At 61.0% G+C, this 56429-nt stretch carries 53 protein-coding genes and 1 pseudogene (1 of these 54 only partly in view); 12 read left to right on the forward strand and 42 right to left on the reverse strand.

Annotated elements, in window-relative coordinates; all coding sequences use genetic code 11:
- The 3 genes from B5495_RS04020 to B5495_RS04030 all read right to left on the reverse strand — a co-directional run.
- On the reverse strand, positions 1-103 hold the 5' portion of the coding sequence (locus B5495_RS04020; RefSeq protein WP_079551529.1) for a GGDEF domain-containing protein. The gene continues 839 nt to the left of window position 1, outside the view; the window shows 103 of its 942 coding nt (coding positions 1-103); its start codon is at positions 101-103; its stop codon lies beyond the left edge, outside the window.
- 236 nt (positions 104-339) lie between these two features.
- Positions 340-1758 (reverse strand): IS1380 family transposase, encoded by a 1419-nt coding sequence (locus tag B5495_RS04025; RefSeq protein ID WP_079550256.1) that lies wholly within the window; start codon positions 1756-1758, stop codon positions 340-342.
- 43 nt (positions 1759-1801) lie between these two features.
- Positions 1802-2239, reverse strand: a complete 438-nt coding sequence (locus B5495_RS04030; RefSeq protein ID WP_172824522.1) for a response regulator — start codon at positions 2237-2239, stop codon at positions 1802-1804.
- A 285-nt stretch (positions 2240-2524) separates the two neighbouring features.
- Between B5495_RS04030 and B5495_RS04035 the strand changes: the two genes are divergently transcribed.
- The 3 genes from B5495_RS04035 to B5495_RS04045 all read left to right on the forward strand — a co-directional run bounded on the left by B5495_RS04035 (position 2525) and on the right by B5495_RS04045 (position 4646).
- The gene (locus tag B5495_RS04035) at positions 2525-3718 is read left to right on the forward strand and encodes an NnrS family protein (protein ID WP_079551533.1); all 1194 of its coding nucleotides are present in this window, start codon (positions 2525-2527) and stop codon (positions 3716-3718) included.
- Positions 3719-3823: 105 nt separating this feature from the next.
- Positions 3824-4213: a SirB2 family protein gene (locus B5495_RS04040; protein WP_079551534.1), complete on the forward strand. Its 390-nt coding sequence runs from the start codon at positions 3824-3826 to the stop codon at positions 4211-4213.
- A gap of 31 nt (positions 4214-4244) precedes the next feature.
- Positions 4245-4646, forward strand: coding sequence for a YbaN family protein (locus tag B5495_RS04045; protein ID WP_079551536.1), 402 nt, complete (start codon positions 4245-4247; stop codon positions 4644-4646).
- Between the two features lie 17 nt (positions 4647-4663).
- On the opposite strand, the gene B5495_RS04050 is transcribed toward B5495_RS04045, so the two are convergent.
- From B5495_RS04050 to B5495_RS04070, 5 genes are all read right to left on the reverse strand, one after another.
- Positions 4664-6793, reverse strand: coding sequence for a PhoX family protein (locus tag B5495_RS04050; RefSeq protein ID WP_079551538.1), 2130 nt, complete (start codon positions 6791-6793; stop codon positions 4664-4666).
- A gap of 102 nt (positions 6794-6895) precedes the next feature.
- Positions 6896-8434 (reverse strand): acetyl-CoA hydrolase/transferase family protein, encoded by a 1539-nt coding sequence (locus B5495_RS04055; protein WP_079551540.1) that lies wholly within the window; start codon positions 8432-8434, stop codon positions 6896-6898.
- Positions 8435-8565: 131 nt separating this feature from the next.
- The gene (locus tag B5495_RS04060; RefSeq protein ID WP_079551541.1) at positions 8566-9681 is read right to left on the reverse strand and encodes a transporter substrate-binding domain-containing protein; all 1116 of its coding nucleotides are present in this window, start codon (positions 9679-9681) and stop codon (positions 8566-8568) included.
- Between the two features lie 251 nt (positions 9682-9932).
- On the reverse strand, positions 9933-10352 hold the full coding sequence (locus B5495_RS04065) for a DUF7282 domain-containing protein (protein ID WP_079551543.1): 420 nt from the start codon (positions 10350-10352) through the stop codon (positions 9933-9935).
- A 218-nt stretch (positions 10353-10570) separates the two neighbouring features.
- On the reverse strand, positions 10571-11545 hold the full coding sequence (locus B5495_RS04070; protein ID WP_079551545.1) for a malate dehydrogenase: 975 nt from the start codon (positions 11543-11545) through the stop codon (positions 10571-10573).
- Between the two features lie 238 nt (positions 11546-11783).
- Here B5495_RS04070 and B5495_RS04075 point away from each other — a divergent pair, with 238 nt between their 5' ends.
- Both B5495_RS04075 and B5495_RS04080 read left to right on the forward strand, forming a co-directional pair.
- Complete coding sequence (locus tag B5495_RS04075; RefSeq protein WP_079551547.1) at positions 11784-12905, forward strand: efflux RND transporter periplasmic adaptor subunit; 1122 nt, start codon at positions 11784-11786, stop codon at positions 12903-12905.
- Positions 12889-15993, forward strand: a complete 3105-nt coding sequence (locus B5495_RS04080; protein WP_079551549.1) for an efflux RND transporter permease subunit — start codon at positions 12889-12891, stop codon at positions 15991-15993. The genes B5495_RS04075 and B5495_RS04080 overlap by 17 nt, the downstream gene beginning before the upstream one ends.
- Here B5495_RS04080 and rsd read toward each other — a convergent pair.
- The 8 genes from rsd to yrfG form a co-directional block, all read right to left on the reverse strand.
- Complete coding sequence (rsd, locus tag B5495_RS04085; RefSeq protein WP_079551551.1) at positions 15990-16481, reverse strand: sigma D regulator; 492 nt, start codon at positions 16479-16481, stop codon at positions 15990-15992. The two genes, B5495_RS04080 and rsd, sit on opposite strands and share 4 nt — an antisense overlap.
- 79 nt (positions 16482-16560) lie before the next feature.
- The gene (locus tag B5495_RS04090; RefSeq protein ID WP_079551553.1) at positions 16561-17073 is read right to left on the reverse strand and encodes a disulfide bond formation protein B; all 513 of its coding nucleotides are present in this window, start codon (positions 17071-17073) and stop codon (positions 16561-16563) included.
- Positions 17070-18710: a glutamate--cysteine ligase gene (gene gshA, locus B5495_RS04095; protein ID WP_079551555.1), complete on the reverse strand. Its 1641-nt coding sequence runs from the start codon at positions 18708-18710 to the stop codon at positions 17070-17072. Before gshA ends, B5495_RS04090 begins: the two co-directional genes overlap by 4 nt.
- A gap of 164 nt (positions 18711-18874) precedes the next feature.
- Positions 18875-21268, reverse strand: a complete 2394-nt coding sequence (locus tag B5495_RS04100; RefSeq protein ID WP_079551556.1) for a Tex family protein — start codon at positions 21266-21268, stop codon at positions 18875-18877.
- Positions 21269-21335: 67 nt separating this feature from the next.
- Entirely contained in the window at positions 21336-21833 is a 498-nt protein-coding gene (gene msrB / locus B5495_RS04105; RefSeq protein ID WP_079551558.1) for a peptide-methionine (R)-S-oxide reductase MsrB, read from the reverse strand.
- 165 nt (positions 21834-21998) lie between these two features.
- The gene (gene hslO, locus B5495_RS04110; RefSeq protein WP_079551559.1) at positions 21999-22877 is read right to left on the reverse strand and encodes an Hsp33 family molecular chaperone HslO; all 879 of its coding nucleotides are present in this window, start codon (positions 22875-22877) and stop codon (positions 21999-22001) included.
- 58 nt (positions 22878-22935) lie between these two features.
- Positions 22936-23325: a ribosome-associated heat shock protein Hsp15 gene (gene hslR / locus B5495_RS04115; protein WP_079551561.1), complete on the reverse strand. Its 390-nt coding sequence runs from the start codon at positions 23323-23325 to the stop codon at positions 22936-22938.
- Positions 23326-23362: 37 nt separating this feature from the next.
- Positions 23363-24046: a GMP/IMP nucleotidase gene (gene yrfG / locus B5495_RS04120; RefSeq protein WP_079551562.1), complete on the reverse strand. Its 684-nt coding sequence runs from the start codon at positions 24044-24046 to the stop codon at positions 23363-23365.
- 130 nt (positions 24047-24176) lie between these two features.
- Here yrfG and nudE point away from each other — a divergent pair, with 130 nt between their 5' ends.
- On the forward strand, positions 24177-24788 hold the full coding sequence (gene nudE / locus B5495_RS04125; RefSeq protein WP_079551564.1) for an ADP compounds hydrolase NudE: 612 nt from the start codon (positions 24177-24179) through the stop codon (positions 24786-24788).
- On the opposite strand, the gene B5495_RS04130 is transcribed toward nudE, so the two are convergent.
- From B5495_RS04130 to B5495_RS04160, 7 genes are all read right to left on the reverse strand, one after another.
- Positions 24768-25442: an ATP-binding cassette domain-containing protein gene (locus tag B5495_RS04130; protein ID WP_079551565.1), complete on the reverse strand. Its 675-nt coding sequence runs from the start codon at positions 25440-25442 to the stop codon at positions 24768-24770. The two genes, nudE and B5495_RS04130, sit on opposite strands and share 21 nt — an antisense overlap.
- A complete protein-coding gene (gene thiP, locus B5495_RS04135; RefSeq protein ID WP_079551567.1) occupies positions 25426-27108 on the reverse strand; it encodes a thiamine/thiamine pyrophosphate ABC transporter permease in 1683 nt (560 codons plus the stop codon). Before thiP ends, B5495_RS04130 begins: the two co-directional genes overlap by 17 nt.
- On the reverse strand, positions 27087-27404 hold the full coding sequence (locus B5495_RS04140) for an ABC transporter substrate-binding protein (RefSeq protein ID WP_079551568.1): 318 nt from the start codon (positions 27402-27404) through the stop codon (positions 27087-27089). Before B5495_RS04140 ends, thiP begins: the two co-directional genes overlap by 22 nt.
- Positions 27405-27610: 206 nt before the next feature.
- Complete coding sequence (locus tag B5495_RS04145; protein ID WP_079551570.1) at positions 27611-28276, reverse strand: SCO family protein; 666 nt, start codon at positions 28274-28276, stop codon at positions 27611-27613.
- A gap of 42 nt (positions 28277-28318) precedes the next feature.
- Positions 28319-29239, reverse strand: coding sequence for a heme o synthase (gene cyoE, locus B5495_RS04150; protein ID WP_079551572.1), 921 nt, complete (start codon positions 29237-29239; stop codon positions 28319-28321).
- Complete coding sequence (locus B5495_RS04155) at positions 29236-30369, reverse strand: COX15/CtaA family protein (RefSeq protein WP_231897224.1); 1134 nt, start codon at positions 30367-30369, stop codon at positions 29236-29238. The genes cyoE and B5495_RS04155 overlap by 4 nt, the downstream gene beginning before the upstream one ends.
- A gap of 22 nt (positions 30370-30391) precedes the next feature.
- A complete protein-coding gene (locus B5495_RS04160; RefSeq protein WP_197685638.1) occupies positions 30392-30652 on the reverse strand; it encodes a hypothetical protein in 261 nt (86 codons plus the stop codon).
- A gap of 126 nt (positions 30653-30778) precedes the next feature.
- Between B5495_RS04160 and B5495_RS04165 the strand changes: the two genes are divergently transcribed.
- Positions 30779-31941, forward strand: a protein-coding gene (locus B5495_RS04165) for an IS3 family transposase (RefSeq protein ID WP_422822019.1) whose coding sequence is annotated in 2 segments (ribosomal slippage) — positions 30779-31055 and positions 31055-31941 — 1164 coding nt in all. Because the reading frame shifts where the segments join, the coding sequence is not laid out codon by codon here.
- A gap of 344 nt (positions 31942-32285) precedes the next feature.
- Here B5495_RS04165 and B5495_RS04170 read toward each other — a convergent pair.
- The gene (locus B5495_RS04170; protein ID WP_079551575.1) at positions 32286-33023 is read right to left on the reverse strand and encodes an SURF1 family protein; all 738 of its coding nucleotides are present in this window, start codon (positions 33021-33023) and stop codon (positions 32286-32288) included.
- An 81-nt stretch (positions 33024-33104) separates the two neighbouring features.
- Between B5495_RS04170 and B5495_RS04175 the strand changes: the two genes are divergently transcribed.
- Positions 33105-33308, forward strand: coding sequence for a twin transmembrane helix small protein (locus B5495_RS04175; protein ID WP_079551577.1), 204 nt, complete (start codon positions 33105-33107; stop codon positions 33306-33308).
- A 17-nt stretch (positions 33309-33325) separates the two neighbouring features.
- On the opposite strand, the gene B5495_RS04180 is transcribed toward B5495_RS04175, so the two are convergent.
- On the reverse strand, positions 33326-34108 hold the full coding sequence (locus tag B5495_RS04180) for a cytochrome c oxidase subunit 3 (RefSeq protein WP_154045211.1): 783 nt from the start codon (positions 34106-34108) through the stop codon (positions 33326-33328).
- A gap of 25 nt (positions 34109-34133) precedes the next feature.
- Between B5495_RS04180 and B5495_RS04185 the strand changes: the two genes are divergently transcribed.
- Positions 34134-35308 (forward strand): IS3 family transposase gene (locus B5495_RS04185; RefSeq protein ID WP_154045213.1). Its coding sequence is split into 2 segments (ribosomal slippage): positions 34134-34389 and positions 34389-35308, totalling 1176 coding nucleotides; the frame shifts between segments, so codons are not numbered across the junction.
- A gap of 180 nt (positions 35309-35488) precedes the next feature.
- On the opposite strand, the gene B5495_RS04190 is transcribed toward B5495_RS04185, so the two are convergent.
- The gene (locus B5495_RS04190; RefSeq protein WP_079551580.1) at positions 35489-36127 is read right to left on the reverse strand and encodes a cytochrome c oxidase assembly protein; all 639 of its coding nucleotides are present in this window, start codon (positions 36125-36127) and stop codon (positions 35489-35491) included.
- A gap of 229 nt (positions 36128-36356) precedes the next feature.
- Here B5495_RS04190 and B5495_RS04195 point away from each other — a divergent pair, with 229 nt between their 5' ends.
- Positions 36357-37775 (forward strand): IS1380 family transposase, encoded by a 1419-nt coding sequence (locus B5495_RS04195; RefSeq protein ID WP_079550466.1) that lies wholly within the window; start codon positions 36357-36359, stop codon positions 37773-37775.
- Between the two features lie 233 nt (positions 37776-38008).
- On the opposite strand, the pseudogene B5495_RS04200 reads toward B5495_RS04195, so the two are convergent.
- Positions 38009-38239: pseudogene (locus B5495_RS04200) on the reverse strand (cytochrome c oxidase subunit II transmembrane domain-containing protein); the annotation flags it as partial.
- Between the two features lie 65 nt (positions 38240-38304).
- On the opposite strand from B5495_RS04200, the gene B5495_RS04205 reads away from it, so the two are divergent.
- Positions 38305-39319, forward strand: a protein-coding gene (locus tag B5495_RS04205; protein ID WP_154045214.1) for an IS630 family transposase whose coding sequence is annotated in 2 segments (ribosomal slippage) — positions 38305-38691 and positions 38693-39319 — 1014 coding nt in all. Because the reading frame shifts where the segments join, the coding sequence is not laid out codon by codon here.
- Positions 39320-39749: 430 nt separating this feature from the next.
- On the opposite strand, the gene thiB is transcribed toward B5495_RS04205, so the two are convergent.
- From thiB to nrdR, 10 genes are all read right to left on the reverse strand, one after another.
- A complete protein-coding gene (gene thiB / locus B5495_RS04210; RefSeq protein ID WP_079551582.1) occupies positions 39750-40769 on the reverse strand; it encodes a thiamine ABC transporter substrate binding subunit in 1020 nt (339 codons plus the stop codon).
- A gap of 146 nt (positions 40770-40915) precedes the next feature.
- Positions 40916-43387: an endopeptidase La gene (gene lon, locus B5495_RS04215; RefSeq protein WP_079551583.1), complete on the reverse strand. Its 2472-nt coding sequence runs from the start codon at positions 43385-43387 to the stop codon at positions 40916-40918.
- Positions 43388-43510: 123 nt separating this feature from the next.
- A complete protein-coding gene (locus B5495_RS04220) occupies positions 43511-44758 on the reverse strand; it encodes a DUF945 family protein (protein ID WP_079551585.1) in 1248 nt (415 codons plus the stop codon).
- A 60-nt stretch (positions 44759-44818) separates the two neighbouring features.
- A complete protein-coding gene (locus B5495_RS04225; protein ID WP_079551587.1) occupies positions 44819-45292 on the reverse strand; it encodes a phosphatidylglycerophosphatase A family protein in 474 nt (157 codons plus the stop codon).
- Positions 45289-46299, reverse strand: a complete 1011-nt coding sequence (thiL, locus tag B5495_RS04230) for a thiamine-phosphate kinase (protein WP_079551589.1) — start codon at positions 46297-46299, stop codon at positions 45289-45291. Before thiL ends, B5495_RS04225 begins: the two co-directional genes overlap by 4 nt.
- A gap of 52 nt (positions 46300-46351) precedes the next feature.
- Positions 46352-46849 (reverse strand): transcription antitermination factor NusB, encoded by a 498-nt coding sequence (gene nusB / locus B5495_RS04235; protein ID WP_079551590.1) that lies wholly within the window; start codon positions 46847-46849, stop codon positions 46352-46354.
- Positions 46846-47328, reverse strand: a complete 483-nt coding sequence (gene ribH, locus B5495_RS04240; RefSeq protein WP_079551592.1) for a 6,7-dimethyl-8-ribityllumazine synthase — start codon at positions 47326-47328, stop codon at positions 46846-46848. Before ribH ends, nusB begins: the two co-directional genes overlap by 4 nt.
- Positions 47329-47354: 26 nt before the next feature.
- Positions 47355-48497: a bifunctional 3,4-dihydroxy-2-butanone-4-phosphate synthase/GTP cyclohydrolase II gene (ribBA, locus tag B5495_RS04245; protein ID WP_079551593.1), complete on the reverse strand. Its 1143-nt coding sequence runs from the start codon at positions 48495-48497 to the stop codon at positions 47355-47357.
- Between the two features lie 142 nt (positions 48498-48639).
- A complete protein-coding gene (gene ribD / locus B5495_RS04250) occupies positions 48640-49821 on the reverse strand; it encodes a bifunctional diaminohydroxyphosphoribosylaminopyrimidine deaminase/5-amino-6-(5-phosphoribosylamino)uracil reductase RibD (protein ID WP_079551595.1) in 1182 nt (393 codons plus the stop codon).
- 3 nt (positions 49822-49824) lie between these two features.
- Positions 49825-50319: a transcriptional regulator NrdR gene (gene nrdR / locus B5495_RS04255; protein ID WP_079551597.1), complete on the reverse strand. Its 495-nt coding sequence runs from the start codon at positions 50317-50319 to the stop codon at positions 49825-49827.
- A gap of 182 nt (positions 50320-50501) precedes the next feature.
- On the opposite strand from nrdR, the gene dsbG reads away from it, so the two are divergent.
- Entirely contained in the window at positions 50502-51305 is an 804-nt protein-coding gene (gene dsbG, locus B5495_RS04260) for a thiol:disulfide interchange protein DsbG (protein ID WP_079551599.1), read from the forward strand.
- A 50-nt stretch (positions 51306-51355) separates the two neighbouring features.
- Here the strand turns inward: dsbG and B5495_RS04265 are convergent, their stop codons facing one another.
- From B5495_RS04265 to B5495_RS04285, 5 genes are all read right to left on the reverse strand, one after another.
- Positions 51356-51790 (reverse strand): REP-associated tyrosine transposase, encoded by a 435-nt coding sequence (locus B5495_RS04265; RefSeq protein ID WP_079551601.1) that lies wholly within the window; start codon positions 51788-51790, stop codon positions 51356-51358.
- 310 nt (positions 51791-52100) lie between these two features.
- Positions 52101-53081, reverse strand: a complete 981-nt coding sequence (locus B5495_RS04270; RefSeq protein ID WP_079551603.1) for a c-type cytochrome — start codon at positions 53079-53081, stop codon at positions 52101-52103.
- On the reverse strand, positions 53078-53767 hold the full coding sequence (locus tag B5495_RS04275) for a c-type cytochrome (RefSeq protein ID WP_079551605.1): 690 nt from the start codon (positions 53765-53767) through the stop codon (positions 53078-53080). Before B5495_RS04275 ends, B5495_RS04270 begins: the two co-directional genes overlap by 4 nt.
- Before the next feature lie 65 nt (positions 53768-53832).
- Positions 53833-55152, reverse strand: a complete 1320-nt coding sequence (locus tag B5495_RS04280) for an ATP-binding protein (RefSeq protein WP_079551606.1) — start codon at positions 55150-55152, stop codon at positions 53833-53835.
- Positions 55149-55826 (reverse strand): response regulator, encoded by a 678-nt coding sequence (locus tag B5495_RS04285; protein WP_079551608.1) that lies wholly within the window; start codon positions 55824-55826, stop codon positions 55149-55151. The genes B5495_RS04280 and B5495_RS04285 overlap by 4 nt, the downstream gene beginning before the upstream one ends.
- Positions 55827-56429: the final 603 nt, after the last annotated feature.

Below are 56429 nucleotides of genomic sequence, written 5' to 3' on the forward strand. Positions count from 1 at the left end.
TAAAGCCCAGATGCCCCAGATGGCGCGCGCTACCGGTGAAAGTGTCGTCTGACAGCAGCCAGTCCCAGACGCCGAGTCGGCCACCTTCCAGCGCGGCTGCCATACGCCCGCCTTATTCATCAGGACGCCGAACGAGCGTTTTACGTCCCGTGGTGACCGGGACCGACCGGCTTTTATGTCATACGGTCGCTGAGTAGCCGATTAGCACATAGCTTTATCGTATCAATGCCGTGATATTTATAACTGAAGTTCATTGGTTTCGAGTGACGGCGCAGCCGTGGTCGTCGGCCTCCATAGTGGCCGTTTTGTCTGCTGGAAAAGGCTGAGTAATGCGACGTGTCAGGTCAATGCCGTCAGCCGCGGCAACCCCTTCAGTAAGGATGGCCACCATTTGTCGGCGGCATCGCCGAGGTGCACGGTGATACGCCGGGCGTGCACTGTCAGCGTGGCGGCCACCTTGAGCACCTGCTCGCGCATCCGCTTCAGGCTCCAGCCCTGCCGGGTCTGTCGTTCCAACAGGCAACGCAGCCCGTGTAGCACCTGATAAGCGCAGAGAGTCAGCAGCAGGTTTACCTCGTTGCGGGCCATGACGTCCTGGACGGTGGAGACACCGCGATCAGTCGAGGAGAGATGCATATCGAGCGACGACTTCACCTCGCCCATGTGGGCTTCGGCGCTGCCGCGCTTGCGATAAAGCGCCAGGACCTTTTCCGGCGGCCAGTCGAACTTGCCGAGATTGGTGACCAAAAAGAAGGCATGCAGCAGCAGATCATCGGGCCGCTCTTGTACCACCAGCACCACGCGCCGCGGCGCCGGCCAGGTACCGGCTTGGTACGCCAGGTCATGGCACCATTCCCGAGGTTGCTCGGGGGGCCGGCCGCGTGGCCGCTTCAGATGTGGCGCTGCCAGTGTCTGCAGGCCCGTATGACTGCGCAACCGGCCCAGATACTCGATGTCGCGATCTTCCAGCGCCTCAAGCGTGTCGTTGTCGGTGAAGCCGGCGTCGATGCGCACCTTGACCTTGGCCCCGGTGCTCTCGTTGAGTCGCCGCACCAGATGTGGGATCCAGGTATCGGCATTCTCGGCTGGGCCGGCGTTACCTTCACGCAGCAGGCCGCCCACCATGTCGCCGGTCTCTGCCAGCGAGGCCACCAAAGGCGAGTATATTCTGGCCCCGTAAAGTCCATGAAACGCCGAACCGCCCTGGTGGCCGTGAACGTCGATCGGCAAGCCGTCGATGTCCAGCGTCAGATGCTCGGGGCGTTCGCCGCCGTTCAGCGAGGTCAGTCGCCAGACCGCCAGCCGCAGCAGGCCCTCATGCACGGTATCGATATTGTCGTCGCGGCCCAGGCACGTCAGCAGCCGCGACAGCGTCGCTTGAGATGGCCGGTCCTGAGCCAACGGCGTTGTCCCGCGGGCATCACTGCAGGCTAGCTGCCAGAGCGGGTCACGGCGAAGCGTATCGGTATCGCTGAGGTCGATCCAGCCCATCGAACGCTGCAGCACCAGGGTACGCAGCTGGCTGGCTAACGAGTGGCGGACGCGATCCGGGTCGCGGTGATCGACCAGATGGTCGTCCAGCGCATCGATCATGCCGCTGTTGTCGAGGGCTTCACGCAACAGCAAAGCACCGCTGTCGCTGGTGGTGCGATGGCCGCTGAGCTCGACGCGGATGGACCCGTTGCATGACGGGGTCCAGGGGGATAAGCTTTCACCCATGGCGAGTGGTCCTCTTGAATTGTGTTCGTTCAGGAACATCTTGATTCTACAAGAGAAACTGCTCGCCATCTTCTTTTCTGTCTCAGCCCGGTGAATTAGGCGGGATACGCGCTTCCGATATAACTCGCTGTTGCTCAAGCCGACACCGGATGATGGCATGGTGTACCACGCGCGATAGCGTACGCTCATCCAGCTCATCCTTGACCAGACACTCCTGTGCGCCGGCGGCCAGCGCCCGGGTAGCCAGATTGATATCGTCGTGGTCAGCCAACGCCACAATGGGAACATTCGGATTGAGTTCGCGGCACTGGATAACGGCGTCCACGCCGTTGGCACCGGGCAAACTCAGATCCAGCAGCGCCACATCGGGCGGCGCGTTGCCTTCCAGCACCACGGCAAATGCCGCAAGACTTGCTACATGGGTAAATGAAAAAGCGTTCTTGTCACTCTGCAGCAAACGCTGAACCACATCAGCATCGCTTGGGCTATCTTCGATCAAAACACATGAAACATGCTGCATATGGCCTCCTGCTGAGCATCGCGCCTCGCCTTTTATGGCGTTGTATACAATATCGCAAAATATTGTAGATTCCCTGGCGCTTTCTAACGCACAGGCCAGCATAAGCAAGGCAACACTAATTGCTAGTTTGACTTCGAGGTTTTCACGTTTTTTCAGCTTTTTCTCAACATTTCATGTTGCTTGGCTGACCGGCCCTTGCTGCAGCACGTTGACGCAGGTCATGCGTTAGACGCACGTTTCTCGTATGCTGAGATAATCCCTAGTAAAACCGTCAGGAATAGCCCCATGAAGGATACCTCTCTGCAGCACCGCCTGCCGCTCATGCGCCTGGCCTTCCGCCCTTTCTTCTTGCTTGGCGCTGTGTTCAGCGTGCTGGCCATGCTGGTTTGGTTAGCTTTTTGGCACGGCAATTTGTGGCTTGCCCCCTACGGCGGCATGCTGTGGTGGCACCCCCATGAAATGCTGTTTGGCTTTGGCAGCGCCATTATCGTCGGCTTTTTGCTGACCGCCGTACAAAACTGGACAGGCCGGCCCGGGCTTAGCGGATGGCCATTGTTCGCGCTGGCCGCGCTATGGCTCGCGGCACGCTTACTGCTGGCCTATGGCGGATCATTACCGCCGACGCTGCTATTAATCGTCGACGTGGCGTTTCTTCCCGCCGCCGCGTTTGCCATGGCCAGGCGCGTTGTTGCCGTACGCATGTGGCGCAACCTGGGTTTTGTGCCGATTTTACTGCTGCTGGCCTGTGCCAATGCGGGCATGCATGCCGGTGCCATAAGCGGTGACGGCGTTTTAATGCGCGAGGCAAGCCATGCGGCCATGCTCTTGATTGCTCTGTTGATGGCGCTTCTTGGCGGCCGCGTAATTCCTTTTTTCACGTCCATGAAACTCGGCTTTGCCCAGCCCGAGCGCCTGCGTTTTCTGGAAATCTCGAGTCTTGGCGCACTGGCGGTCGCCGTGATACTGCAGGCAGCGGCGGCGCTGGGCATGAGTGTTGCTCACGTGTTAATGGTGCCGTTTTTGCTGCTGGCAAGCGTGGCCAATGCCTGGCGGCTGGCGCGCTGGAAAGGCGCAAAGGGCCTGCAAGAACCACTGCTGTGGGGGCTTCACCTGAGCTATGCGTTTATTCCGCTGGGGCTTTTCATGTGGGCCGTGGAGCTTGGAACCGGACAACGGGTCGAAACCGCGCTGCACGCGCTGGCCATTGGCGGCATGGGCACCATGATGCTGGCGATGATGTCACGCGTATCGCTTGGACATACCGGGCGCACGATTCGCACGCTTCCGGGTATTGGCGTAGCGCTTGCCCTTATGGCCTTCGCCGCGCTGATGCGCTCCGTGTGGCTGTGGCTGTTCCCGCAAACCAGCCACTGGGTGTATACCCTGGTTATTATCGCGTGGTGTATCAGTTACGTTATCTTTATCCTGTACTATGCCGTTCCCCTGTTGAGCGCGCGGCCGGACGGCAAAACCGGATAACGCCTGACGATCAGGATGAGACAGCATGACACCGCCGGCGCAGAGGCCGGCGGGAAAACGCGCCTCTTCACTTTCATTTCTGCTTTAATCGAGACACGTTGATCCATGGAAAGCTACACTGCCGTTAAGCACCTCCACGTTACCGCTGCCTACCTGAGCATTATTTTCTTTGTGCTGCGGGCCTTCTGGTCGGTCAGCGAAAACAGCGTACTGAACGCACGCTGGGTAAAGATCGCGCCGCATATTATTGATACCGCGCTGCTGGCCTTCGGGGTGGCGCTTGCCGTGATGCTCAACTTCTGGCCGTTGCCGGGCTGGCTGGCCGCCAAGATCGTAGCGCTGGTGATTTATATCGTGCTCGGCACCATTGCCATCAAACGCGGGGCAACGCCCGCCATTCGCGCCTTTTTCGCTGCGGTGGCGATCATCGTATTTGCCTACATTCTGGGCGCTGCCAACCAGCACAGCGCGCTTTCGTGGCTTGCCGCCATGTAACGCAGTAGCGGTATGACGAAGGGAGATAACCATGCGCTTCTCATCCATTGCCTGGTGCGCACTGGCTTACCTTTGTATTGGTCTTGGCGCCGCAGGTATTGTGCTGCCGCTGCTACCCACCACGCCGTTCTTGCTGCTTGCTCTCTGGGCGGCAACAAAAGGCTCGCCCCGGCTGGCCAACTGGCTGCTTGGCCACCCGCGTTTTGGCCCTTACCTCCATGCCTGGCGCGAGCAGCGCGCCATTCCGCCCCGCGCCAAGCTGACGGCTTACGTGCTGCTGGGCGCGAGCTTTACCACGCTATGGTTAAGCGGAGCCAACCCTTGGCTACTGGCCGCAATGGCGCTTTTCTTCAGCGTCATTGCGGCCTTTATTGCGACCCGCCCCAACGCTGCGGTACCGGCGCCACGCTTGCCCCAGCCGCCGCGCCAATAAGAGCACGTGGCAGTTTGCTATACGGCTACCGGCCCGCCGTCTTGCTTCTCTATCACCACCGTTGCCGCACGCGGGCGCACCGCGCCCTGAGCCATCCGAGTGGCATCCTGGGTGAGCGCATCACCATTGGCCGGCCAGTTGCCGGGATGCTGGATATTGATGAACAGCGCCGTTTTGTCCGGCGTGGCGAAAATCCCCGTCACTTCACAGCCGTTGGGGCCAACGGCAAAGCGTTTCAGCTGGTGCTGATTCGCGGCATTGATGATGGCGTCCGGGCTGTCTGAATCAAGCGCTGCGGGAATCACGGCCAACAGCTGATCGTTGGTGTAGCCGGACACGTTTTCATAGCCGTTATCGGTTTGAATCCACAGAATGCCCTGCCCGCCTTCACGTTCGTCAAAACATAGCCCGTCGGGGCTGGCAAATTGGGTCATTTCCGTCAGGCCGGACAGGTTGTCATCATCGTTCGCGCCCGCACCAAACACAAACACCTCCCAGGCAAACCGGACCTGATCAGAGGCTTCCCGCCAGCGAATAATATGCCCGGCAGCGTTATCCGGCCGCGGGTTAGCCGTGTTGGTGGGCGCGGTGGCATAGCCAACCCCTGACTGTGTCACACCACTGCCGTCGTTGGTGTAGGTGGGGTCGGTTTGCTGCGCTGTGCGCTGGCTATTATTGGTCAGCGTCAGGTATACCTCGCCAGAGGTGGGGTCAACCGTTGCCCACTCGGGACGATCCATGGGCGTGGCCCCCATCAAATCCGCGGCATCGCAGGTGCTAACCAGCAGGCCGGCCATGTCGTCGTCGCTTAACCCCAGGGCACCGGCGAGCGAGTGCCCTTTCGGCGTCAACGCCTGCGGGGTTAATGCCAGCCATTCGCCGCTGCCGTCAGCGTTGAAACGTGCGACATAAAGCGTGCCCTGATCCAGATATTTAGCACCAACCGCCATACGGTCATAGGATTCTCCTGGGCGGTTGGCATCGTCAGGGTTCCACATGGCTCGGGACACGAATTTGTACACGTATTCGTTGCGGGCATCGTGCCCCGAATAGAACACCACCGGCTTGCCGGCGTCCAGCTTGCCCAGCCAGCAGCCTTCGTGGCGAAAACGCCCCATGGCCGTGCGCTTTGCCGCCCGCGCGCCGCTGTACGGGTCAATTTCAACGTGATAGCCAAAGGTGCGCGCTTCGTTGCGATAGTCCTGAGCGGCGCTGTCGCCCCGCGGGGTAATATCAAAGCGGGCAAATTCGTCCTCGACTTCGCTTGCGTCTCCCGCCGAGGTTTCCCACCCGTAGCGGCTGCGCTCGGTCGGAATACCCAGCCGGGCATCGTCACTGAAACGCTCGCCGCCGTGGGTAAAAACGTTGGGCCAGTTTTCTTCACAGGCAAGATACGTACCCCAGGGCGTCACGCCGTTGGCGCAGTTATTATTGGTGCCTCGGGTCTGATGGCCGTCGGGAGAAAAGCGCGTTTTAACGTAGTCACTGCCGGCAACGGGGCCGGCAAGCGCGATTACGGTGGCGCTGGTCAGCCGGCGGTTGTAGGGGGAGCCGACAACGTGGGACCAGCCACCGCTCGCCTCTTTTTGCACTTCTACCAGCGTCACGCCGTGCGCGTTGATCTCGGTGCGCGACTCCTCCGCCGGGCGCTGCCCGTCCTCGGCATTGGTCGGCCCGCCCTGCGGCGCCCAGAGTGCGTCCTGGTCGATGTATTCGTTATTCAACGCCAGCACAAAACGCCGCGAGGCGCTGCTCTCATTCAGCGCAAAGCCGGCCATGCCGTCATGGTGCATGCCTACGCTGACGGACTGACGTTCGGCATCCATCGGCTGGGAGGCCTTCCATTGCTGATCGTCAAACAGCGGCGTCCCCCAGGGCACCAATACCTGAGCACGATAGCCTTCAGGCACGACTACCGCATCCGTGCGGGAGCCGCGTACGGCCTCGAAAGCCAACGTCAGCGGCTTTTTCGACGCCGTCGCGGCCAGTGCCGACACGGGCGCGCCCATGCCCAGCATCGAAGCTGCTGCCAGTCCGGCGCTACCGCGCATCACGCCACGCCGAGAGACGCGCCGGGCCAGCACGTCGGCAAACGGCAGATTATGACTGCTGTTCAGTACGCGATGATCTTCAATCTCTTTGCTCATGCCTGCTCACCTGATCGTGGATGTATCCACCGGCAAGGTAACGGCCTCAGATGACAGACAGGTGAAGCACGGCATGGCACCGCGCTTCGGATAAAGTGGCGCTTATTCCACGGCGCCTGCGGTCTCGGCACACTGAAAACGGCGCATATTGCCGTCTTGTTCCATGGCGATATGCCAGGAGAGCGCCTGTTCCAGGCAGTGCGGCGTGTGCCCGCCGCGCTTGCAGGCATCAGCAAAGTAGCGCCGCAGCGCCGGGCGATAACGCGGGTCAACGCAGCGCTCGATGACCTGAACGGCGCGTTCGCGCGGGGCCAGACCGCGCAGATCGGCCAGCCCGTGTTCGGTGACGAAGATATCCACATCGTGCTCGGTATGATCAACGTGGCTGACAAACGGCACGATGCTGGAAATATCGCCGCCCTTGGCCAGCGACTTGGTAACAAAGATCGACAGCTGGGCGTTGCGGGCAAAATCGCCGGAGCCGCCGATGCCGTTCATCATCTGCGTGCCGCCCACGTGGGTGGAATTGACGTTGCCGTAAATGTCCATTTCCAGCGCGGTGTTGATCGAAATCACCCCCAGCCGGCGCACGATGCCGGGGTGATTGGAAAGTTCCTGGGGGCGCAGCACCAGCCGGTCGCGATAGCGCTCAAGGTTATTCCAGACGCGTTCGCCGCAGGGCTCGGACAGCGTGATCGAGCAGCCCGAGGCAAAATCCAGCTTTCCGCTGTCCAACAGGTCAAAGGTAGAGTCCTGCAGCACTTCGGAATACATGGTGAGATGCTCGAAGGGGCCTTCGGCCAGCCCGCTCATGACCGCATTGGCCATGTTGCCAATACCCGCCTGCAGGGGCAGAAGCGCCGGCGTCAGGCGGCCGATCTTGACCTCGTCGGCAAAAAAACCGATCAGATAGTCGGCAATGCTCTTGGTGTCGGCATCGGGCGGCTGCACCGTTGAGGGGCTGTCTTTGCCGTGGGTGATGACAATCGCCGCTATCTTGCTCGAATCGATGGGAATGTACGGTGTGCCAATGCGCGTATCCGGCGCGACAACGGGAATGGGCGGCCGCGTGGGGCGCATCTGCGGGATATAAATGTCGTGCAGCCCTTCCAGACCTTCAGGCGCGTCCAGATTGAGCTCGATGACCACTTTTTTGGCCAGTTGGGCATAGCTTGCCGAGTTGCCCACCGAGGTGGTCGGTACGATATGGCCATCCTCGGTGATCGCGCAGGCCTCGATAACGGCCACGTCCATATCCGCCAGCTGGCGATTGCGCAGCAGCTCCACCGTTTCCGAGAGGTGCTGGTCGATGAACATCACGCGGCCGTCATTGATCGCGCGGCGCAGCGTGGGGTCGACCTGAAACGGCATGCGCCGGGCCAGCACGTTGGCCTCGGTCAGTAACCGATCCAAGTCATTGCCCAGCGAGGCGCCGGTCATCAGGGTGATGGAAAACGGCTCCTGCAGAGCACGCTCGGCCAGTGCGCGGGGCACTTCCTTGGCCTCGCCGGCCCGGGTAAAGCCGCTCATACCCACCGTCATGCCATCCTGAATCAGCGCAGCGGCTTCCTGCGCGGTACGCAGCTTAGCGCGCCAGTGGGGCCAGCGGCAGCGCTTGCTCACCAGAGCCTCGTCGAACATTACTCTCTCCTTCACCCTACAAAACGCGGCACCCGACGCCGCCAACAGCGGCGCATGATGACACGCCGTACCGGCCAACGGCGCTTGTCACGACCAAAGTTGCAGGAACGGTGGTCAGCATGATGGCATAGCTAGCGCGCCAGATAACGCGACACAATATCGCTCCACTGCTCCGATTCGGTCACGTCGAGTATCTCAAGCGACAGCGGCGCGCGCAGGGCACTACCTTCGGGAATGGCAAAGGCGTAAAGCTGCTTGGCAAACACGTCCGGCAGAATGCTCAGATGTTTGTCGCCCAGCTGTTGATTGCGGTACTGCATCAGCGCCCGGTCGTAGACCACCGCGCCGGTTTCACCCTCGGCCACTGAGGTCATGGCCGTGGTCAGGTCGGGATAGGCGCGATAGCGAATATGCTGTTCCTGCAGATAGCGCTGGCTAGCGGTATCGTCGATCGTTGCGACCACGGTGCCGTAGAGGTCATTTTCACTCTGGATTCGCGAGGTCAGATTGCTCACCGTCAGCGACGTGGTAATTGCCGCGGTAAAGCTGGCCACTACAATCAAGCCGGCAAACATCCAGACCAACCCGACCAGGCGCCCCAGCGGCGTGGTTGGCGCTTTATCGCCATAACCCACGGTGGTCATGGTGACAGCGGCCCACCACATGCCGGCGCCCAGCCCCTGCAGCGTTGTGCCGCCAAACTGCTCGGGATTGCGTTTGTGTTCGGCAAACCATACCACTACGCCCACGGCCAGCAGCAGCGCGGCAAGACCCAGCACCACGCTTAAAAATTGCCAGCTGATCAACGCACGCAGTGCGGTAAACAGGTTCTGATCGGGCTGGGGCAGCACGCCGATGGAAAGCCCGGTCTGATAAAACGGATGGCTGAAGTCAAAGCGCTCCTCGCGATCGGCAGTCATGGTGAGTGCACCCACGGCCACATCGATATCGCCGCTTTCCACCGCGCTTAACAGCTCGCTGAAGGACAGCGGCTGCCAGCTAAAGTCCCAGCCTTTGCGCTCGGCAATGTCCCGCCACAGGTCAACGCTGATGCCCTCCAGCTCACCGCCAGTAGCCTCCATGACAAAAGGCGGCACCGTCGCCACGCCCACTTTAAGCGTCTGTTCCTGTGTTTGCCCCTGCGTCTGGGCAATGGCACTGGCACAGAACAAAACCCAGGGAAGCAGTAAAAACAACGCTGCCACGTGCTGCCAACGCAGGCATCGCCGAAAAGAAAAATAAGCCATCGATTACGTCCTTGAAGAAAAAGTGCTGTCCGCGCGGCCGGTTACGCACGGCATCAACGCAGCATGGCGGGTAATTATACGAGTATGGCAGAAGCAAATGGCAGGGAAAAATGGCAGAAAAATGCGACACACACAAAAATGACCCCGGAAAACCGGGGCCATGCGATGTAATGTCGGCGTAGTGTCAGAAAAATGCAGCAACAGGATTTCGCGTCAGCTATTAGCCACTGCGCGTCGCTGCATGAAGACGCTTATTTCACGTCAACGGGCACCACCACGGGTTTGCCGTCGGCCATCATGGGCGGATCCACGTCGGTTGAGCCTTCACCGAATTCGTACTTGCCTTCTTCACCGGTATCTTTGTGCAGCATGACAAATACCTTGTCACCGGATTCAAGCATGCGGTCAACTTCAACGGTGACTTCGTCCTGACCGTCAATGGCGGCGTGGCCGATAGACGCAGGTGCGATGGGCTTGCCTTCGTCGTTGCTATCGTGAATGACCACAAAGCCTTTCTGGTCGGCCATGACGTTCACGGTAACTTCTTCACCCGGCGACTGTGAGTCAGCCTTGATGCTCGGACCTTTATCGTCCATGGCCATTGCAGTGCCTGCGGTACCGGCAAGACCCAGCGCCAGCAGAATTGAAAGGGAAACGTTGCGATATGTCATACGTTATCTCCTGAAAAACGCCTCAAAGGCGGTATAGCTACGCGGCCTGCATGATTGCCGCTGCGCACCATTCAAGCTAGACAACAAAGCGGCGGCTGTACACAGCTTGTGGCAGTCTTCATATTGCGTCCTTTTTTACCGTCCTCTTGTATCCCCCCACACGAAAAGGCCCCCGCAGAGCGGAACTCTGCGGGGGCCCGAAGCCGGAAATCCGGCCATTAACCCAGCAGGTGCTCTACCGCCGTGCGTTCTTCACGCAGTTCTTTCTCGGTGGCCTGCATTCTTTCCTTGCTGAACGCATCCAGCTCGAAACCCTGAACGATTTCATAGCTGCCGCCCTTGCAGCGCACCGGGTAGGAATAAATGATGCCTTCCTCGATGCCGTAACTGCCATCGGATGGAATCGACATGCTGACGATGCCATCACAGCCCAGCGCCCAGTCGCGCATATGGTCGATGGCCGCCGAGGCTGCCGAGGCCGCCGAAGACGCACCACGCGCCTTGATGATGGCCGCGCCGCGCTGCTGTACGGTGGGGATGAAGTCGTTTTCGTACCAGTCGCGCTCAACCAGATCCAGGGCCGGCTTGCCGTCCACCTGGCACTGAGAAATATCCGGGTACTGGGTCGCGCTGTGGTTGCCCCAGACAATCATGCTGTCAACGTCGGTCACGTGCTTGCCGGTCTTTTGTGCCAGCTGGGTCAGCGCGCGGTTGTGGTCCAGGCGAGTCATCGCGGTGAACTGGCCGGCATCAAGGTCCGGCGCGTTGCACGAGGCGATCAGCGCGTTGGTGTTGGCCGGGTTACCCACGACCAGCACACGCACGTCGTTGCTGGCACTGTCGTTCAGCGCCTTGCCCTGCACGGAGAAAATGGCCGCGTTGGCTTCCAGCAGGTCTTTACGCTCCATGCCCGGGCCACGCGGGCGAGAGCCCACCAGCAGCGCATAGTCGGCATCCTTGAACGCGACGTTGGCATCATCGGTGGCAACGATATCGCGCACCAGCGGGTAGGCGCAGTCGTTGACTTCCATGACCACACCGTTCATGGCCTCCATGGCCTGGGGGATTTCCAGCAGCTGGAGAATGACGGGCTGATCCGGCCCCAGCATATCGCCTGCGGCAATGCGGAAAATAAGAGAATAGCTAATCTGGCCGGCACCGCCGGTAATCGCAATACGGACTGGATCTTTCATCATGGCTCCTTGGTTATTTCGCCTTGGGGTTCGGCCACGCCGAACGCTGCGACGCCTTGATATTATGCGTCGGGCGGTAAAAACTCAATCAGACCTGTGGCTTAGGCTCTCGTAGACAAATCGTGGGAGAACAGTTGCCCCGACGCCTTGCTATCGGTCAGGCTAAGCGCTTTCGAGCTCAGCGCTGTATAGGTTTGTCTGGCGTGGCTGTGTCTCCCTCCCACATACGGATACGTTCATGCGGCAACAGCGATTTTCCCGGCTGCCTTTTTCCTACGTACTGGCAAGCCTGCTTTTACTCGCCCTGGTACTCTGGCTCGCACTGGGTGATTTCAATGCCTTCAAGGATGAGGCGCCCGAGGACACTACCACGCCGCCCGCCCCCACGCGCGTTGAAACACGCCGGCTCGAAAGCGTAGATTACACCCCCACCCGGGTGGTACAGGGCGCGCTTGAAGCCAACCGCGACGTCGCGCTGCGCGCCAGTGTCGAAGGCCTGGTGAAAGACAAGCCCGTCAAGCAGGGCGCCAGCGTCAGCGCCGGCGAGACGCTGCTCGTACTGGACAACGACGCTCTTCCCGAGCGCTTGGCGGAAGCCCGCGATAACGTTGAGCTGGCTCGCGCCGAGCTGGCCGGAGCGCAACAATTGCGCCAGCGCGAGCTGATCTCGAAGCCCGAGCTTTTGCGCCTGCGCGCCGCCCTCAGCCAACGTGTGGCCGAAACGGCACGGCTGAAAAAACAGCAGGCCGACACCCGCCCGCAAGCCCCCTTTGACGGCACGCTTGATCGCGTCAGCGTCACACTGGGCGAGCTGTTACAGCCCGGCGAAGAATGGGGGCGGCTGATCGACGACGCTACGCTCAAAGGTATCGGCTGGGTGTCGCAGCAAGACGTGGCTCCGCTCGCAGCAGGCCAGCCCGTCACCACCCGCCTGTTAAGCGGCGACACCCTGCAGGGCACGCTGACCCACGTGGCCAGCCGCGCCGCTGAAGATACCCGCAGCTTTTACCTTGAAGTGACGCTTAACAACCCCGAGCACCGGCGCTTGGCCGGCGGCAGCGCCGAACTGACCATTGCCCTGCCCTCGCGCCAGGTGCACACGCTTTCGCCGGCGCTGTTACAACTGACGACCAACGGCGAGCTGGCCGTCAAACACGTTGACGACGACGGCCTCGTTGAACAAACCGCCGTCGAGCTGATCAGCGCTGACACCCGGCAAGCCTACGTCGCCGGGCTGCCCGACAGCGTGCGCCTGATCACCCTGGGCGCGGGGCTGGTGGAGCCCGGCGAGCGCGTGGAAAGCGTTCCTGAAGACGCCTCTCAAGAACGACAGGGAGCCGCCCATGCGCCAGCTGATTGATGCGGCCATCACCTATTCGCGCACGACGCTAATGCTGCTGGTGGGGCTGTTGCTGGCCGGCATTGCCGCGTGGCAGGTCATTCCCAAGGAAGCCAACCCCGACGTCACAATCCCGATTATTTACGTGTCGATGACCCTTGAAGGCGTCAGCCCCGAGGACGGCGAGCGCCTGCTGATTCGCCCCATGGAACAGGAGCTGCGCGGCATCGAGGGGCTGCACAAGTTCACCGCTCAGGCGAGCGAGGGTCACGCCTCGATTACGCTTGAGTTTGACGCCGGCTTTGATGCCGACACCGCCCTGTCCGACGTCCGCGAGAAAGTCGATATCGCCCGCAGCAGCCTGCCCTCCGAGGCCGAGGAGCCGCGTGTCACCGAGGTCAACGTCTCCGAGTTTCCGGTATTGACGCTGGGGCTTTCCGGCCAGCTTGACCTGCGCGAACGGGTCGCCGTCGCACGACGCTTGAAAGAAGAGATCGAAGGCATTGCCGACGTTCTCGAGGTCGAGATTGCCGGCGAACGCGACGACCTGCTGGAAATCATCGTCGACCCGCTGGTGCTGTCCAGCTACCAGCTGAACTTTGACACACTGCTCAACAACGTACGCAACAATAACCGGCTGGTTGCCGCGGGCAGTCTGGACACCGGCGCCGGGCGCACCGCGCTCAAGGTGCCCGGTATCATTGAAAACCTCGACGACGTAATGAGCATACCGATCAAGGTCGAAGACGACCGCGTGGTCACCTTTGGCGACGTCGCCTGGATCAACCCCACGTTCAAGGACCCCGAAGGCTTTGCCCGCATTGCCGGCAAGCCCGCCGTGGTGCTGGAAATTTCCAAACGCGCCGGCGCCAACATCATCGCCACCATTCGCGCCGTTGACGAATTGATGGACACCGCCAGCACAGAATTTCCCGAGGCGCTCAGCCTCACCACCATTCTGGACCAATCGACCACGGTCGAAGACATGCTCGGCGAGCTGTTGAACAACGTCATGACCGCCGTGCTGCTGGTGCTCATCGTGGTCGTCGCGGCCATGGGCTGGCGTACTTCGCTACTCGTGGGGCTGACCATTCCCGGCGCGTTTCTGACCGGCATCATGCTGATCTGGGCGTTGGGTTTTACGCTTAACATCGTGGTGCTGTTCGCGCTGATTCTGGTGGCCGGTATGCTGGTTGACGGCGCGATTGTGGTCAGCGAGCTGGCCGACCGCCACCTGCGCGAAGGCATGGCCCCGCGGGAGGCCTGGCTGGCCGCCGCCACGCGCATGAGCTGGCCGGTGATTGCCTCAACGGCCACCACGCTGGTGGTTTTCATGCCGCTGCTGTTCTGGCCGGGCGTGGTCGGACAGTTCATGAAATACCTGCCCGCCACGGTGATCCTCTGCCTGCTGGCATCGCTTGCCATGGCGCTGGTGTTCCTGCCCACGCTGGGCAGCCTATTCACCCGCCAAAACGTCTCTCACCGTTCGCCCGACGGCCACCGCACTGCCGGTAATACGACTTTCGGACGTGGCTACCGCCGCGTGCTGACCCGATTACTCAGCCACCCCGGCTGGGTTGTGCTCATCGCCGTGTTGCTGATGGGCGTATCCTACAGCGGCTATGCGCGTTTTAATCACGGGGTCGAGTTTTTCCCCAGCGTCGAACCCGACAGCGCCCAGCTACTGGTGCGTGCCCGGGGCGATTTTTCCGCGCAGGAAACCGATGCCATCGTGCAACGCGTAGAGCAACGCCTGGGCGGCATGAACGAGGTTGAAGCGCTTTACGCCCGCTCCTTTGCCACGCCCAACGAGCAAATGGGCAACGACGTGATTGGCGTACTGCAATTTCAGTTCACCGATTGGTACAAGCGCCGCCCGGCGCAGGCGATACTCGACGACATGGCGCGTCGCACCGCATCACTGCCCGGCATCGTCATAGAGTCCCAGGAGCAGGAAAAGGGCCCGAGCAGCGGCAAGCCCATCGTGCTGGAAATCAGCGCCACCGACCCGCAGCAAGCCAGCGCAGCGGTAGACCAGTTAAAAGCGACCATGCGCGAGCTCGGCGGCTTTATCGACGTGGAAGATGATCGTAGCCTGCCGGGCGTGGAATGGCGCATCAAGGTAGACCGCGAAGCCGCCGCTCGGCTGGGGGCCGACGTCACCACCGTGGGCAGCGCCGTACAGCTTTTGACCAACGGGCTGAAAGTGGCCGAGTATCGCCCGCCCACCGCCAATGATGAGGTGGATATCCGCGTGCGGCTGCCAAAAGGCTGGCGCTCGCTCAATCAGCTTGAGCGGCTGACCATCAACACTCCGCGCGGGCAGGTGCCCATTACCCACTTCGTCGAGATTGCGCCCGCGCCCAAGGTGAGCACGCTGAGCCGTATCAACGGGCGCCGGGCGATTACCCTCAAGGCCGATATGGCGCCCGATGCCCAGGCCACAGAACGCCTGGCAGCACTCTTTGACGCGACGCAAGACACGCTGCCAGACGGCGTGCAGGTCAACGTGGCCGGCGAGCAGCAGGATCAGCAGGAGGCGTCGCAGTTTCTTTTTAGCGCCTTTGGTGTGGCGATTGCGCTGATGGCGCTGATTCTGGTCACCCAGTTCAACAGCTTTTATCAGGCCGCATTGGTGCTCTCGGCCATCGTATTCTCTACCGCTGGCGTGCTGATCGGGCTATGGGTAACCGGCCAGGCGTTTGGCGTGGTGATGGTCGGCATGGGGATTATTGCGCTGGCGGGGATCGTGGTGAACAACAACATTGTGCTGATCGACACCTACAACGAGCTGCGTGGCGAAGGCATGACGCCGGCCACCGCCGCGCTTGAAGCGGGCTGTTTGCGCCTGCGTCCGGTACTCCTGACGGCGATTACCACGGTGCTGGGGCTGATGCCGATGGTGCTCGGCATCAACGTCAATCTGCTGGCGCCGGCGCTGGGGTTCAACGCGCCCTCGACGCAGTGGTGGGGGCAAATGTCCAGCGCGATTGCCGGCGGGCTGACCTTCGCCACCGGGCTTACGCTGTTACTCACCCCCTGCATGCTGGTACTTGGCGAACGCCGCAAGCGTCAGACGCTACCCGCCGCTGAACAAGCACCCGGTTAAGCGGTGCCCGGCGCGGCCTGCTGCGGGCTATTGACCGCGTGCAGCCGCGCCACCAGCTGGTCTTCCAGAGCAAAACGCTCGGTCAACCCTTTGGCCAGGCGGTCAAGCCAGGCCGGCAAACGAGCCATGTTATGCTCGCAGCGCACCGGCGTGGCGTAGTCGTCATCAAAGGCCAGCGTCAGCTCAGTGGACATGTCGAGCCGCTCCAGCAGCTTTCCGGCAAGCCCTACAGCCGGCGCGTCGTTGAAGGCTTTGGCTTCCTGGGCCAGCTGCGGGTAGACCTTGAAGTGGCCAGAGCTGATGTAGTCCATCAGGTGTTCGCTAAAGCGGTCGATGCGTGCCTTGCTGACTTCGGTCAGGTCATCGTCGCAGGCGTCTTGCAGCTCAATAAAAGCCACCAGCAGCGCCCGGCGCTGTTCCAGCAAATGATCGATAACGGTGTGAACGCCGCCCCAGCGCTCCAACGCATTTTTATAATTTTTAAACATGGCGTATCTCCTTGGCAACAATCTCTTTACACACAGACACCTTACCTACAGTCGAGACTCACCTTTCCCCATGCGGCTGTCAATTGCCACACGCAGGGCGTTTCAACGCTCGCCACAGCATCGCCAGCGGAAACGCCGCTAACACGACAAATCCGGCAAGCGTCCACGCCGGCAGTGACAGTCCCAGAAACGCCGCGTCGATGCTGGCGCACTCGCCGGAGCCGGAGAGTACCGTGGCCACCACTTCCTGCATCGGCAGCACATCCACCATGTAATCAAGCCCCGGGCCGCAGCTGGGCACCTGATCCGGCGGCAGCGACTGCAGCCACACATGGCGTCCGGCGACAAAAGCGCCGCCAGCCACCGCTACAAACGCCAGCAAGGCGTAAATCGCACGCCCCACACGCCCGGCCGGGTTATGCATTGCCGCCACGGCCAGTACCAGCCCCGTGGCTATTACGCCGACGCGCTGAAAAATGCATAGCGGGCAGGGTTCAAGCCCGCCAATGTGCTCCAGGCCCAGCGCTACGGCCATCATCAGCACGCACAGCGCCAGGCCGCCAAGGGCCAGGCGGCGGAAAGACAACGTCATGAGGCTTCTCCGGCACTCAGCGGCGTTATCGCACGCGACTCGCGGGCGCGGGCAAAATAGTCGGCCATAAAGTCGTCAAAGCGCGGCTCGTCGACTGCTTCCATGTCGCGCTGCTGCTGATGCGACGTCACCGCCTGCTGCGCAAGCAGCGCGTCGTCAAGCGTGGTCGAGGTCTGGCGGCGCAGCCTGTCGGCCTGCTCCTTGGCCAGTGACAACACCACATCGTTGAACGACGCCCCCTCACCACGCATCCGCTCAAGCAGCTGGGCCGAGGGCGTCAGCGCGGCGTCCTGCAGGCGCGGCGCCAGCGCGGCCAGCGCGTCAAGGTGCGGCGTGCCGTCTTCTGCGGCGTCCAGCAGCTCAGCGACCGACTGCATATCGCCAACGATCTGCTCGCCCCACTCGCGCACGCCAATGGCTTCGCCGTTGTTGCTCAGGCGCAGCGCCGGATCGCGGCCGCGTTCGACCACCAGCCGACGGTTATCGTCCAGATGATCGCACTCTTCGTCGGAAATCCACGGGCTGTCGCTCAACAGGCACCACATCAGGAAGGTATCCAGAAAGCGCATCTGGGTTTCTGTCACGCCCAGCGGATCAAACGGGTTCAGATCGAGGCAGCGCACTTCGATGTACTCCACGCCCCGGGCTTCCAGCGCCTGGCTGGGCGTTTCGCCCTGGCTGGCCACGCGCTTGGGGCGAATATCGCTGTAATACTCGTTCTCGATCTGCAGAATATTGGCGTTGAGCTGGCGCCAGTCGCCGCCTTCGTTGACCCCCAGCGCCTGATAGTCGGGCCACGGCGTCGAGATGGCGTTGCGCAACGTATTGACGTAGTTGGACAGCGAATTGAAGCAGATTTTAAGCTGCTCCTGCACCTTGTTCTGGTAGCCCAGATCCGACATCCGCAGCGTGGTGGCAAAAGGTGCCACGTAGGTATCGTCGCCCAGCGGTTCCAGCTTGTCGGGCACGCGGCGGCCGTCAAGAAAGCTTTTGTCGATGGCCGGTGAGGCGCCAAACAAGTACAGCAGCAGCCAGCTGTGGCGGCGGAAATTGCGGATCAGGCCGAAATAGCGCGTCGAGCGGTAATCGTTGAACGGTGTCTCGGTCTGGCCTTCCACGTCGCGCAGCGCCTGCCACATCTCGTCGGGCAGCGAGACGTTGTAATGCACCCCGGCAATGGCCTGCATGATGCGCCCGTAGCGCACGTCGAGGCCCTTGCGGTACACGTGCTTCATCACCCCGGAGTTGGAACTGCCGAAATCGGCGATGGGTACGCTGTCGTTGCCTGAAAGCTTTGACGGCATGCTCGCCGGCCAGATCCACTCGCTATCCATGTGCCGATAGCTGTAAGCGTGCAGATCCGCGAGAAACGCCAGCGCCGCCCGAGGCTGGCAGAATACCGGTGTGATGTATTCCAGCAGCGACTCGGAATAATCGGTAGTAATGCTTGGGTGCGTCAGTTTTGAGCCCAGCGCCTCGGGGTGCGGGGTCTGCACAATGTGGCCACTCGCCTCCACGCGCAGCCCTTCTTTCTCGATGCCTCGCCGCAGGTGGCCCAGGCGCCCGGCGCGCGCCGCGGGCAACAGCTGTTCAATACGGTGCGCAAGCGTGGACGGCACGGTGAGTGGTTCAGACAAGGGAGACACTCCTTGTTAAGCGGCTCGCCGTCGCGAGCCTGAATGAAAGCGGCAAACTCTACCGCACAAGCTAAAACACAGGCCGAGCGCACGCTTTAGCCTACGTTGGCCGCACGGTCTTTGACGCACAATATGGTGTCGCCCGAGGCGACATTCAAGCGCGCTTATTTATCGCCACGCGCTTTTAACAGCGCCGCGCCTAGCGCGCCCATGGATTCAGGGGCGTTTTGTGCGCCTTTTGATGAGCTCTTATTCGAACCTTGCTGACTGCGGCGCGACCTGACCGCCGGTTTGTCGCTAGCAGCGTCGGCGCCCGTATCCGTGTCGGGCTGATCGTCCAGGCGCATGGAAAGCCCGATGCGCTTGCGCGGGATATCCACGCTCATGACCTTGACGCTGGTGATATCGCCGGCCTTGACCACGCTGCGCGGGTCTTCCACAAAGCGGTTCGCCAGTGCCGAAATATGCACCAGGCCATCCTGATGCACGCCGACGTCAACAAAGGCGCCAAAGTGGGTGACGTTGGTCACAGTGCCTTCGAGCACCATGCCCAACTCAAGATCCTTGAGCGTTTCCACGCCCTCGCGGAACTCGGCCGCCTTGAACTCGGGGCGCGGATCGCGGCCGGGCTTATCCAGCTCGGCGAGAATATCCGTCACCGTGGGCACGCCGAAGCGGTCATCGGCGAAGTCAGCAGGGGCAAGCGCCTTGAGCGCGGCACTATCGCCGATCAGGCCTTTGACATCGCGCTTGCTCTGGGTGGCAATACGCTCGACCAGCGGGTAGGCCTCGGGGTGGACGGCGCTGGCGTCCAGCGGGTTGGCGCCGTTGGTGACGCGCAAAAAGCCGGCACACTGCTCGAAGGTTTTGGGCCCGAGGCGGCTCACATCCAGCAGCGCCTTGCGGCTTTTAAACGCGCCGCGCTGGTTGCGCTCGGCAACGATGTTATCGGCCAGCGTTGACGACAGCCCCGCCACTCGTGACAGCAACGCGCTGGAGGCGGTATTGAGATCGACGCCCACGGCGTTGACGCAGTCTTCGATCACCGCTTCCAGGCTTTTGGACAGCTGCAGCTGCGAGACATCGTGCTGGTACTGGCCCACGCCGATGGACTTGGGCTCGATCTTGACCAGCTCGGCCAGCGGGTCCTGCAGGCGCCGGCCAATAGACACCGCGCCGCGCACGGTGACGTCAAGGTCGGGCATTTCGCGGGAGGCATACTCCGAGGCCGAATACACCGAAGCGCCGGCCTCCGACACCATCACCTTGCTGACCCGCTGCCCGGGCGCCAGCGCCTTGACCAGCTCGCCGGCGAGCTTATCGCTCTCGCGGCTGGCGGTACCGTTGCCCACGGCAATCAGCTCGACGCCGTGCTGCTGCGCAAGGCGTACAAGCTCGGCCAGAGACTCGCGCCAGCGGTTTTGCGGCGCGTGGGGGTAAATCGTGGTGTTGGCCAGAAACTGCCCGGTGGCATCCACCACCGCTACCTTGCAGCCGGTACGCAGGCCGGGATCCAGCGCCAGCGTGACCCTGGGGCCCGCCGGCGCGGCCAGCAGCAGGTCTTTGAGGTTGGCGGCAAACACCTCGATGGCGGTAAGCTCGGCCTGCTCGCGCAGGCGGCCCAACAGCTCGGTTTCAAGCGCGGTATACAGCTTGACTCGCCACGTCCAGCGCACCACTTCGGTGAGCCACCGTTTTCCAGGGCTGTCCTCAGGACGATCTCCCGCGCGGCGCGTGGCGCTTGGCGCAGCCAGCGTAATGCCAATCTGTTTGGCGATCGCCACCTGGGCAGGATGAATCGGCGCGTCGTCTTCACCGGGCAGACGGATGGCTAGGCTCAAAACACCTTCATTGCGCCCGCGGAACATGGCCAGCGCTCTGTGCGATGGCGCCTTGGCGAGTTTTTCGTCGTGCTCGAAGTAGTCGGCAAACTTGGCGCCTTCTTCTGCCTTGCCGTCGAGTACGCGAGACGACAGCTCGCCTTCCTGCCACAGCCGCTCGCGCAGCTGGCCAATCAACTCGGGGTCTTCGGCAAAGCGCTCCATCAAGATCTGCTTGGCGCCGTCAAGGGCGGCCTTGGCGTCGTCAATCGCGGGGGTATCGCCGTCGGCGGCGCGCAGGTAGCTTTGCGCTTCACTCTCGGGATCAAGGTCGGGGTTGCCCAGCAGCGCATCGGCCAGCGGCTCGAGGCCGGCTTCGCGGGCAATTTGTGCCTTGGTGCGGCGCTTTTTCTTGAACGGGCGGTACAGATCCTCAAGGCGCTGTTTGGTGTCCGCCGCGCTGAGGCTGGCGCTCAGCTCGGGGCTCAGCTTGCCCTGTTCGTCAATCGCGGCAATCACCGCCACGCGGCGTTCTTCGAGTTCGCGCAGGTAGCGCAGGCGTTCGTCCAACAGGCGCAGCTGCACATCGTCCAGCGCGCCAGTGACTTCTTTACGGTAGCGAGCAATAAAGGGCACGGTGGCGCCCTCGTCGAGTAACGCCACCGTTGCCGCTACCTGGGCGGTGCGAACGCTTAGCTCGTCCGCCAGGCGGTTCATAATACGCTGATTGACATCCATATATCGCAACTAACTCATGCAGCAATGAAGAGAGGCCACAAGGTATCACACTCGCTGATTCATCGCTTTACGCGGGCACAAAACGCAGCGCCGCGCCGTTGTTGCACCAGCGAAGGCCGGTAGGCTTGGGGCCATCGTCAAAAATATGCCCCTGGTGGCCGCCGCAGCGCGCGCAGTGGTACTCGGTACGCGGCCATATCATGCTGAAGTCGAGCTCGCTGAGCAGATGCCCTTCCACGTGCTTGAAAAAGCTCGGCCAGCCGGTGCCGGAGTCGTATTTCATGGCGCTTTGAAACAGCACCAGATCGCACCCCGCGCAGCGAAACTCACCGTCGCGGGTTTCCTTATCCAGCGGGCTGGAAAACGCGGCTTCCGTGCCGCTTTCGCGCAGCACGTTATAGGCTTTGTCTGACAAGCGCTCACGCCATTCGGCGTCGGAAAGCGATAGCGGCTCGATGCTTTCTGCGGCGCTCAAGTCAACGCTTGGATAACCAAACGACACGCTGGGCAGCGCGCCTACAACGCCGGTTAAACCGGCAAGTCCCAGAAAGTGGCGGCGGTTCATGGCAAATCTCCTGTACGCTCGATAAATCCATCTAACGTTATACAGCCTATAGACGTATAAAAAACGGCGTATAACCATCACTCTTTTTATGACTACGCCCGCCGCTCAGGGTTCGCTTTTTTTGCACGTTTTTGCGCGCAAGTGCCGGCACCTTGCGGACAAAGCCTAATGCACCGTGGGTGACGGCGCATCGGGATTACCGTCAAGCAGCGCCTCTACGTCTGCTGCGGTATAGCGGTAGCGCGAATGGCAGAAATGGCACTGGGTATCGATCTCACCCTGCTCCTGGACAATCTCGCGCAACTCGCTGGCGCCGAGGGTCAAGAGTCCGTTGGCCATGCGCTCCCGCGAGCAGGTGCAGCCGAAATACAGCGCCTTGGGATCAAACACGCGCACGGTTTCTTCATGATAAAGCCGGTACAGTACCTCGCGCTGCTCAAGCCCTAACAGCTCTTCGGGCTTGATGGTGTCGGCGAGCTGCACGCTGCGCTCCCAGGCGTCGACGTCCTGATTTTTCGCTTCGCTGGGCAAACGTTGCAGCAGTAGCCCGCCGGCACGTTTCTCATCAGCTTCCAGCCACAGCCGGGTAGGCAGCTGCTCGGACTGGGTAAAGTAATCTTCCAGGCAGCCGGCCAGGGTGGGATGGTCGAGTGCGACCACGCCCTGGTAGCGATTGCCGTCGCGCGGGTCGAGGGTGATCACGATCTGGCCGTTACCCACCAGCTCGCGAAACGCCGCGGCGGACTCCGGCAGCGCGGCGTCTTCGGCCAACCGGGCAATGGCGCGTAGCTCGCCGCCGGGGTTGGACTCGGCCATCAGCAATGAGAGCGCACCCTCGCCGCGCACCTCGATGCTCAACATGCCGTCGAGCTTGACGGTGTCGGTCAACAGCGCCACCGCCGACAATAGCTCGCCCAGCAGCACGTTCACCGCGTGGGGGTAGGCATGGCGGCTGAGCACGTCGTCGTAGGCTTTTTCCAGCGTGACGATTTCGCCGCGCACGTTGGTGTTATCAAACAGGAAGCGTTGTATCTGGTCAGACATGAAACTCGTTATCCAATTGGTAAAAGCGCGTTAACAAAAATCCACAGGGCGCGACGGATTATTCGCCCTGGTTACGCTGGAAGTTCTTGATCTCGCGGCGCTGTTTTTTATCCGGCCGCTTGAGTGGGTGCTGCATGACCTGCTGGCTCAGCCGGCGCGCCTCGACCTCGCGTTCGCGGCGCTCGATGCTTTCCGGCGTTTCCGCGTAGAGTTTGCGCGCCTCGGGGGCGCCGCGGCGTTGGCCGGAGATTCCAGTCACGCGGACCTCAAACACGTCAAAGCCCTGGGGTACACGAATCAGCGCGTCCATCTCCACCAGCTTGCTGGTTTTGGCGCGTGCGCCGTCGTAGTGCACCTTGCCGCCTTCCACGGCTTTTTTGGCCAGCTGGCGGGTCTTGAAAAACCGCGCGGCCCAGAGCCATTTATCCAAGCGTACGCTATCACTCATCAGCGGCCCTCCTTCTGTTATTCACTACTGACTTCTCTTACTGGCTTCTCTGGCGGTTCAATACCGGCGCGTCGCCGGGGAATATCTCGGCAAAACGGTCAAGCGCGATAAACTCCTGAAGCTCTCGTTCGGGGCGCTGGCTATCCGGGCGCTTGATGCCCAGCAGGTGACGAATGCCGTAGGTTTGGGCGCTTTTCAGCACGCGCGGATTATCGTCGATGAACAGCGTGCGTGCCGGATCAAACGGCTCCTGCTCTTGCAGCGCATGCCAGAACGCCTGATCCTCCTTGGCCGCACCCACATCCTGAGATGAGACGATGGCATCAAGGTAGGGCTCAAGCCCGGTCAGCGGCAGCTTGAGCGCCAGGCTGGCACGATCGGCGTTGGTGGCCAGTATTACCCTCGGGTGAGCCTGTTTGAGCCACTGGAGAAAGTCCAGCGCGTCGCCGCGCAGGCCGATCAGGTGCTGCACTTCGCGCTTGAGCGCGACCACATCCACGTCAAGCTCGCGGCTCCAATAGGCCAGGCTGTACCAGTCAAGCGTGCCCTGCTCACCGACGATGCGCGCCTGCAGCTCGCGCTGGGAGGCCTCGTCAAGCTGGTGCAGCTCGACGTAGCGACGCGGCAAATGCTCCAGCCAGAAATGGCTGTCAAAGTGCAAATCCAACAGCGTACCGTCCATATCCAGCAATACGGTATCGATTGTCTGCCAATCCATCATCGCCGCTCCTGTGTGCATCGATCTGTGTGCATGGGCTGTCTACGCCGGTCAGGTCAGGCGTGCTATTGTAGCCTAACGGACGTTTCTCAACGACCGCCGATCAACCTCGGATGCCAGCCACGGAGATATCATGTCAGCGCACGATTCATCCGCTATCAAGCCCCCGCAAAAGCCGCAGATCCTGTCCTGTCAGCGCGTTGCCCAAAGCCGCCTGTTTAACGTCGAGGCGATCGACCTGCGTTTCTCCAACGGCGAAGAACGCCAGTTCGAACGCCTGGCCGGCAGTGGCAGCGGCGCGGTGATGATCGTCGCCATGCCCGACCCGGACAATGTGCTGCTGATCCACGAATACGCCGCGGGCTTTGAAGACTATGTACTGACGCTGCCCAAGGGGCTGATTGACCCCGGTGAAGACGCCGCCACCGCCGCCAACCGCGAGCTGATGGAAGAATGCGGCGTGGGTGCTCGGCGCATTGAGCCGCTGTGCGAGCTGTCGCTGGCGCCGAACTACATGCGCCACCGCATGAACGTGCTGCTGGCCACCGACCTCTACGAAAAGCGCCTGCCCGGCGACGAGCCCGAACCGCTGGTGGTCGAATCCCACTCGCTCGAGGACATCGACGCCCTGCTGGCCCGGGAAGACTTCCACGAAGCCCGCGCCATTGCCGCGCTGTATATAGCCCGCGACCGGCTGCGTGCCGAGCGCGATGCGGAAGAAACGCTATACCGGCAGGATTTTTGAGGCATCCTGTGCCACCAGCCGGCCGTCCTCTAGCTGATAGCAGCTATCCGCCAGTGCGCGGATGTCTTCCGGGTCGTGGCTGACCAGCAGCACCGCGACGCCGGCGTTCTGCTGGCGTTTCACCAGTGCCCAGAGCGCTTCGCGATTGGTGCGATCAAGGCCGCTGAACGGCTCGTCGAGCAATAGCAGGCGCGGTTGCCTCAACAGCGCACGCAGCAGGGCCACGCGCTGGCGCTGGCCGCCGGAAAGCTCGGCCGGCAGGCGGTTGTAAAGCCCGCCCAGCCCCACGTCTTCAAGCCCGTCATGAATCTGCTGGCGCTGGCCTGCCGTCAGTTTCAGGTTGGCCGCCAGCCCCGCACCGATGTTGGCCCATACGGGCAGGTGCTCAAACAGGTTGTGTTCCTGAAACACCGTGGTCATCCCTCGCTGCCAGGGCGGCTGGCTCAGCAGGTCGGCATCGTTCCAGCACAGTGCCCCGCCGCCAGGCTCAAGAAACCCCGCCAACAGATTCAACAGCGTGCTTTTGCCCGAGCCCGACGGCCCCTGAACCGCCAGACAGTGGGAAGGCGCCAGGGTAAAACTGAAGCTGAAATCCGGGGTTTCGCCCGGCGCTTTTTGCGCGTAATGAAAGCTCAGACTACGGCACGACAGCATGGCGCGACTCCGGTGAAGGTTGGCGGTGCCAGGGGTAGCGCGGCGCGCGCCGCGTGAGCGCCGACACCACGGTAAAGGTGGCGACCACCCAGAACAGCAGCACCACGGCGGTGGCCGCGGCACTTTGCCAGCGGTAGCCGCCGAGTTCCTGATACAGCAGCATAGGCAACGTGGGCGCGGTGGGACTGCCAAACAGCGCGATGACGCTGAAGTCGCCCAGCGACAGCGTCATCGCATACGCCAGCGCCAGCCCCAGCGGGCGACGCAGCCGCGGCCAGACCAGCCAGCGAAACCGCGCCCAGCCGTGAATGCCCAGCTGTTCGGCGACCCGCCATTGCGCCAACGGCAGCGCAAGCAGTGCCCCGCGCAGTACCTGCATGGCAAACGGCAGCGCCATCAGCGCATTCACCAGCACCACCAGCGCGTAGCCGTCAAGGCCGCCGCCCAGGCTCGGGCGCAGGAGTAGAAACAGCCCCGTTCCCATCACCAGCGCCGGCAGCACTAAAATCAGCTGGCCGCTGCCTTCCATCACGCCGGCGACACCGTGCCGGCCGCGTGCCCGTAGCCAGCCGCTGCCGCCCAGTAACGCAAGCGCAAGCAGCACGGCGCCCAGGCCGGCACACAGCGCCATAACGAGGCTTCTCAGGCTGGCCGGCCAGAGCCGCTGCTGGGTCATGATATCCGGCAATCCCGCCACGCCCGCAGCCACAACAGCGACCAGCGGCGGCAACAGCAGCAGCGCCAGCCCGCCGATGCTCAGGCTGTCGGTCAGGCGCGACAGGCCGTACATATCACGGCGGCGCCATTTGGCGGTCAGCGGCGCGGGGGCATCACCGGCTACCAGCGACGGTGTCCCGCCCTGCGCCAGCGCCACGCCCCAAAGCCCAAGGCACACGACCAGCTGAGCCAGCGCGAGCAACGCCGCGAGGGCGACGTCATTATCGAACTTCAGCGCCTGATACAGCGCCACTTCCAGGGTACTGCTGCCCGGCCCGCCGCCCAGAGTCATCACAATAGCAAAACTGGTAAAGCACAGCGTGAAGACCAGCGCGGCCAGCTGCGGCAGCACACGGCGAATGGCCGGCCATTCCAGCGTGCGCCAGATAGCCCCGCGGGAAAGTCCCAGCTGGGCGGTTAGCCGCCAATGGGCGTCCGGGCTGCGCTCAAGCGCTTGCAGCATCAGTCGTGCCGCCAGTGGCAGGTTGTAAAATACGTGCGCCAGCACAATGCCCGAAAGCCCGTATAAATAGCCCGATGGCGAGCCAGTCAGCCATTTCCAAAGCGGCGCGGCCACGCCTTGCCGCCCATGCACGGCGACGAGGCCAAACAGCGCAATCAACGTGGGAATGACCAGTGAAAGCTCCATCACCCGCAGCAAAAAGCCACGCCCCCAAAAGCGCGGGCGGCGCGCCAGCGCGATGGCCACCGGCACTCCCAGCCCGACTGAAAACAGCGTCGAAAGGCCGGCCTGCCACAGCGTAAAACGCAGCACGCCGGCCAGATACGGCTCTTGCCACAGCTGCGCAACGTCCAGGCCGGGCGCCTGCCAGAGCAGCGCACCCAAGCTGCCAAGCCCCAGCCCCATGACCAGCACAAACGCGACCAGCCCGCCCAGCAGCGGCACGCGTCCGAGCGGGCGCGCGCTTAACTGCTGGCGTTGAGCCATTCACGGATCCATTCGCGGCGGTGTTCCTGCACCTCATCGGGGCTGAAGGTAAAGCCGTCAGGGTCGATCAGGCGGTCAAACGCCGGCGGCAGTTCGTCGTCAAGTTCAATGGCGGGATACATCACGTTGCCCAGCGGAATATGGCGCTGAAAATCGGGCGTCAGCATGAATTGCATAAATGCCCGGGCAAGTTCGGGGTTCTCCGCATTGCGGGTGATCGCGGCGGTTTCCACTTGCAGGTAGTGGCCTTCCGCAAATTCGGCGGCCTGATAGCGGTCGGTGTCTTCTACCGCCATGTGATACGCCGGCGAGGTGCTGTACGCGCGTGCACAACCATCAACATAATGGCGCCGGCAGCCAGCACGCCAAAGAGTTCTTTCGGGGTTGTGGTGTCCTGATGATACATAGTGTCTGTTCCGGCGAGTGTATTGTCAGCCGGGCAGTTTAAGCGAGCGCCGCCAGAATGTCAGTGTAACCTTGGCAGAACTGCCCCCGGACCGGATCAGGAACGGGCGTTTTCGCGATTGGCTTTTGCCCATTCATAAATGCGCTCGAAAGCGTCAGCCATTTCCTCCGGATGATGGGGTGACTGGATCAGCGCCGCCAACTCGCCATCCGGATTCAATAAGGCAAAGTGTCCGCTATGGTCGACCAGCAGTTCACCGTCCACCTCGCGTTGCGTGAAGACCGCACTCAGGCTTTTAGCCAGTTCCCGCAGTGTTTCCAGATCCCCGGTCAGGCCGTGAAAGTTCTCACCAAAGAAGGCGGTATAGTCCTTGAGCTGGTCCGGCGTGTCATGTTCTGGGTCAGCGCTGATCAGCAGATAGTCTGGCTGCGGCAGTTCATTCGACAGTAGCTTATTGGTACGCTGAAGATTGGCCATGGCAGTCGGACACACATCCGGACAGTTGGTGTAGCCCACAAACGCAAAGGTCCATCGGCCCCGGAGGCTTTCCCGGGTAACGGTTTCCCCGTTTTCGTCGGTCAGCGTGAACTCTGCCAGGGGTCGTGGCTGGTCATAGACATAGGTGTTCATTTCGGCAAGATCCGGAGCAGATTGCGGCTCCCCGCCATCCACCAAAAAAACCTGCCGGCCCACCACCAGGCCAAAGATCAGAATTACGAGAAGTAGAAGAGCAACCAACGTTACCTGTACTGAACGATTCATCCTAGCTCCACTCAGCAGACTCCAAAGTATCCCGGCACCCAGTCAGAAAAACACATAGTGATCGAAAAGAAGTATCACAAACAGGGCCATCAGGTAAGTGATGGAGTATTTGAAGGTGTTTAGTGCTACTCGGCGATCGTCGCCTTTTAGTAACCGTATGGCGTAGTTGAGGAAGCGTAGACCGAGAACAAGGGCGCCAGCCAAGTATATCCAGCCCGACATGCCTGTAACGAAGGGTAGCATGCTAACCGCCAGCAGCATCAGGGTGTACAGCAGTATGTGCAGTTCCGTGTATTTATTGCCGTGGGTGACCGGCAGCATGGGAATGCCTGCCTTCGCGTACTCTTCTTTGCGGTGAATGGCCAGTGCCCAAAAATGCGGTGGGGTCCAGGCGAAAATAATCAGAACCAGCAATAATGCATGGCCTTCTACTTGCCCTGTTACCGCCGTCCAGCCGAGCAGGGGCGGCATAGCGCCCGCGAGACCGCCGATGGTGATGTTCTGAGGCGTGGCCCGTTTGAGGAACAGCGTGTAAACACCGGCATAACCCACCAGAGAGGCCAGAGTGAGCCAGGCGGTGAGATGGTTTACCTGCCACATCAGTACCGCCATTCCCACACAGGCCAACGCAGTGGCGAACACGATCGCCTCCACCGGGGAGATCTTACCGGTAGCCACCGGGCGCTTGCGGGTGCGGGCCATCACCGTGTCAATCTTCTGGTCGACCACGTGGTTGACTACGGCTGCCGCTCCGGCAAGGAAGGCAATGCCCATGTTGCCCCAGATCAGCACACCCAGGCCGGGCAATCTGGAGGTGGCCAGCAGCATGCCGATGACCGACGTCAGGATCATCAGGGCCACGACTCTGGGCTTGGTCAGCTCCAGGTAATCCCGCCACGAAATAGCGCGCGTGGATTGGCTGGAAACTCGCTGGGCCGGCAGTACGTCCACTTGCTCACTCATGCCGTAACCTCCTGATGCATTATTGTGGTATGTGTTGCTGTTGAGAGTTGCGCCTGCGGCAGCAGATGGTGCCGCCAGATCAGGTATATCACTGACAGCAGTAGCCCGGCGCCCATGGCGTTGTGGGCAACTGCAACAGGGAGGGGAATATGAAACAGTACATTGCCAAGCCCTAAAGCAATCTGGGTTGCCAGTGCCGTGGCAACCAGTCGCACCGGGCCATGCAGTTCCCGACTGTTATTCCGGCGCCAGATCCATGCCAGTAAAATGCCGAAATAGGCCAGCACCAGCAGGGCACCTGCCCGGTGGGTTACCTGGATCGCCACCCGGCCACCCGCCGTGAGCTGCCCGCCCAGGTAGTTGGGACCGACGTGCTGGGTGATATCAAAACCATGCCGGAAATCCATACCTTCCGGCCACCACTGGCCCTGGCAGGTGGGCAGATCTGTGCAGGCCACAGCCGCATAATTCGCAGCCGTCCAGGCGCCCAGGGCAATCTGCAGAATAATGAGAAGCAGACCGCCGTAAAGCCAGGGGCGAAGGCGGGCCAAGCTGGAAGCTGACGCGGCGGGTCCCGAAGGGGCTTCGGGCGTTACCCGGGCAGAGGTGGACTGAGCTGCCGGGAACGCCCGTAGCCGGAATACCAACACGGCAAGCAAACTCAGTGTGGTGAAGCCGCCAAGCAGGTGCAGGGCAACCACCTGCGGCCATAGCTTCAATGTAACCGTCCACATACCAAAGGCACCCTGAAGCAGGATGAAGCCGGCAATGAAAAGCGGCAGTTTGAAGGGCACGCCGCTGCGGCGATGACGCAGTGCGCAGGCGGCCAGGCCAAACACCACCAACCCCAATGTTCCGGCTGCGTAGCGGTGGATCATTTCCGTCCAGCCTTTCACCACATCCACCGGTGTTTCCGGGAAACGGGTGTTGGCAATGGCAATGTGCGTTTCGCTCTGGGGCACGGTCATGAATCCGTAACATCCGGGCCAGTCGGGGCACCCCAGCCCCGCATCCACCAAGCGGGTCCAAGCACCCAACATGATCACCACAACCGCCAGAACCACCGCGAAGGTGGCCCAGTTCACCATGGCGTGTGCCTTTGGCTGGCGACGGCGGGTCGGATGATTCAAGGTGGCGCCTCCTGGCTGGCTCTCAGTCGACCTTTGACAGTTTGAGCAGATGTTTCAGGTCCTTGAGCATGTCCTTGCCGGAATGTTCAGGGCCATAGTGCATCATTACGTTGCCAAAGGGATCCACCAGCACAATGCGCGGTTCCTGTTCGGGGTTTACCGCTGCAGGCCACGCCGGGGTTGCGCCACGCGCCGGCACCAGGCGCTCCATTAATCGGTAATCGGTCGCCAGGCGGGCATCCAGATCATCGTTAACGCTGCCCAGTACCGCTGCTCTGGACACACGATTTGCGTTTTTACCCAGCGCAACGTTCGCTTGTCGAGCCAGATACAACAGCTCTTTGAAGTGGTTATAGTTTCCCGGACACACAAACGCAGGTAATCTCACCTGCCCATCGAGGTGTGTGTCATGAGCCAGAAAAAAGCCAATTCCTATACCGCTGAATTTAAAGAGGCCGCCGTCAAATTGGCGACGGAATCAAATCAACCGGTGACCCAATCTGCCAGGGAGCTGGGCGTTAACGTCAATACGCTGCATACCTGGGTCGACAAGTACTCTGGTAAACGAGAGGTCGGCAGTTCCGGCCAGGTGAATGACCCGCACCTGTATGAAGAGCTGAAACAGCTGCGGCGCGAGAATGCTCGCCTCAAGGAGGAACGCGAACTGCTAAAAAAGGCGGCGGCCTTCTTCGCCAAGGAATCTCGCTGAGGTACGCCTTCATCGAAGCACACCAGAGAGCGTTCGATACTGCCCTGATGTGCCGAGTGTTTGAGGTGTCTCGCAGTGGTTACTATGAGTGGCGCTCTCGGCCACCCTGCCAGCGAGATCAGCAAGATGAGGCGTTGAAGGCGAGGATCCGAGACCACCATACGCAGAGCCGGGCAACCTACGGCACGCGGCGTATCCAGCAGACACTGGCCAGTGAGGGCGAGGCGATCAGCCGTCGTCGGCTTGCCAGGCTAATGAGAGAGGAAGGCTTGGTGTGTAAGACACGGCGGAAATTTAAGGCGACCACGAATTCAAAGCACGGCAAGCCGGTTGCTTCGAATCTTCTGAATCGCACCTTCTCGGCCGCGCAGCCGGATCAAGCCTATGTCGGTGACATCACCTACATTCCGACACGGGAAGGCTGGCTCTACCTGGCCGTCTTCATCGACCTCTACTCGCGAGCGGTGGTGGGCTGGTCGATGGATAGCCGCATGCCCGCCTCACTGGTACATGATGCGCTGACCATGGCCGTCCGGAAGCGGCAGCCAGAAAATGGGTTGCTGGTACATAGTGACCGAGGTAGCCAGTATGCCTCCGATAGTTTTCAGTGGTTGCTAAAGCAGCATGACTTCCGGTGCAGCATGAGCCGAAAGGGGAATTGCTGGGATAACGCACCCTCCGAGAGCTTCTTTCACACCCTGAAGACTGAGCTGGTGTACCACGAAGATTTCAGAACGCGAGAAAAGGCGAAACAAGCCATTTTCGAGTATATCGAAGTGTTTTATAACCGAGTTCGGCTGCACTCCAGCAACGGCTACATGAGTCCGATGGACTATGAGTCAGAGCGACGAACGGCCGCTTGAAAATGTGTCCGGAAAACTGTTGCCAGATCACTTCACAGCGGTTGTCACACTCGCCGGCTGCGACCACAAGCAGCCACTGGGGATCCGTCTGGCCCCTGCTGAAACGCTCGGCCAGCGGTTTTCCCGACAGTGTCTCAAGATGGAGGTCCGCCACCGGCACCGTGGGCTGGATCAGCGCACCCAGGTTGGTGTGTTCCGTCGGGTTCAGCCAGCCGGTATAGAACATAACGGTGGCCAGAATCATCGGTCCGAACCCCAGGGCAAACAGAAGAAATGCCGTACGCCGGCCTCTGCGGGCCTGCGTGGGAGTGGGTTGGCGTTTTTGTTGATCTTGCGATATCTGGCTAGCCACTGTCATTGCCACTACGAGCTCCTGTTTTTCTATAACTCGCTACTACACTCAATATAGTCAGCACTATGGCAAGCGCAAACCACTGAGTGGCATATCCGTAGTGAGTTTGTGGCCCCATCCGGTCCGGCTGCCAATCGGCGCGGTACGCTCCTGGCTGTTCGTTGTCCTGGAGCCGGATGATGGCACTGGGAAGTTCTGCAACCTCGGCTCTCGCAACCGCCCCGGGAAGCGATTGCACCCGTCGTGGCCAGCCACTGTCCTTTGCTGATGAATCGGACAGCACCGGTGGTTCCGGGTACTCACTGACCCGTCCGGTCAGGGTAGAAACGCCCTCAGGCGGAGTTACATCGGGGAGCTCATTGCGTGTTCTGGGCGCCGCTATCCATCCTCTGTTGACCAGTACCGGTGGGCCTTCAAGGGGAAAAAAAACGGTCAGCACTTCGTAACCGACTATGCCATCGCGGGTTCGGTTGTCCAGCAGCCAGCTGCGCTCACCGAAAAGCCCGGTCACCGTCAGCGGCCTGCCCTTCTCCAGCCCGCTGGCGACCAGCTCCGGCCAGTCCATGTCACGCGCCTCCTGTTGCCACTGATCGAGCATCACCTGCTTTTCTTCCGCCCGGTTCAGTTGCCAGATACCCAGACTCACCAATAACGGTAAAAAAATCGCCGCAAAAACCATCAATCGCCAGTCTGGCTGCCATCGCCGAGCGTGGTGTTTTGCGTCAGTCATGGTCTGCTACAGTGAATCTGAGCAACACCATACGGCGACATATCAAACAAATACGCATCTGCCGACATCACAGGCGATCTTATGCTCAAAACGCTCATCATTATTCTCATGCTCGCCGTCATTGTGAGCCTGTTCAGCGGTCTGTTTTTTCTCATCAAAGATGGCGGAAAAACCAACCGCGTGGTGAATTCTCTGGCTATCCGGGTCACGCTGAGCGTCCTTCTCCTGTCGGTTATTCTTTTGACCCTGTGGCATGGGGACCTGTCGCTGCACTCAACCCCCTGAGAATGCTCCCGGCGCCGTCATAGCACATACACGAACACAAATAGCCCCAGCCAGATCACGTCCACGAAGTGCCAGTACCAGGAGGCAGCCTCAAACCCAAAGTGATTGTCTGAGGTAAAATGCCCTTTGTTAATGCGAATGAACATAATGCTCAGCATCAGGGTGCCCAGCATGACGTGAACGCCGTGGAAACCGGTGAGCATGAAAAATGTGGTGCCGTAAATGCCGGACTGAAGAGTCAGACCGAGCTCCTCATAGGCATGCATATACTCTTCTGCCTGCAGGAACAGAAAACCCAGCGCTAACATGATTGTAGCCGCGAGCCAGATCTTCAGTTTTTTCCGGTGATTCGCCTTAAGCGCGTGATGGGCAACCGTTACGGTCAAAGAGGAAGTGACCAGAAGGATGGTGTTTACCAGCGGCAAACCCCAGGCCCCGATCACGGATTCAGCCGCGGGATAGGCTTCCGGATCCGGGTTATTAATTAAAGGCCAGGTGGCCTGAAAGCCCTCCCAGAGCATATTGGAACTCCCCCGATCGCCTTCCCCCCCAAGCCAGGGCACGGCAAACATACGGGTATAGAATAACGCACCAAAAAAAGCCCCAAAGAACATGACTTCGGAGAAAATAAACCAGCTCATGCCCCAGCGGAACGAGCGGTCCATTTGTGGGCTATAAAGGCCAGACCGGCTTTCTTTGATCACGCTGCCGAACCAGCCAAACAGCATGTAAATCATGATCAGCACGCCGGCTGTAGTGGCATAGTCAATTTGGCCAGCTGGTTTTGAGTGTATGATCACTCCGAGAGAAAATCAGGTGGACATAATGACCAAGAGAAGAAATTTCAGCCCGGCATTTCGTCTGGAAGCGGCGCAACTTGTCGTTGATCAAGGCTATACGCTGAAGGCAGCTTGCGAGGCCATGGGGATAGGCAAAACCACCATGGAATCCTGGGTTCGCAAGCTACGCGTAGAGCGGGCAGGCAATGCGCCGCAAAAAGGTGAAGCGCTGACACCTGAGCAGCGTGAAATTCAGGATTTAAAGCGGCGGCTACGGCGATCTGAGGAAGAAAAGACCATCCTAAAAAAGGCTACCGCTCTCTTGATGTCCGACTCCCTGAGCAATTCTCGTTAATCGAGCGACTTGAAGAGAGCTATGCGGTGCAGCGCTTGTGTAGCGTATTTGGGGTGCACCGCAGCAGTTACCGCGCATGGCGTAACAGAAATACGGTACCAAGCCAGGAAGAGCGAGCCCTGCTGCAGCGAATCGTCGATACCCATGCAGCCAGCAAGGGCTCTGCAGGGGCGCGGAGCATTGCCAAGATGGTGACCCAAGCAGGAGTGCCGCTGAGCCGCTACCGTGCCGGAAAACGGATGAAACGGCTTGGGTTGGCGAGCACACAGCCGCCGCGCCATGCCTACAAAAAGGCGGTGCAGCCGCACCTGGCTATTCCGAATCGGCTCGACCGGCAGTTCGATGTAAAGACGCCCAACAAGGCTTGGACTGGTGACATCACCTATATTTGGACTGGATCACGCTGGGCGTATTTGGCGGTGGTTATTGACCTTTTTTCACGCAAGCCGGTGGGCTGGGCGATGTCGCCGTCACCGGACACAGAGCTCGTTAACAAGGCGTTGATGATGGCGTATGAATCTCGCCATGAACCCAAGAGCGTTCTTTTTCATTCGGACCAAGGTTGCCAATACACCAGCCTGGGTTTCCGGCAATGCCTCTGGCGCTATCAGATGACACAGAGCCTGAGTCGCCGAGGGAATTGCTGGGATAATGCGCCAACGGAACGCTTTTTCAGAAGCCTGAAAACAGAGTGGGTACCAGCAACGGGCTATCTCGATATGGCGGCGGCGAAGCAATCCATCACTGAATATATAATCAGCTACTACAGCTGCCTCAGGCCGCACACACATAACGATGGGCTGCCACCGAATGCGGCAGAAACGACATACTGGAATGCTCAAAAGGCCGTGGCCAAAAACACTTGACCACTACAGGCCGCAAATACAATCCAGGCGCTGCCGGTACTTTCTCCCTGGTTGCTGTTGACCATAATCGAGGCCGTCCCGTACAGAGTCACCCCCAAGCCAACCGTCGCAACAATAGGCCACTTGCTCTGTTCGGGAACATAGTATGTCTGATAATCCGCCATAGCAGTCTCCGATGGCTTATCCATTATCGATTGCTGTTGTGTATTCCCGGGCATTGATCATTGCTATATTTAAGATGGTTTCCAGAGGCGTACGTCTAACGGCCGTTGGCTCACCCTGGTCATAAAGCGTATAGGACAACGTCAGTTTGGTGATGTAATCAGGAAGATCAGGGTCGACGATAAAGACCAGAGGCATTTCCGCGCTCTGCCCAGCCGCCAACGGCTGCTGATTAAAGCAGAAACATTCGGTTTTATGAAAATACAGCGTGCCCTCGGATGGCGACAGACTGGGTATCGCCTGCGCCACCATATCCTGGTCGGTTGGATTCTCGGCGTAAAAATTCATGGTGGTCGGCTCACCGGGGTGCACTTCAACGCTGTGGGCTACTGGCCGAAAAATCCAGGGCATATCCGGGCCGTTCTGCGCCAGAAACTGAACCTTGACGGTGCGCTTCATGTCAGCAGCGGCGGTTTCGGTGGACTCATAGCGGCCACTGGTTTTGCCATTGATGCCAGTGATATCACAGAACACGTCATACAGAGGCACCAGTGCAAAACCGAAAGCAAACATCCCGACAACGCCAACCATACACCAGCCAATAACCCGCGAGTTGCTCCGTGGCTTGGTGGGTTTATTTTGCAGTTGATCTGCCATGCTGCCTGCCTCCTATTTCACATCCGGTGGAGTGGAAAAGGTGTGATAAGGCGCCGGAGAAGGTATCTCCCACTCGAGCCCTTCTGCGCCTTCCCAGGGCTTAGCGGGGGCCTTTTTACCGCCTCTGGCACACTTCACAACAATCAGCAGGAACAACAACTGAGCCCGCCTTATTCACCGGGCTGAGACAGAAAAGAAGATGGCGAGCAGTTTCTCTTGTAGAATCAATATGTTCCTAACCGAACTTGACTCAAGAGGACCACTCGCCATGGGTGAAAGCCTATCCCCCTGGACCCCGTCATGCAACGGGTCCATCCGCGTCGAGCTCAGCGGCCATCGCACCACCAGCGACAGCGGTGCTTTGCTGTTGCGTGAAGCCCTCGACAACAGCGGCATGATCGATGCGCTGGACGACCATCTGGTCGATCATCGCGACCCGGATCGCGTCCGCCACTCGTTAGCCAGCCAGCTGCGTACCCTGGTGCTGCAGCGTTCGATGGGCTGGATCGACCTCAGCGATACCGATACGCTTCGCCGTGACCCGCTCTGGCAGCTAGCCTGCAGTGATGCCCGCGGGACAACGCCGTTGGCTCAGGACCGGCCATCTCAAGCGACGCTGTCGCGGCTGCTGACGTGCCTGGGCCGCGACGACAATATCGATACCGTGCATGAGGGCCTGCTGCGGCTGGCGGTCTGGCGACTGACCTCGCTGAACGGCGGCGAACGCCCCGAGCATCTGACGCTGGACATCGACGGCTTGCCGATCGACGTTCACGGCCACCAGGGCGGTTCGGCGTTTCATGGACTTTACGGGGCCAGAATCTACTCGCCTTTGGTGGCCTCGCTGGCAGAGACCGGCGACATGGTGGGCGGCCTGCTGCGTGAAGGTAACGCCGGCCCAGCCGAGAATGCCGATACCTGGATCCCACATCTGGTGCGGCGACTCAACGAGAGCACCGGGGCCAAGGTCAAGGTGCGCATCGACGCCGGCTTCACCGACAACGACACGCTTGAGGCGCTGGAAGATCGCGACATCGAGTATCTGGGCCGGTTGCGCAGTCATACGGGCCTGCAGACACTGGCAGCGCCACATCTGAAGCGGCCACGCGGCCGGCCCCCCGAGCAACCTCGGGAATGGTGCCATGACCTGGCGTACCAAGCCGGTACCTGGCCGGCGCCGCGGCGCGTGGTGCTGGTGGTACAAGAGCGGCCCGATGATCTGCTGCTGCATGCCTTCTTTTTGGTCACCAATCTCGGCAAGTTCGACTGGCCGCCGGAAAAGGTCCTGGCGCTTTATCGCAAGCGCGGCAGCGCCGAAGCCCACATGGGCGAGGTGAAGTCGTCGCTCGATATGCATCTCTCCTCGACTGATCGCGGTGTCTCCACCGTCCAGGACGTCATGGCCCGCAACGAGGTAAACCTGCTGCTGACTCTCTGCGCTTATCAGGTGCTACACGGGCTGCGTTGCCTGTTGGAACGACAGACCCGGCAGGGCTGGAGCCTGAAGCGGATGCGCGAGCAGGTGCTCAAGGTGGCCGCCACGCTGACAGTGCACGCCCGGCGTATCACCGTGCACCTCGGCGATGCCGCCGACAAATGGTGGCCATCCTTACTGAAGGGGTTGCCGCGGCTGACGGCATTGACCTGACACGTCGCATTACTCAGCCTTTTCCAGCAGACAAAACGGCCACTATGGAGGCCGACGACCACGGCTGCGCCGTCACTCGAAACCAATGAACTTCAGTTATAAATATCACGGCATTGATACGATAAAGCTATGTGCTAATCGGCTACTCAGCGACCGTATGACATAAAAGCCGGTCGGTCCCGGTCACCACGGGACGTAAAACGCTCGTTCGGCGTCCTGATGAATAAGGCGGGGTACATGTCTACCAGGGTGGCGGTGGCGGGAATCGCCATGATGACCAGAATGACAAGGGGTATGAGCGTCCAGAGAACCTCAACCAGGGGGTGTTCATGGAAGTTTGCCGGCTTTGCGCCCTTGGATTTGCGATGAGCGAAAATAGACCAGAACATGACCCCGAATACCACGACGCCGATAGCGACGCAGATCCAGAAAATAGTCATGTGAAGGTTGAAGATATCGTTACTGGTAAGTGCTTATCCATATATTTTCAGGCATAATACTGGCAAATTCTCCCCTTTAGGATGGCAACATGGCAAGGCGCTTCATCCCTTCCCTGGCAGAAGCCGACCGGCAGGCGTTGGCACATGTCCATCAGTACGGTCAGAAGCGTGCCTCGCGCCGCCGCGCTCATGCGATCCTCTTGAGCGACCAAGGCTATACCATCACCCAAATCAGCGATATTTTGGAGGTCGGAAGAAACACCCTGACGATCTGGTTTCAGAAGTGGGAGACCTCGGGTCTCGAAGAACTCGTCGATAAACCTCGGAGCGGTCGCACCCCGATCCTTGATGACAGCGATAGAGAGCGGCTTCAGGCCTTGATAGAAGAGCACCCTCATCAGCTGCGCACTCTGCAGGCCCGACTGCAGGAAGAAACAGGAAAAACCTTTAGCACGGGCACCTTGCGCCGAGCGTTGAAAAAAAAATCTCAATAGCTTCAAGCGCATTCGGCATTCACTGAAGGGCCGTCGTGATGAGACAGATTTTCGCCATACGCAGGGCCTTCTGACAGTGCTCCAGGAGAGCGAAGATCAAGGCGAACACGAGCTTTACTATTTCGATGAATCCGGCTTTTCCCAGACGTCATCAGTACCCTATGCATGGAGCCCTGTCGGTAAGCCATGGGAAGTGACGGCGTACTCGCATAGCCATAGGCTGAACGTGCTGGGGTTCCTTAGCCGAACAGGGAAGCTGGTTTACCACACCACCACCGAGTCGGTTACGACGGAGACCGTCATCGAGGCATTTGATCAATTTGTGGCTCAGAAAGATCCCGATGCCTTCGCCATCGTCGTGTTGGACAATGCCAGCATGCATCGCTCCAAAGCGTTTAAGCGCAAGATTCTGGAATGGATGTCGCATCGCGTGCATCTGGTTTACCTATCCGCTTACTCGCCAGAGCTGAACTTGATCGAGATCCTGTGGCGGCAGGTCAAATACCACTGGCTGCCCATCGATGCTTATCTCTCGTTTGACCGGCTCTGCGATGCAGTCCATCGACAGCTCAGGAGCTACGGCACGGAGCGCACGATTAATTATGCGTAGACACTTACCGGTCACCCCCGGGGTCATGTTTACCGTCCAGTCCGCCATGGACAAAGCGGGAAACAGCAAACCACCTGACAGGGCACCTACCCGCTGAGCGTACACACGCATACTGTGTCTCCACAGAGTGTCATTCTTGTCGGATTTTGCCTAATCCCTCTATTTTTTTCGACCGACGCTCGCATTCGCCGGGCGATTCAGGGTGAAAGCCTGCTTATAGATACTCAAACCGAGTATAGACACAGATCCGAAAAACACTAAAAAAACAAGATAAATATATAAAGACTAATATACGAAATTTTGAGACGAAGACCGAATATGAAATTCAGGTGGTCGCTAACAGACCGACGCCTGTGGGCTCTGGCATGGCCACTGCTGACCGCTACCTTCCATCACGCCTGCGGCGGCAAGCGTCCCAGCGGTCGCGCGCTTAACTGCTGGCGTTGAGCCATTCACGGATCCATTCGCGGCGGTGTTCCTGCACCTCATCGGGGCTGAAGGTAAAGCCGTCGGGGTCGATCAGGCGGTCAAACGCCGGCGGCAGTTCGTCGTCAAGTTCAATGGCGGGATACATCACATTGCCCAGCGGAATGTGGCGCTGAAAAGCGGGCGTCAGCATGAACTGCATGAACGCGCGGGCAAGCTCAGGGTTTTCTGCATTGCGGGTGATCGCGGCGGTTTCCACTTGCAGGTAGTGGCCTTCCGCAAATTCGGCGGCCTGATAGCGGTCAGTGTCTTCTACCGCCATGTGATACGCCGGCGAGGTACTGTACGACAGCACCATGGGTGCCTCGCCGTTCATGAACAGCGAGAAATACGCCTGGCTCCAGCCACTGGCCACGGTCAGCACATGCTGGTTGAGCTGCTGCCACGCTTCGCCGGCGTCTTCCCCGTAAACGTGCTTGATCCACAACAGCAGCCCGAGGCCGGGCACGCTGGTACGCGGGTCGGAAATGATCACTTTCAGATCATCGGGCGCGTCGAGCAGCGCCTGAAAGCTTGCGGGCGGGTTGGGCAGCGCTTCGGTGTCGTAAACAAAGGCGAACTGCCCCCAGTCATAGGGCAAAAAGGTCTCGTCGTCCCAGTCAATGGGCAACGTAAGCGCCGCGGTGTCCGCGCCGTGGGGAACCAACAGTTCCAGGTCCCGGGCTTCCTCCATCAGGTTCATATCCAGGCCCAGCACCACGTCGGCCGCGGTACTTTCACCCTCAAGGCGCAGGCGCTGCAGAATATCCACGCCGCCATCAAGCGCCACAAAGGTGACCGTGCAGTCATCGCACTGTGCTTCAAAGGCTTTTTTCACCTGAGGGCCAGGCCCCCAGTCCGCGACAAACGAGATGTAGGTATAAACCGTAAGCGTACGCGGCGCGGCAAATGCGCCCGGCGCAGCGGCTATCCCAAGCGCAAGGCAAAGCCCCAGTGCTGGAACAAAACGACAATGACGATGCATGGCAAAATCCGGTGAAGTATCGAGCCCGGGCGTTACGCCCGGTTAATGCGAATGCCAGTGTAGCAAATCCCCTGCCGTCACCCATGCCGCTGCCTTTAAAAACGCCACGCCGTGGAGCGTGCGTACCATTACGTCACCGGATGGCGTTAAAACACCACGTTGGCGACGTCCTGGTAACGGTCAGCGAAGTGTACCGTCATGCCTTCACGGAGGAAGTCAGGCAACTCGTCATAGTCGCGGCGGTTGGCAGCGGGCAGTATCACCTCGAAGATGCTGCTTCTGCGGGCGGCAATGACTTTTTCGCGGATGCCGCCCACCGGCAGTACCTGCCCGGTCAGCGTGAGCTCGCCGGTCATCGCCAGTGGCCGGTTGATCGACTGGTGCCGGGCCAGCGAAAGTAACGCCGTGGTCATCGATACGCCGGCAGACGGGCCATCCTTGGGCGTGGCGCCTTCGGGTACGTGCAGGTGAATAAAGGCCGAATCGAAGAAATCCTGCTGTGCACCGTGTTCCTTTAAATGGCCCAGGGTGTAGCTGTAGGCAATATTGGCGGACTCTTTCATCACGTCGCCCAGCTGGCCGGTGAGCTTGAAGCCGCGGTCCAGCGAGTGCACCTTGCTGGCTTCTATCGGCAGCGTCGTCCCGCCCATCGCCGTCCAGGCAAGGCCGGTTACCACGCCTTCGCCCTTGAGCACTTTCTCCTTGCGGAAAATCGGCGCGCCGAGGAAGTCTTCAAGGTTTTTCACCGATACCTTGACGGTTTCATCCTCGCTTTCCAGCAGCTGTACCGTGGCCTTGCGCACAATGCGGTGGAGCTGTTTTTCCAACTGCCGCACGCCGGCTTCCCGGGCGTAGCCTTCAATCACCTGCTTGAGCGCTGCATCGGTCAGATTGATGCGTTTTTTGCTCAGGTTATTGCGCTTGAGCAGCTTCGGCCACAGGTGGTTTTTGGCAATCGCCACTTTTTCCTCGGCAATATAGCCGGAGAGGCGAATCTGCTCCATGCGGTCCAGCAGCGCCCGCGGAATGGAATCCACGGCGTTCGCGGTGCACACAAACAGCACCTTGGAAAGGTCCATGCGCACGTCAAGGTAGTGGTCGAGAAAGTCCACGTTCTGCTCGGGGTCGAGTACTTCCAACAGCGCCGAGGCCGGATCGCCCTGAAACGACTGGCCGAGCTTGTCGATCTCGTCGAGCATGATCACCGGATTTTCGACCTCGACTTCCTTGAACGCCTGCACAAACTTGCCCGGAATGGCGCCAACGTAGGTGCGGCGGTGGCCTTTTATTTCAGCCTCGTCGCGCATCCCGCCGACCGAGAAGCGGTAGAACTTGCGCCCCAGCGCATCGGCAATGGAGCGCCCGACCGAGGTTTTACCCACCCCGGGCGGACCGACCAGCAGCACAATCGAGCCGCCTACGTCGCCCTTGAACGTGCCTTCGGCGAGAAACTCGACGATGCGCTCTTTTACCTCGTCCAGCCCGTTGTGATCGCGGTTGAGCACCTCACGGGCATGATTCAAGTCCAGCTTGTCGTCGCTGGTCAGCCCCCAGGGCAGGCAGGTGAGCCAGTCCAGATAATTGCGCGTGGTGCCGTATTCCGGCGAGCCGGTTTCCAGCACGCTGAGCTTGCCCAGTTCCTCGTCGATGCGCTCCTGCACGCGCTCGGGCACGGTAAGGCCCGTCAGCCGCGCGCGGAAGGTATCCACATCGTTTTCGCGGTCGTCTTTGGAGATACCCAGCTCGCGCTGAATTACCTTGAGCTGCTCGCGCAGGAAGAACTCGCGCTGACGATCCTGCATCTGCGCGTTGACCTGCTCGCTGATCTCGCTCTGCAGCTGGGCGACGTCAATTTCCTTGCGCAACAGCGGCAGCACTTTTTGCATCCGCTCAATCACCGGAAGCGTCGCCAGCACGCTCTGCAGCTCGTGCCCCTTGGCCGAGGTAATCGCCGCGGCAAAGTCGGTCAGCGGGCCCGGCTGGTTGGGACTGAAGCGGTTGAGGTAGTGCTTGAGCTCTTCGCCGTAAAGCGGGTTAAGCGGCAACAACTCCTTGATGCCGTTGATGATCGCCATGGCGTAAGCGCGGGTTTCTTCATTTTCCGCGTCGACCGGCTCCTTGGGGTAGGTAACTTCCACCAGATACGGCGGCTTTTTGGACAGCCAGCGCGTAATTTTAAAGCGCTGAACCCCTTGGGCGATGAACTGGATCTGCTGGTCTTCGGCCTTGAGCTTGTGCACCTTGACGGCGGTGCCAAATTCGGGGAAATCATTCTCGCCGGGCGCGCCATCTTTGCCATCGCCCACAAACGCCACGCCAATGGTGTGATGCGGCGTGTTGTTCACCCGACGCATGGTCTCTTCCCAGCGCTCGCGATTGATTAACAGCGGCTGTACCTGCGCGGGGAAAAACGGGCGATTATTGATGGGCAGCAGATAAATACGCTCGGGCAGCATTTCGCTTGCCGGCACCATAGGGTTGACGCGCTCGCCGTCAGAACGATGCTCGTGCGCGGAATCATCTTCGCCCTGCTTCTCGGTCTCGTCGTAGGCCGAGGTTTCGTCTTGCGCTACCCACTGGGGAGCCTGGTCGTCGCGGTCAAAATCCTGGTCGCTCATGCGCCCTCCGTAAACAAAGGCTGGCGGTCTAGCCGCCAGGCAGTGCTAGTGGAATGCGGGCACAGGGAGGAAACTTCAAGTGGAGGCGCAGGTGAAGGCGTGGGCCGCGCGTGCTAATTACCCTTACCAATCCGGCAGCGCGCGGCCGTTAACTCGCCAGGTGCCCTTCACCAGATCAAAGGTCAGCTCCCGGGCATTCAGCGGCAGGCCAAGCCACAGTGCGGCCACCGTGGGCGCCTCGTGCCAGGTGATATCACCGTCCAGCCGGTCGAGAAAACGCGCCTGCATCGCCGGCTGGTCAAGCGCGGTAATGCTGAGCTCGTCAAGCGCACGGGCATCGAAAAACAACGCGCCGTTGGCCTCCACGGGAATCCCCAGCAGCGGACTTTTCAGAGCAATCTGGCGGATATCCAGGCGCGGCGAGTCGGCCAGCACGTCCAATAACGCCGGCTCCAGGCGCTGTAATACCCCTTCGGCCACGGGCATGTCGCTATCGCCCCAGGCGGTTTCCTGACGCAGCTGGGCAAACACCCGGCGCACGGCGTCGGCGTTCAGGCGTGAAAGCGTCACCTCCACGCGGCCGTTGAGCGCCGACGTATCCGGCGCTTCCTCGGTCAGCAGTACGTCGTCCAGCGTCAGTTCGCCGTCAATGCGCAGTTCGCGTTCATCCAGCGCCATATCGGTATGTACGACCAGCGGGGCAAAGGCCAGATCGAGTTTGGGGTGGCTAAGCGTCAGCTGTTCGATGCGCAGCTTATCGTGCTGGTTGAAGTGATAAGCGCCGTCAATGTAGGTATAACGACTTTCAAGCGTGACCGGGCCAAGGGCCAAGCGGGCGTCATGATCGGTCAGCGTTAGCTGATCCAGACCGGCATTCAAACGCCAGTCACCGTAGACGCCGCGCAGCTGAAGCCGGGCGCCTTTTACGGCAAGTTCACGGCCGTGCTGAGTGATGACCAGAGGCGCCAGCGCCACGTGCATTTCGGAGCGCCCGGTATAGGTGTGGTAGCGCCCTTCCCAGCGCGGCACGGAAGGCGCTGAAACGTTGCCCACCGCCTGCTGCAGCGCGCCGTCCAGACGCGGGCGCAGCGTGCCGGTGATGTCACTGGCAAGTACGCCATGACGGGCATCGTAGTTCAGTTCCAGCCGCCAGGGGCGACCCAGCAGCGGCGAGAGCAGAATGCTTCCCTGAGAGCTGAGCCAGCCGGGATCGCTGCTGATACGCTTGACGCGCCATTCACCCCGCGCTTCCAAATCGGCAAGCGCCTGGCTCAGGCTGCGTTCAAACAGTACGCTGGAGACCAGCTGCGCCACCAGCCAGACAACCGTCAGCGCCGCCAGCACGGGAACAATGAGCCGTTCCTTACGCATCAAGCCTCCCTCGTGCTAGTGGCGCCAGTCTTCCTTCTGCCCGGGCGAATGCGGCCAACGCTAGTGCAGCCAGAACCACAGGTGCATGGTACTCCAGGCATAAAGCCCGGCCATGACGTCGTCGATCATGATGCCAAAACCGCCCGCCACGCGGCGGTCTGCCCAGCGAATTGGCCAGGGTTTGAAGACGTCGAAAATACGGAATATGACAAAGCCCCAGAGCGCCGCCTCCCAGGAAAACGGCACCGCGGCCATGGTAATCCAGTAGCCGACAAACTCGTCCCAGACAATGCCGGAATGATCGTGTACGCCTAAATCAATGGAGGTTTTGTCGCACAGCCAGACGCCGACGACAAAGGCCACAAACACGATACCGAGATACCAGCTGAGCGTCAGGTCGGCCATCAGCCAGTAAAACGGAATGGCCGCCAGCGTGCCGAACGTGCCTGGCGCCCAAGGCGCCGCGCCGCTGCCCAGGCCAAAGGCAAAAAAGTGCGTGGGGCGTCGCCAGACGCTGCCCGGTGCGCGATTCATCGGCTATCTCCCGGCACGGTGGCAGAAGCGGGGGCAAAATGCTGCCAGCCATGATAATCGCCCGCCGCGGCATCAACGCTGCCGTCACCCGAGCTGACCGCCCCCGGCGCCACGCAGCGGCCAACGGCGCTGAGTGCGAGCCCCTGCGCGTCCAGTGCCGCCTGCGCCCGGGCAAAATTCTCCGGCGCAATGGTGATCAGCAATTCATAGTCGTCACCGCCGGAAAGCGCGGCGCGGCGGGCCGCGTCTGCGCCCAGCGCCGCCGTTAGTCCTTCTGCCAGCGGCACGGCGTCGGCGTCAAGCTGCACGTCGACGTTCGAGGCGCGGCGAATATGCCCCAGATCCGCCAGCAGGCCATCGGAAATATCCATGGCGCTGGTGGCCAGCCCGCGCAGCGCCATGCCGGCCTCAAGCCGGGGCTCGGGCAGCAGGTAGCGGCGCAGCAGCGGGTGCGACAAATCACGCTCGCCGCGCTGCCAGAGTTCCAGTCCGCCCGCGCCGCCGCCCAACGCGCCGGTCACCGCGACGACATCGCCGACCACCGCCCCGCTGCGCTTGAGCGCCTGGCCGGTGGGTACGTCGCCCATCACCGTCACGCTGATGGCCAGCGTGCCCGAGGTCACGTCGCCGCCCACCAGGGTGGAATCGTACGCCGCGCAGCCGCCCAGAAAGCCCTGTGCGTAACCGCTGAGCCAGGCGTCCGCAGCGTCTTCATCAGCAAAGCGCCGCGCATCCAACGTCAGCGCCATCCAGCACCAGCGCGCACGCGCGCCCATGGCTGCGAGATCGCTCACGGCAACGGCAAGCGCACGGTGGCCCACGGCGCTGGCCGGCGCATCATCGGGAAAATGCACGTTCGTGACCGAGGTATCCACGCTCACGGCAAGTTCATGCCCGGCGCGCGGTACCAGCAGTGTGGCATCGTCACCAATCCCCAGCGCCACGCGGCTGTCTGCCGCGCCGGGTGCGGTGAAGTAATGTCGAATCAGGTCGAATTCGGCAAGCACGACGTCCCCTTAAGCATGGTGGCCCCTTAAACGCGTTGGCAGGCGTCAACGCTTAGCGACGCCGTGCGCTAACTTCAGCGCTACGCAGGCGGTTCGCCAGCTTGTCCAGAATGCCGTTGACGTATTTATGCCCGTCGGTGGCCCCAAACGATTTGGCCAGTTCCACGCCTTCGTTGATGACCACGCGATACGGCACTTCCATGCGCCGCGACAGCTCGTAGGCGCCAAGGCGCAGGATAGCGAGCTCTACCGCGTCCAGATCCTCAAGCCGACGGTCAAGCAGCGGCGAAATCTCACGGTCAAGCTCGCCCTTGAAGCGGGCGGTGTTATGCAGCAGCTCATGAAACAGCGCCTGATCAGCAATGCCCATGACGGTCACCCAGTTTTCGTGGGGCTCAAGATCGTCATCGGGTTTCTGGCTTCTGAACTCGGCTTCGATGGTGGTCATCGACTTGTGCGTCATCTGCCACTGATAAAGCCCCTGCACGGCAAGCTCACGCGCGGCATGGCGGCTCTGCTGAGCAGATGACGACTTGCGTTTCTGGCTCATTGAGCCTCCCCCATCGTGCGCAACAGCGAGACCATTTCCATCGCCGCCATGGCAGCGTCGGTGCCCTTGTTGCCCGCCTTGGTGCCGGCGCGCTCAATGGCCTGTTCGATGGATTCCACCGTGAGTACGCCATTGGCCACGGGCGTATCAAACTCCAGCTGCAGAGTATTCATCGCCGTGTTGCAGCCGCCCGCCACGTATTCAAAGTGCGGGGTGCCGCCACGGATCACGGCGCCGAGCGCAATGACCGCGTCGGGCTTGACCACATTGAGCACGCGCTTGATGGCCAGCGGCAATTCCCAGGCGCCCGGGGTATGAATCAGTTGAATGTTCTCGGGGTCGACGCCGTGGCGCACCAGGCTATCGACGGCGCCTTCCACCAGGCTATCAACCACGTGGTGGTTAAAGCGCCCCACCACGATGGCGTAGCGGCCGTTGACGTCAAAAAAGTTGCCTTCTACTTGAGCGAGCGGTTCCATCATGTCTTCCTGCTGATACGGGGCGGTTAAGCCTTGTCGTTCGGTCCGAGGCGCTCAACGACTTCAAGATCGAAGCCGGAAAGCGCGGAGAATTTCCACGGCGAGCTGAGCAGGCGCATTTTGCCCACACCCAAATGCCGCAGAATCTGCGAGCCGGTGCCAATAGTTAGATAGTTGCCTGCGCCGTCGGAGTCGCTGGTGCGCGGCCGGCGCACGCGGTCGAGAAAGACGTCGAGCTGGTCTTTCAGATCCTGCGACGGGCCGTTTTCGTCGATCAGGACAAACACGCCGGGTTCGTTGCCGGCAATTTCCGCCAGCGCCCGACCGGCATTCCAACGATTCTTGTCGTCCTGTTGCAAGCCCAGCACGTCGCGCAGGGTGTCGGCCAGATGCACGCGCACCGTGGTGGGCGCATCGGGCGTGGGCTGGCCGTTGACCAGCGCCAGATGGTGCGCGCCCTGAATACGGTCGCGGAACACGTGCAGCGTCATGTCGCCGTGGGCGGTGCGCTGGGGGCGCGACTCCAGCAGATCCACCGTTTGCTCGTTGACGATACGGTAGTGGATCAAATCGGCGATGGTGCCCATCTTGATGCCGTGCGCTTCGGCAAAGGCTTCAAGCTCGGGGCGGCGCGCCATGCTGCCGTCGTCGTTCATCACCTCGCAAATTACGCCGCTGGGGTCGCAGCCGGCGAGCGACGCCAGGTCGCACGCGGCCTCGGTATGGCCGGCGCGGCGCAGTACGCCGCCGGGCTCGGCCATCAGCGGGAAAATATGCCCGGGCTGAACAATATCGGTCGCTTTGGCGTGTGTGGCCACTGCGGCCTGCACCGTACGTGCGCGGTCGGCGGCCGAGATTCCCGTGGTCACCCCTTCGGTGGCCTCGATGGACAGCGTGAACTTGGTCCCGAAACCCGAGTTGTTATCGCGCACCATCAGCGGCAGGCTCAGCTGCTCGCAGCGCTCGCGGGTCATGGGCAAACAGATCAGCCCACGGGCAAAACGCGCCATGAAGTTGATATGTTCGGCCTCAACCTTCTCGGCGGCCATGATGATATCGCCTTCGTTTTCGCGATCCTCGTCGTCCATGAGGATCACCATTTTTCCCTGGCGAATGTCTTCTACCAGATCGGCGATGGGGGCCAGCCCCCCAGCGGAGGATTGCGCCATGGAATCTCCCAGAGTTTTTCGCAATGCCGAAACGCCACACTGCGTGTATGACTGTCGTGTGTGGCTATCGTGTGTGATTACCGTATATGACCACGTAATCGGTAATGGGTAATGGGCAAATAGCGACGTGAATAGACGCGCGTCAGGGTACCTTGGTATCGCTCGGTGCGCTAGTCGGCAGCGGCGAGGCAATTATCCGAAAGTCTTGCCCTACGGCGCGGATATCGTGAATGTGCAGCCGGCGCTGGTCGGCCATACGCTCAAGCCCCGGCAGCGCAAACAGTCCGCGGGCACCCGTGCCCAACAGCGTCGGCGCCATGAACAGCCACAGTTCGTCAATCAGGCCGGCGTCGAGCATTGCCCCGGCCAGAGTGGCGCCGGTTTCCAGCAACAGTTCGTTGACCTCTTCAGCGGTGGCCAGGTGCGCCATCAGCGCGGCCAGATCCACCCGCCCGTCGGCGTTTGCCCCAAGCGTGACCACCTCGGCGCCGGCAGCTTCCAGGGCAGCGCATTTTTCCGCCGCGTGGCCGTTATCTTCGACGTCGCCGGGCACCGTGACCACCAAAGTGCGCCCCGGCTCGCGCAGGCACGCCGCCGCCAGCGGCAGGCGCAGGTGCGTATCGAGGATCACCCTGAGCGGCTGACGGCTCGCTACGTCTTCGGCGTTATCCAGCCCCAGCTGGGCGGCGCGCAGAGTCAGGCGCGAGTCGTCCATGATGACCGAGTCCACGCCGCTCAACACCGCGCTGGAACGCGCCCGCAGGCGCTGCACCTGACGGCGGGCGTCGGGGCCGGTAATCCACTGGGATTCGCCCGACCCCATCGCCGTGCGCCCGTCCAGGCTCATGGCCATTTTCAGCCGCACAAAGGGGCGGCCTGTTTCCATTCGCGCGATAAAACCGGGGTTCAGCTGCCGCGCCTCGTCATGCAGCAGCCCTGTATCGACCTGAATACCCGCGTCTTCGAGTATCGCCACGCCACGCCCGCTCACCTGCGGATTGGGGTCCTGCATGGCCACTACTACCCGCGCCACGCCGGCACGTACCAGCGCCAGCGCACAGGGGCCGGTGCGCCCGGTGTGCGAGCAGGGCTCAAGGGTGACGTAGGCGGTCGCGCCACGCGCACGTTCGCCGGCAGCGGCCAGCGCATTGACTTCAGCATGGGCCTCGCCCGCGCGGCGATGAAAGCCCTCGCCTACCACTTCACCGTCATGCGTCAGTACGCAGCCCACTCGCGGGTTCGGGTCGCTGGTATAAAGCCCCTGCTCCGCCAGGCGCAGCGCCCGGGCCATGTGGCGGTGATCATCCTCAGAAAACGCGACCATACGCTAGCGCCCCTCGTCGGGCGTCGTTTGTGTCGTATCTGGATCGGTCGTTTGCGACAGGCGGTCGATTTCAGCACGAAACTCGTTTAAATCCTGAAATTTGCGGTAGACCGAGGCAAACCGGATGTAGGCCACCTGATCCAGCGTGTTAAGCGCCTGCATGACCAGTTCGCCAATGTCGCGCGCGTTAATTTCACGATCTCCACGCGCCCGCAGCGTCTGACGAATGCGCTCCACCGCGGCCTCGATGGCCTCGGCGCTGACCGGGCGCTTTTCCAGCGCGCGCAGCATGCCCGCACGCAGCTTGTGTTCGTCAAAGCTTGCCCGGGAATCGTCGGACTTCACCACCCGGGGCATCACCAGCTCGGCGGTCTCGTAGGTGGTAAAGCGCTCATGGCAGCGGGCGCACTGGCGGCGGCGGCGCACCTGATCGCCATCGGCCACCAGACGCGAGTCGGTCACGCGGGTGTCGTTGTCACCGCAAAAAGGGCAATGCATGGAATTAACCTGTCAGGAATACGTCTTACCTGTTAAATATCAGTGGCGTTAGCCGGCCATTGTAACGATTTGGCACACAATCTGCAGTATTTATCGAATTTTGCCGACCGTTGGCATAATTCGGGGCTAATCCTGACCTGCCAGAATAGCGACGATTTCCCCTACATTTAAAGGTATCAACCATGACTTCACGGCTACTGCATCTCACCAACCGCCGCACACTATCGGCAGGCCTGATGGTCGGACTAAGTGCTGGCGGGCTGAGCTCGGCCGCATTTGCCGACGACGAACTCCCCGCCGCCGTTCAGGCGCTCACCGATCAGGGAATCGAAATTCACCAGCGCTTTGACGCACCCGGCGGCCTGACCGGCTTCGGCGCCAGTGCGCAGGGTCAGGAAATGGCCGTGTACCTCACCCCCGACGGCAAGCACACCCTTGTCGGCACGTTGATGGACGAAAACGGCAACAACCTCACCGAGCCGCAGCTGGACAAGCACGTCCGTGCGCCGCTTGAGGCTAAAACCTGGGCACTGCTGGAAGATAGCCACTGGATCCAGGACGGCGACACAAGCGCGCCGCGCATTATTTATACCTTTACCGACCCCAACTGCCCCTACTGCCAGCAGCTGTGGGAAGCCGCCCGCCCCTGGGTAGAGGCCGGCCAGGTTCAGCTGCGCCATATCATGGTCGGCATTCTTGCCGCCGACAGCCCGGCCAAAGCTGCGACCATCCTCGCTGCCGACAACCCGTCAACCGCCCTGCGCGACCAGAAACAGGGCGAGGAAATCACCCCCAGCGCGCAGCCACGCGAATATGAAGAACAGGTGTATGCCAACAACCAGCTGTTTGAAAGCCTCGGCCTCTACGCCACCCCCACCAGCGCCTATCAGCGCAACACCAATGATGGCAGCGTACGCATCGAACGCGTGCAAGGCATGCCCGGCAAAGCTGACCTGATCAAGATGATGGGCAGCGAAGCGCCGTAGAGGCCTGCCGGAGTTCGATGGGGATGCGGTCGCGCGGCGGAGCCGCCCTCCTACAACCACACTGCATCCCAATATGGGTATTGGCCTATATTGTCGACCAAACCTGCTCGGATTGGATTAGCCACAATATAACGCGCCACCTTGCGAATATCTTCTTCGGCACGGAGGGCATGATCATGAAAGCCGTCGTCCCAAACTGACTGTCCAATGGCGATAGATACCTTGGCTTTATAAAGCCTGACAGCCTGGGACAGGTCCCCGTCAAGTTTTAGCAGCCAATGCACATGATCAGGCATAACAACAAAAGATTGAGTGGCGCCATGTCGACAAACGGCTTCTTCTCTAAATGCACGGCACGCTGCTCTGGCATAGCGGTAATCAAGAAATATAGCCGCTCGATGTCTTGTCACCATGGTGACATGATAATAATGTCCAGCCAGTGAATGACGTCCTTTGCGCAGTGAGACCTGCCCCGGAGCTGTCATGGCATACCTCTTCCCTTGAGTGATGCCTTTCACTGTAGTTCGTAGTGCGCCGTCTTGCTGACCAGCGATAAAGGCCCGGTCGCGCGGCACTTGTGCCCGGGGTATGGGTAGAGCCGCCCTCCTACGGCAGTATTGCAACGAGCCAGGGTTTCGTAGGAGGCCGGTTCACCGGGCGACGCAGGCCAGAGGCCTGCCGGGGTTCGGTGGGGATGCCATCGCGCGGCGGAGCCGCCCTCCTACGGCAATATTGCAACGAGTCAGGTTTTCGTAGGAGGCCGGCTTTGCCGGGCGATGCAGCCCCAAGCGCGTTTTAGCCGTCGATGGGCTTGGGATGCTCGCCAAAGTCGGTGTGGTCGCCCAAGCGTTTGCCGTCAACTTTCTGGCCGTATACGCCATTGTGCTGGTGGAAGAGTTCCTCGACTTCATCGGTGGAATCCACCGTGCGGCGGCGCGGGTCCTGCGGGCGTTCGTGGCTGTTCACAAACGCCGCGACGTCCCACGCGTCCTGATCGCTCAGCGAGTACGGCTTGCTCAGCGGCATGTTGGCCTTGATGAAGTTGGCCGCGGTGTTGATACGGTGCATGCCCGCGCCCCAGTTGTAGGCGCCGTCGCCCCACAACGGCGGGAACACCGTACGCTCACCGACGAACTGGCCAGCGCCGTTGTCGCCATGGCAAACGGCACACTCGTTGGCGTAGACCTCGGCACCGCGCTCGCGGTCGGGCTCTTGAGCCGCGTCTTCCAGGCTCGGGTAGCTGCGCCCCGGCAGCGAGGTGTTATTGGGCGCCTTGGTGGCCATCCAGTGCATGTAGGTTTGAATGGCAACCAGCGGCTCACTGCCTTTTTCGGGCGCCTTGCCGTTCATCGAGTAGGTAAAGCAGCCCTGAATACGATCGGACAGCGTGTTGACCTTGTCGTTTTTACCCCGATACGCCGGATACACGCCGTAGGCCGCCCACATGGGCGCGGAGTGTGCCAGCCGGCCCGCATCAAGGTGGCAGTTGGAACAGTTCTGCTTGTTGAATACGTTTTCGCCGCGTAGCGCCTGCGTATTAACGAACAGATCACGTCCCAAACGCACCATCTCGTCGTACTGGCTGTCGGACAGCTCGGATTCTTCCGGCGGCGTGAAGGTGACTTCGCCATCGGGCGGCTCGGGCAGCTGAACTTGATAGTCACGCTCAACGCCGCCGTCCTGGGCCATGGCGGAAAGCGACAGACCCAGCGCCGAAACGCCGAGCGCAGAAACTACCGTGCCGGCCATTAGCAGGCGGGATTTGTACAGGCTCATTGACCGTCCTCCTCTTGCTGGGCACCACGCGCCTCAAGGCGCTCGGGAAGCGTTGCGTAGTATTCCGCGATCATGTCGATCTGGTCGTCATTCAGGCGGTTGGCCACTCCCGCCATCAGCTCATTGGGATCGTTGTGGCGCTTTCCGTTGCGCCAGTGCTCAAGCTGCGCCTTCAGATAGGCTTCGTGCTGGCCGGCCAACGGCGGAAAGCTTGCGCCCACGCCCTGGCCGTTGGGGCCGTGGCACTGGCTGCAGGCGGGAATGAACTTGTCGTCTTCCCAGTCGCCGCGATCAGCCAGCCACTCGGCGGCATCGTCCGGGTCGGCGGCGTGGTAGGCGGTCGGCAGCTCGGGCCAGTCTTCAAGCCCTGCGTAATATGCCGACACGTCGGCAATTTTCTGCTCGTCGAGCATGCTGGCAAACGCGGCCATGCTGGCGTTGTTACGCTCGCCACTTTTGAAGTCGTGCAGCTGCTTGGCGATGTACGCTTCCGGCAGCCCGGCCAAGCGCGGCCAGGATTCCGCCTTCGCGTTATTCTTGCCCATGCCGTCGGCCTGGTGGCAAGCCACACAGGTGGCAGATACCTGCTTGCCCGCCTCGGGGTCGCCCTCAAGCGCCGAGGCGGTGCCGGCGTAAACTCCGGCACTCAGTAGCAGGCTAAGCCCGCTGAGCATTTTTTTATTCATCACGGTCTCCCTTGCGTTATCGTCTCCCCGCGGCCATCACGCTGCCCGGGGGTGGGTGTGCCGTTTTATCCTTCGTCAGGGATTACGGCCGGCACAATAAATTCTACAGCAAGCCCCTCGCCTGCCGGGCTGTGAAAGGCCAGGCGCCCGCCAAAGCGCTCGGCAATAGCGGCCACAATGGCAAGCCCCAGCCCGCTGCCTTCGGCGTTGCTGGCACGCCAGAAGCGGCGCGTCAGCTGTTCAAGCCCATGGGGCGAAAGCCCTTTGCCGGCATCGCGCACGCAGAACGCCAGCTCGTTTGACGACGCCAGCAAACGCGCCTCAAGCCATACCGGGGTATCCGGCGGGCCGTGGCGCAGGGCGTTATCCAGCACGTTGCGCAGCGTCGTGACGGCAAGCGCGTGGGGCACTAACAGCCGCGCATCCGGCCACTGAAAAGGCAGCTCAATGCGTTCGGAATGCCCGGTGTCTTCCACCGCGCAGGCCGCAATAGTGGCGACGTCGCTGGTGTCACCCACGTCCGGGTGGCGGCCTTCCACCCGTGCCAGCAACAACAGCTGATCAAGCGTATTGTTCAGCCGCACAATGCCCTGCTCTGCATAGTGTAATGCATCAAGCGCGGCCTGCCCTTTTACACGTTTGGCTACCTGCACGTGGGTCTTGATCGCCGTCAGCGGGGTGCGCAGCTCGTGAGCGGCATCGCTGGTAAAGCGCTGCTCACGGGTAAAGGCTTGCTCCACACGCGCAAGCAGGCCATTGAGGGTATCGATCAGCGGGCGTATTTCCGCCGGCAGGCCGCGCACCTCCACCGGAGAAAGTGCCTCCGGGTCGCGGTGCGCAAGCGACTCGCGCAGGCGTGAAAGCGGCGCCAGCCCGCGCCAGACCGACAGCCACAGCGCCACCAGGCTACCCAGCAGCGCGACAATAAACGGCACCACCGCTACGCGCAGCACGCCGTTCATCAGGGTGTCGCGTTCGTCCAGACGGTCGGCAGTGGTAATGGTCAGCCCGCCGCGTTCATAGGTGAACACGCGCCAGGTAATGCCGTCTTCGCGACGGTAGGCGTGGCCCGGTTTTCCCGGCGCCAGCACGTCTTGCATATCGCGGTGGGTACGCGCCATGACGTTGCCGCGCGGCGAGTGTACCTGGCAGGCCAGCCCTTCGATGGAGGGGATTGAAAGCGAGCGGCGGTCGGCATCTTGCCAAACCTCCGGCGGCAGCTGCAGCATCAGCCCCGCGACCATCCTTGCGGACTGCGCGAGACGCTGATCAAGGGTTTCCACCAGCTTGTCTTCCAGATCGCGCATCAGCCACGCCGCGGCGCTGGCCCATAGCAGGGCAAGGGTTAGCCCCAGCGTCAGCAGCAGGCGCGCGCGCAGGCTCACGGCAAGGTCACGGCGTCGGCGCGACCGAGGCGATAGCCCAGCCCGCGCACGGTTTCGATCAGGCCATTGCCCAGCTTGCGGCGCAGGTGGTGAATGTGAACGTTGAGCGCGTTGCTTTCCACATCATCGTTGAGCCCGTAGAGGCTGTCTTTCAGCTGGCTGGCGGAAAGCACGCTGCGCGGGGCGTACAAAAAAGCTTCCAGCAGCACCAGCTCGCGGCGCGAAAGCGCCACCGGCTCGCCGTTAACGCTGATCTGGCGGGCGGCGGGGTCCAGCGTCAGCGCACCGTGGCGGATCAGCCCGCTGGCACGCCCGGCGGCGCGGCGCAGCAGCGCGTAAAGCCTGGCCACCAGCTCGTCCAGATCAAAGGGTTTGATCAGGTAGTCATCCGCGCCGCTGTGCAGGCCATCGACCCGGTCGCGCACGGCGTCTCGGGCGGTGAGAATCAGCACCGGCGTTTGCACGCCGGCGGCGCGCCACTCTTCCAGCAGCTGCATGCCGTCGCCGTCGGGCAGGCCGCGGTCCAGAATCACCACGTCGCTTTGCACGGACTGCATGGCCCGACGCGCTTCTTTGATGGTTGGCACGCTGTCCACGACAAAATCAACGGTCGCCAGACCCGCACGGATCCCCGAGGCCACCAAGGCATCATCTTCTACCAGCAATACATGCATAGCGGCTCCTTCCCTGTTGGCGTGCAGCATGCCAAAGCAGGATTAAGCGTAGATTAAACGGTACTAACATCGCCCGGCAAAGCCGGCCTCCTACGAAAACCTGGCCAGTGTCTCCCGCCTTTGTAGGAGGGCAGCTTGCTGCGCGACCGCATCCCCACCGAACCCGGCAGGCCTTTGGCCTGCATCGCCCGGCAAAGCCGGCCTCCTACGAAAACCTGGCCAGTGTCTCCCGCCTTTGTAGGAGGGCAGCTTGCTGCACGACCGCATCCCCACCGAACCCGGCAGGCCTTTGGCCTGCATCGCCCGGCAAAGCCGGCCTCCTACGAAAACCTAGCCAGTGTCTCCCGCCTTTGTAGGAGGGCAGCTTGCTGCGCGACCGCATCCCCACCGAACCCGGCAGGCCTTTGGCCTGCATCGCCCGGATGCTTTAAATAAAATCGGGGCCTCCTACGAAAACCTAGCCAGTGTCTCCCGCCTTTAATAGGAGGGCAGCTTGCTGCACGACCGCATCCTCACCGAACCCGGCAGGCCTTTGGCCTGCATCGCCCGGCAAAGCCGGCCTCCTACGAAAACCTAGCCAGTGTCTCCCGCCTTTGTAGGAGG

Source organism: Vreelandella subglaciescola (assembly GCF_900142895.1).
Taxonomy (GTDB): domain Bacteria; phylum Pseudomonadota; class Gammaproteobacteria; order Pseudomonadales; family Halomonadaceae; genus Vreelandella; species Vreelandella subglaciescola.

What these genes read in the sequence shown, in the direction of transcription:
- B5495_RS04070 (WP_079551545.1), bottom strand. Translation starts at nt 11,545, where the DNA reads ATGAAAGATCCAGTCCGTATTGCGATTACCGGCGGTGCCGGCCAGATT.
- B5495_RS04130 (WP_079551565.1), bottom strand. Translation starts at nt 25,442, where the DNA reads ATGCTGTCGTGCCGTAGTCTGAGCTTTCATTACGCGCAAAAAGCGCCG.
- B5495_RS04065 (WP_079551543.1), bottom strand. Translation starts at nt 10,352, where the DNA reads ATGACATATCGCAACGTTTCCCTTTCAATTCTGCTGGCGCTGGGTCTT.
- nusB (WP_079551590.1), bottom strand. Translation starts at nt 46,849, where the DNA reads ATGAGCCAGAAACGCAAGTCGTCATCTGCTCAGCAGAGCCGCCATGCC.
- B5495_RS04225 (WP_079551587.1), bottom strand. Translation starts at nt 45,292, where the DNA reads ATGAATCGCGCACCGGGCAGCGTCTGGCGACGCCCCACGCACTTTTTT.
- B5495_RS04045 (WP_079551536.1), top strand. Translation starts at nt 4,245, where the DNA reads ATGCGCTTCTCATCCATTGCCTGGTGCGCACTGGCTTACCTTTGTATT.
- ribH (WP_079551592.1), bottom strand. Translation starts at nt 47,328, where the DNA reads ATGGAACCGCTCGCTCAAGTAGAAGGCAACTTTTTTGACGTCAACGGC.
- B5495_RS04170 (WP_079551575.1), bottom strand. Translation starts at nt 33,023, where the DNA reads ATGACTGACGCAAAACACCACGCTCGGCGATGGCAGCCAGACTGGCGA.
- B5495_RS04040 (WP_079551534.1), top strand. Translation starts at nt 3,824, where the DNA reads ATGGAAAGCTACACTGCCGTTAAGCACCTCCACGTTACCGCTGCCTAC.
- B5495_RS04220 (WP_079551585.1), bottom strand. Translation starts at nt 44,758, where the DNA reads ATGCGTAAGGAACGGCTCATTGTTCCCGTGCTGGCGGCGCTGACGGTT.
- B5495_RS04075 (WP_079551547.1), top strand. Translation starts at nt 11,784, where the DNA reads ATGCGGCAACAGCGATTTTCCCGGCTGCCTTTTTCCTACGTACTGGCA.
- lon (WP_079551583.1), bottom strand. Translation starts at nt 43,387, where the DNA reads ATGAGCGACCAGGATTTTGACCGCGACGACCAGGCTCCCCAGTGGGTA.
- thiP (WP_079551567.1), bottom strand. Translation starts at nt 27,108, where the DNA reads ATGGCTCAACGCCAGCAGTTAAGCGCGCGCCCGCTCGGACGCGTGCCG.
- B5495_RS04080 (WP_079551549.1), top strand. Translation starts at nt 12,889, where the DNA reads ATGCGCCAGCTGATTGATGCGGCCATCACCTATTCGCGCACGACGCTA.
- B5495_RS04090 (WP_079551553.1), bottom strand. Translation starts at nt 17,073, where the DNA reads ATGACGTTGTCTTTCCGCCGCCTGGCCCTTGGCGGCCTGGCGCTGTGC.
- B5495_RS04050 (WP_079551538.1), bottom strand. Translation starts at nt 6,793, where the DNA reads ATGAGCAAAGAGATTGAAGATCATCGCGTACTGAACAGCAGTCATAAT.
- B5495_RS04035 (WP_079551533.1), top strand. Translation starts at nt 2,525, where the DNA reads ATGAAGGATACCTCTCTGCAGCACCGCCTGCCGCTCATGCGCCTGGCC.
- msrB (WP_079551558.1), bottom strand. Translation starts at nt 21,833, where the DNA reads ATGAACCGCCGCCACTTTCTGGGACTTGCCGGTTTAACCGGCGTTGTA.
- dsbG (WP_079551599.1), top strand. Translation starts at nt 50,502, where the DNA reads ATGACTTCACGGCTACTGCATCTCACCAACCGCCGCACACTATCGGCA.
- rsd (WP_079551551.1), bottom strand. Translation starts at nt 16,481, where the DNA reads ATGTTTAAAAATTATAAAAATGCGTTGGAGCGCTGGGGCGGCGTTCAC.
- nudE (WP_079551564.1), top strand. Translation starts at nt 24,177, where the DNA reads ATGTCAGCGCACGATTCATCCGCTATCAAGCCCCCGCAAAAGCCGCAG.
- thiB (WP_079551582.1), bottom strand. Translation starts at nt 40,769, where the DNA reads ATGCATCGTCATTGTCGTTTTGTTCCAGCACTGGGGCTTTGCCTTGCG.
- B5495_RS04285 (WP_079551608.1), bottom strand. Translation starts at nt 55,826, where the DNA reads ATGCATGTATTGCTGGTAGAAGATGATGCCTTGGTGGCCTCGGGGATC.
- B5495_RS04190 (WP_079551580.1), bottom strand. Translation starts at nt 36,127, where the DNA reads ATGGCAGATCAACTGCAAAATAAACCCACCAAGCCACGGAGCAACTCG.
- hslR (WP_079551561.1), bottom strand. Translation starts at nt 23,325, where the DNA reads ATGAGTGATAGCGTACGCTTGGATAAATGGCTCTGGGCCGCGCGGTTT.
- B5495_RS04195 (WP_079550466.1), top strand. Translation starts at nt 36,357, where the DNA reads ATGTTCCTAACCGAACTTGACTCAAGAGGACCACTCGCCATGGGTGAA.
- cyoE (WP_079551572.1), bottom strand. Translation starts at nt 29,239, where the DNA reads ATGAGTGAGCAAGTGGACGTACTGCCGGCCCAGCGAGTTTCCAGCCAA.
- B5495_RS04175 (WP_079551577.1), top strand. Translation starts at nt 33,105, where the DNA reads ATGCTCAAAACGCTCATCATTATTCTCATGCTCGCCGTCATTGTGAGC.
- B5495_RS04275 (WP_079551605.1), bottom strand. Translation starts at nt 53,767, where the DNA reads ATGAATAAAAAAATGCTCAGCGGGCTTAGCCTGCTACTGAGTGCCGGA.
- B5495_RS04025 (WP_079550256.1), bottom strand. Translation starts at nt 1,758, where the DNA reads ATGTTCCTGAACGAACACAATTCAAGAGGACCACTCGCCATGGGTGAA.
- yrfG (WP_079551562.1), bottom strand. Translation starts at nt 24,046, where the DNA reads ATGATGGATTGGCAGACAATCGATACCGTATTGCTGGATATGGACGGT.
- B5495_RS04100 (WP_079551556.1), bottom strand. Translation starts at nt 21,268, where the DNA reads ATGGATGTCAATCAGCGTATTATGAACCGCCTGGCGGACGAGCTAAGC.
- hslO (WP_079551559.1), bottom strand. Translation starts at nt 22,877, where the DNA reads ATGTCTGACCAGATACAACGCTTCCTGTTTGATAACACCAACGTGCGC.
- B5495_RS04270 (WP_079551603.1), bottom strand. Translation starts at nt 53,081, where the DNA reads ATGAGCCTGTACAAATCCCGCCTGCTAATGGCCGGCACGGTAGTTTCT.
- ribD (WP_079551595.1), bottom strand. Translation starts at nt 49,821, where the DNA reads ATGGTCGCGTTTTCTGAGGATGATCACCGCCACATGGCCCGGGCGCTG.
- B5495_RS04060 (WP_079551541.1), bottom strand. Translation starts at nt 9,681, where the DNA reads ATGGCTTATTTTTCTTTTCGGCGATGCCTGCGTTGGCAGCACGTGGCA.
- B5495_RS04145 (WP_079551570.1), bottom strand. Translation starts at nt 28,276, where the DNA reads ATGAATCGTTCAGTACAGGTAACGTTGGTTGCTCTTCTACTTCTCGTA.
- B5495_RS04030 (WP_172824522.1), bottom strand. Translation starts at nt 2,239, where the DNA reads ATGCAGCATGTTTCATGTGTTTTGATCGAAGATAGCCCAAGCGATGCT.
- nrdR (WP_079551597.1), bottom strand. Translation starts at nt 50,319, where the DNA reads ATGCATTGCCCTTTTTGCGGTGACAACGACACCCGCGTGACCGACTCG.
- B5495_RS04140 (WP_079551568.1), bottom strand. Translation starts at nt 27,404, where the DNA reads ATGGCGGTAGAAGACACCGACCGCTATCAGGCCGCCGAATTTGCGGAA.
- B5495_RS04265 (WP_079551601.1), bottom strand. Translation starts at nt 51,790, where the DNA reads ATGACAGCTCCGGGGCAGGTCTCACTGCGCAAAGGACGTCATTCACTG.
- B5495_RS04055 (WP_079551540.1), bottom strand. Translation starts at nt 8,434, where the DNA reads ATGTTCGACGAGGCTCTGGTGAGCAAGCGCTGCCGCTGGCCCCACTGG.
- ribBA (WP_079551593.1), bottom strand. Translation starts at nt 48,497, where the DNA reads ATGGCGCAATCCTCCGCTGGGGGGCTGGCCCCCATCGCCGATCTGGTA.